Source organism: Streptomyces rhizoryzae (assembly GCF_023155275.1).
GTDB classification, from domain to species: Bacteria; Actinomycetota; Actinomycetes; order Streptomycetales; family Streptomycetaceae; genus Streptomyces; species Streptomyces rhizoryzae.
On the sequence record NZ_JALMUV010000001.1, the window covers coordinates 342,890 to 400,560 of the forward strand.

At 71.1% G+C, this 57,671-nt stretch carries 47 protein-coding genes and 2 pseudogenes (2 of these 49 running past the window's edge); 29 read left to right on the plus strand and 20 right to left on the minus strand.

Annotated elements, in window-relative coordinates; all coding sequences use genetic code 11:
- Positions 1 to 541, plus strand: partial view of an NADP-dependent oxidoreductase gene (locus tag MUU72_RS01570; RefSeq protein ID WP_248011231.1) — the 3' portion only. The gene continues 380 nt to the left of window position 1, outside the view; 541 of the gene's 921 nt are visible here — the last part of the coding sequence; its start codon lies off the left edge, out of view; it ends in the stop codon at positions 539 to 541.
- A 261-nt stretch (positions 542 to 802) separates the two neighbouring features.
- Here the strand turns inward: MUU72_RS01570 and MUU72_RS01575 are convergent, their stop codons facing one another.
- A complete protein-coding gene (locus MUU72_RS01575; RefSeq protein ID WP_248011232.1) occupies positions 803 to 1,420 on the minus strand; it encodes a TetR/AcrR family transcriptional regulator in 618 nt (205 codons plus the stop codon).
- Positions 1,421 to 1,491: 71 nt separating this feature from the next.
- Here MUU72_RS01575 and MUU72_RS01580 point away from each other — a divergent pair, with 71 nt between their 5' ends.
- Complete coding sequence (locus tag MUU72_RS01580; protein WP_248011233.1) at positions 1,492 to 1,968, plus strand: DUF1453 domain-containing protein; 477 nt, start codon at positions 1,492 to 1,494, stop codon at positions 1,966 to 1,968.
- Between the two features lie 94 nt (positions 1,969 to 2,062).
- Here the strand turns inward: MUU72_RS01580 and MUU72_RS01585 are convergent, their stop codons facing one another.
- The 4 genes and pseudogenes from MUU72_RS01585 to MUU72_RS01600 all read right to left on the minus strand — a co-directional run bounded on the left by MUU72_RS01585 (position 2,063) and on the right by MUU72_RS01600 (position 5,164).
- The gene (locus MUU72_RS01585; protein WP_248011234.1) at positions 2,063 to 3,256 is read right to left on the minus strand and encodes a serine hydrolase domain-containing protein; all 1,194 of its coding nucleotides are present in this window, start codon (positions 3,254 to 3,256) and stop codon (positions 2,063 to 2,065) included.
- Between the two features lie 858 nt (positions 3,257 to 4,114).
- Positions 4,115 to 4,318: pseudogene (locus tag MUU72_RS01590) on the minus strand (aldo/keto reductase); the annotation flags it as partial.
- 29 nt (positions 4,319 to 4,347) lie between these two features.
- A complete protein-coding gene (locus MUU72_RS01595; RefSeq protein WP_248011235.1) occupies positions 4,348 to 4,686 on the minus strand; it encodes a DUF3817 domain-containing protein in 339 nt (112 codons plus the stop codon).
- 7 nt (positions 4,687 to 4,693) lie between these two features.
- Complete coding sequence (locus tag MUU72_RS01600; RefSeq protein ID WP_248011236.1) at positions 4,694 to 5,164, minus strand: DUF2269 family protein; 471 nt, start codon at positions 5,162 to 5,164, stop codon at positions 4,694 to 4,696.
- Between the two features lie 296 nt (positions 5,165 to 5,460).
- On the opposite strand from MUU72_RS01600, the gene MUU72_RS01605 reads away from it, so the two are divergent.
- From MUU72_RS01605 to MUU72_RS01620, 4 genes are all read left to right on the plus strand, one after another.
- Complete coding sequence (locus tag MUU72_RS01605; RefSeq protein WP_248011237.1) at positions 5,461 to 6,414, plus strand: GlxA family transcriptional regulator; 954 nt, start codon at positions 5,461 to 5,463, stop codon at positions 6,412 to 6,414.
- 160 nt (positions 6,415 to 6,574) lie between these two features.
- A complete protein-coding gene (locus MUU72_RS01610) occupies positions 6,575 to 7,255 on the plus strand; it encodes a DJ-1/PfpI family protein (protein ID WP_248011238.1) in 681 nt (226 codons plus the stop codon).
- A gap of 44 nt (positions 7,256 to 7,299) precedes the next feature.
- Positions 7,300 to 7,638, plus strand: a complete 339-nt coding sequence (locus tag MUU72_RS01615) for a hypothetical protein (protein ID WP_248011239.1) — start codon at positions 7,300 to 7,302, stop codon at positions 7,636 to 7,638.
- The gene (locus tag MUU72_RS01620; RefSeq protein WP_248011240.1) at positions 7,635 to 8,240 is read left to right on the plus strand and encodes a DUF3159 domain-containing protein; all 606 of its coding nucleotides are present in this window, start codon (positions 7,635 to 7,637) and stop codon (positions 8,238 to 8,240) included. Before MUU72_RS01615 ends, MUU72_RS01620 begins: the two co-directional genes overlap by 4 nt.
- Positions 8,241 to 8,450: 210 nt before the next feature.
- Here the strand turns inward: MUU72_RS01620 and MUU72_RS01625 are convergent, their stop codons facing one another.
- Entirely contained in the window at positions 8,451 to 9,332 is an 882-nt protein-coding gene (locus tag MUU72_RS01625; protein ID WP_248011241.1) for a helix-turn-helix transcriptional regulator, read from the minus strand.
- 319 nt (positions 9,333 to 9,651) lie between these two features.
- Here MUU72_RS01625 and MUU72_RS01630 point away from each other — a divergent pair, with 319 nt between their 5' ends.
- From MUU72_RS01630 to MUU72_RS01650, 5 genes and pseudogenes are all read left to right on the plus strand, one after another.
- Entirely contained in the window at positions 9,652 to 10,410 is a 759-nt protein-coding gene (locus tag MUU72_RS01630; RefSeq protein ID WP_248011242.1) for an SDR family NAD(P)-dependent oxidoreductase, read from the plus strand.
- 30 nt (positions 10,411 to 10,440) lie between these two features.
- Positions 10,441 to 10,557 (plus strand): annotated as a pseudogene (locus MUU72_RS01635) (SDR family NAD(P)-dependent oxidoreductase); the annotation flags it as partial.
- 73 nt (positions 10,558 to 10,630) lie between these two features.
- On the plus strand, positions 10,631 to 11,326 hold the full coding sequence (locus tag MUU72_RS01640; protein WP_248011243.1) for a TetR/AcrR family transcriptional regulator: 696 nt from the start codon (positions 10,631 to 10,633) through the stop codon (positions 11,324 to 11,326).
- 240 nt (positions 11,327 to 11,566) lie between these two features.
- Entirely contained in the window at positions 11,567 to 12,709 is a 1,143-nt protein-coding gene (locus MUU72_RS01645) for an FAD-dependent oxidoreductase (protein WP_248011244.1), read from the plus strand.
- A 91-nt stretch (positions 12,710 to 12,800) separates the two neighbouring features.
- Entirely contained in the window at positions 12,801 to 13,553 is a 753-nt protein-coding gene (locus MUU72_RS01650; RefSeq protein ID WP_248011245.1) for an alpha/beta fold hydrolase, read from the plus strand.
- 1,074 nt (positions 13,554 to 14,627) lie between these two features.
- Here the strand turns inward: MUU72_RS01650 and MUU72_RS01655 are convergent.
- The gene (locus MUU72_RS01655; protein WP_248011246.1) at positions 14,628 to 15,149 is read right to left on the minus strand and encodes a MarR family winged helix-turn-helix transcriptional regulator; all 522 of its coding nucleotides are present in this window, start codon (positions 15,147 to 15,149) and stop codon (positions 14,628 to 14,630) included.
- A gap of 185 nt (positions 15,150 to 15,334) precedes the next feature.
- On the opposite strand from MUU72_RS01655, the gene MUU72_RS01660 reads away from it, so the two are divergent.
- Entirely contained in the window at positions 15,335 to 17,038 is a 1,704-nt protein-coding gene (locus tag MUU72_RS01660; protein WP_248011291.1) for a chloride channel protein, read from the plus strand.
- A 401-nt stretch (positions 17,039 to 17,439) separates the two neighbouring features.
- On the opposite strand, the gene MUU72_RS01665 is transcribed toward MUU72_RS01660, so the two are convergent.
- From MUU72_RS01665 to MUU72_RS01675, 3 genes are all read right to left on the minus strand, one after another.
- Positions 17,440 to 17,958, minus strand: coding sequence for an HPP family protein (locus MUU72_RS01665; RefSeq protein WP_248011247.1), 519 nt, complete (start codon positions 17,956 to 17,958; stop codon positions 17,440 to 17,442).
- A 394-nt stretch (positions 17,959 to 18,352) separates the two neighbouring features.
- A complete protein-coding gene (locus tag MUU72_RS01670; protein WP_248011248.1) occupies positions 18,353 to 19,048 on the minus strand; it encodes a response regulator in 696 nt (231 codons plus the stop codon).
- 43 nt (positions 19,049 to 19,091) lie between these two features.
- Entirely contained in the window at positions 19,092 to 20,342 is a 1,251-nt protein-coding gene (locus MUU72_RS01675; RefSeq protein ID WP_248011249.1) for a sensor histidine kinase, read from the minus strand.
- Positions 20,343 to 20,536: 194 nt separating this feature from the next.
- Between MUU72_RS01675 and MUU72_RS01680 the strand changes: the two genes are divergently transcribed.
- Both MUU72_RS01680 and MUU72_RS01685 read left to right on the plus strand, forming a co-directional pair.
- A complete protein-coding gene (locus MUU72_RS01680) occupies positions 20,537 to 21,385 on the plus strand; it encodes an ABC transporter ATP-binding protein (RefSeq protein ID WP_248011250.1) in 849 nt (282 codons plus the stop codon).
- A gap of 56 nt (positions 21,386 to 21,441) precedes the next feature.
- Positions 21,442 to 23,979, plus strand: coding sequence for an ABC transporter permease (locus MUU72_RS01685; protein WP_248011251.1), 2,538 nt, complete (start codon positions 21,442 to 21,444; stop codon positions 23,977 to 23,979).
- A 963-nt stretch (positions 23,980 to 24,942) separates the two neighbouring features.
- Here the strand turns inward: MUU72_RS01685 and MUU72_RS35135 are convergent.
- The gene (locus MUU72_RS35135; protein WP_282503534.1) at positions 24,943 to 25,065 is read right to left on the minus strand and encodes a hypothetical protein; all 123 of its coding nucleotides are present in this window, start codon (positions 25,063 to 25,065) and stop codon (positions 24,943 to 24,945) included.
- Positions 25,062 to 25,898: an alpha/beta fold hydrolase gene (locus MUU72_RS01695; protein WP_248011252.1), complete on the minus strand. Its 837-nt coding sequence runs from the start codon at positions 25,896 to 25,898 to the stop codon at positions 25,062 to 25,064. Before MUU72_RS01695 ends, MUU72_RS35135 begins: the two co-directional genes overlap by 4 nt.
- 662 nt (positions 25,899 to 26,560) lie before the next feature.
- On the opposite strand from MUU72_RS01695, the gene MUU72_RS01700 reads away from it, so the two are divergent.
- The 10 genes from MUU72_RS01700 to MUU72_RS35545 all read left to right on the plus strand — a co-directional run bounded on the left by MUU72_RS01700 (position 26,561) and on the right by MUU72_RS35545 (position 40,686).
- On the plus strand, positions 26,561 to 29,323 hold the full coding sequence (locus MUU72_RS01700) for an ATP-binding protein (protein ID WP_248011253.1): 2,763 nt from the start codon (positions 26,561 to 26,563) through the stop codon (positions 29,321 to 29,323).
- Positions 29,324 to 29,399: 76 nt separating this feature from the next.
- Positions 29,400 to 30,164 carry an alpha/beta hydrolase gene (locus MUU72_RS01705; protein ID WP_248011254.1) on the plus strand — a complete coding sequence of 255 codons (765 nt, stop codon included), beginning with the start codon at positions 29,400 to 29,402 and terminating at the stop codon, positions 30,162 to 30,164.
- A 194-nt stretch (positions 30,165 to 30,358) separates the two neighbouring features.
- Positions 30,359 to 31,567: an ABC transporter substrate-binding protein gene (locus MUU72_RS01710; protein ID WP_248011255.1), complete on the plus strand. Its 1,209-nt coding sequence runs from the start codon at positions 30,359 to 30,361 to the stop codon at positions 31,565 to 31,567.
- Positions 31,539 to 32,462 (plus strand): carbohydrate ABC transporter permease, encoded by a 924-nt coding sequence (locus MUU72_RS01715; RefSeq protein ID WP_372502927.1) that lies wholly within the window; start codon positions 31,539 to 31,541, stop codon positions 32,460 to 32,462. Before MUU72_RS01710 ends, MUU72_RS01715 begins: the two co-directional genes overlap by 29 nt.
- Before the next feature lie 12 nt (positions 32,463 to 32,474).
- Entirely contained in the window at positions 32,475 to 33,290 is an 816-nt protein-coding gene (locus tag MUU72_RS01720) for a carbohydrate ABC transporter permease (RefSeq protein WP_248011256.1), read from the plus strand.
- A 161-nt stretch (positions 33,291 to 33,451) separates the two neighbouring features.
- Positions 33,452 to 34,426, plus strand: a complete 975-nt coding sequence (locus MUU72_RS01725; RefSeq protein WP_248011257.1) for a helix-turn-helix domain-containing protein — start codon at positions 33,452 to 33,454, stop codon at positions 34,424 to 34,426.
- 192 nt (positions 34,427 to 34,618) lie between these two features.
- Complete coding sequence (locus MUU72_RS01730) at positions 34,619 to 35,983, plus strand: cytochrome ubiquinol oxidase subunit I (RefSeq protein WP_248011258.1); 1,365 nt, start codon at positions 34,619 to 34,621, stop codon at positions 35,981 to 35,983.
- Positions 35,976 to 37,253, plus strand: coding sequence for a cytochrome d ubiquinol oxidase subunit II (locus MUU72_RS01735; protein ID WP_248011259.1), 1,278 nt, complete (start codon positions 35,976 to 35,978; stop codon positions 37,251 to 37,253). The genes MUU72_RS01730 and MUU72_RS01735 overlap by 8 nt, the downstream gene beginning before the upstream one ends.
- Positions 37,250 to 39,025 carry an ABC transporter ATP-binding protein/permease gene (locus MUU72_RS35140; protein ID WP_308403764.1) on the plus strand — a complete coding sequence of 592 codons (1,776 nt, stop codon included), beginning with the start codon at positions 37,250 to 37,252 and terminating at the stop codon, positions 39,023 to 39,025. Before MUU72_RS01735 ends, MUU72_RS35140 begins: the two co-directional genes overlap by 4 nt.
- Positions 39,022 to 40,686, plus strand: coding sequence for an ATP-binding cassette domain-containing protein (locus tag MUU72_RS35545; protein WP_248011260.1), 1,665 nt, complete (start codon positions 39,022 to 39,024; stop codon positions 40,684 to 40,686). Before MUU72_RS35140 ends, MUU72_RS35545 begins: the two co-directional genes overlap by 4 nt.
- A gap of 530 nt (positions 40,687 to 41,216) precedes the next feature.
- Here MUU72_RS35545 and MUU72_RS01755 read toward each other — a convergent pair.
- The 6 genes from MUU72_RS01755 to MUU72_RS01780 form a co-directional block, all read right to left on the minus strand.
- Positions 41,217 to 41,954, minus strand: coding sequence for a YoaK family protein (locus tag MUU72_RS01755; RefSeq protein WP_248011261.1), 738 nt, complete (start codon positions 41,952 to 41,954; stop codon positions 41,217 to 41,219).
- A complete protein-coding gene (locus MUU72_RS01760; protein WP_248011294.1) occupies positions 41,935 to 42,459 on the minus strand; it encodes a DoxX family protein in 525 nt (174 codons plus the stop codon). Before MUU72_RS01760 ends, MUU72_RS01755 begins: the two co-directional genes overlap by 20 nt.
- A 66-nt stretch (positions 42,460 to 42,525) precedes the next feature.
- On the minus strand, positions 42,526 to 43,188 hold the full coding sequence (locus MUU72_RS01765; protein WP_248011262.1) for a hydrolase: 663 nt from the start codon (positions 43,186 to 43,188) through the stop codon (positions 42,526 to 42,528).
- Between the two features lie 128 nt (positions 43,189 to 43,316).
- Positions 43,317 to 45,194 (minus strand): amidohydrolase, encoded by a 1,878-nt coding sequence (locus tag MUU72_RS01770; RefSeq protein WP_248011263.1) that lies wholly within the window; start codon positions 45,192 to 45,194, stop codon positions 43,317 to 43,319.
- Between the two features lie 236 nt (positions 45,195 to 45,430).
- The gene (locus MUU72_RS01775; RefSeq protein WP_248011264.1) at positions 45,431 to 46,654 is read right to left on the minus strand and encodes a low temperature requirement protein A; all 1,224 of its coding nucleotides are present in this window, start codon (positions 46,652 to 46,654) and stop codon (positions 45,431 to 45,433) included.
- Positions 46,655 to 46,707: 53 nt separating this feature from the next.
- Entirely contained in the window at positions 46,708 to 48,069 is a 1,362-nt protein-coding gene (locus MUU72_RS01780; RefSeq protein WP_248011265.1) for a dihydrolipoyl dehydrogenase family protein, read from the minus strand.
- Positions 48,070 to 48,312: 243 nt separating this feature from the next.
- On the opposite strand from MUU72_RS01780, the gene MUU72_RS01785 reads away from it, so the two are divergent.
- From MUU72_RS01785 to MUU72_RS01795, 4 genes are read left to right on the plus strand one after another with little or no spacing between them, the layout of a single operon-like run.
- A complete protein-coding gene (locus MUU72_RS01785; protein ID WP_248011266.1) occupies positions 48,313 to 48,891 on the plus strand; it encodes a Dps family protein in 579 nt (192 codons plus the stop codon).
- Between the two features lie 23 nt (positions 48,892 to 48,914).
- Positions 48,915 to 49,037, plus strand: coding sequence for a hypothetical protein (locus MUU72_RS35150; RefSeq protein ID WP_282503482.1), 123 nt, complete (start codon positions 48,915 to 48,917; stop codon positions 49,035 to 49,037).
- Between the two features lie 31 nt (positions 49,038 to 49,068).
- Positions 49,069 to 50,172, plus strand: a complete 1,104-nt coding sequence (locus MUU72_RS01790) for an LLM class flavin-dependent oxidoreductase (RefSeq protein WP_248011267.1) — start codon at positions 49,069 to 49,071, stop codon at positions 50,170 to 50,172.
- Positions 50,169 to 50,783, plus strand: coding sequence for an FMN reductase (locus tag MUU72_RS01795; protein WP_248011268.1), 615 nt, complete (start codon positions 50,169 to 50,171; stop codon positions 50,781 to 50,783). Before MUU72_RS01790 ends, MUU72_RS01795 begins: the two co-directional genes overlap by 4 nt.
- 138 nt (positions 50,784 to 50,921) lie before the next feature.
- Here the strand turns inward: MUU72_RS01795 and MUU72_RS01800 are convergent, their stop codons facing one another.
- Entirely contained in the window at positions 50,922 to 56,195 is a 5,274-nt protein-coding gene (locus MUU72_RS01800) for a tetratricopeptide repeat protein (protein WP_248011269.1), read from the minus strand.
- A complete protein-coding gene (locus tag MUU72_RS01805; protein ID WP_248011270.1) occupies positions 56,192 to 57,001 on the minus strand; it encodes a hypothetical protein in 810 nt (269 codons plus the stop codon). The genes MUU72_RS01800 and MUU72_RS01805 overlap by 4 nt, the downstream gene beginning before the upstream one ends.
- Positions 57,002 to 57,313: 312 nt before the next feature.
- On the opposite strand from MUU72_RS01805, the gene MUU72_RS01810 reads away from it, so the two are divergent.
- A protein-coding gene (locus MUU72_RS01810) for a Pycsar system effector family protein (RefSeq protein ID WP_248011271.1) crosses the window boundary here: on the plus strand, positions 57,314 to 57,671 show its 5' portion. 173 nt of this gene lie beyond the right edge of the window; only the first 358 of its 531 coding nucleotides appear in the window; the start codon lies at positions 57,314 to 57,316; its stop codon lies beyond the right edge, outside the window.

The window sequence follows — 57,671 nt, forward strand, 5'->3', positions numbered from 1 at the left end:
GGTCTCCGCCCTCACGGCCTCCGCCGCGCTCGCCGCGATCGGGCTCCGCGCCGGGGACACCGTCCTGATCGGTGGGGCGGCGGGTGGCGTGGGCATCTTCGCCGTGCAGCTGGCGAAGCTCGCGGGTGCCCGGGTGCTCGGCACCGCCTCCGAGGGGACGTTCGGATTCCTGCGCGGGCTCGGCGCCGAACCCGTGGCGTACGGCCCCGGGCTGGCGGACCGGGTGCGGGACCTGGCGCCCGAAGGGATCACCGCCGCAACCGACCTGTTCGGAAGGGAGGCGGCCGAGGCCGCGCTGGGGCTCGGCGTGGCGGCCGAGCGGATCTGCGTCGTAGCCGACGGCCCCGCCCCGCCGCCCGGTGTGCGCAAGGCGGGCGCCCTCGATGCGGCTCCGGGCACCATGGAACGGATCGCCGACGCGATCGCTTCCGGCGCGATCACGGTGCCGATCGCGGCGACCTTCCCGGTCGAGCGGATCCGCGAAGCCGTGACGGCACAGGCCGAGAGACACGTTCACGGCAAGCTCGTGATCGCCCTGTGAACCGGCACACGGCAGACCCAGCGGACAGCGGACAGCGGACAGCGGACAGCGGACAGCGGACAGCGGTGGCGTACCGCCGACGCGTTCGAGGCGCAGCCTCCTCGCGACGGGCGTCAACTCCCCTGATTCATTCCTGACGTTAGGACCTTCCACGGCCGAGGTCGGCGAAGCCTTCACCGCTTGACACAAGGACCTCCCCCGCAGAGAAGAACTCCCCGACGAACGAACCCGCCGCACGGATCAGGACGAGCGGCGGCACGGTCACTCCCCGGACCGGAGAGTGTCCAGGTGCCGCCGCAAGACCTGTTGGAGCAGCTCCGGCGGAAAGCGGTCCGGGAACAGGGCCGCTTGCAGAGTGAGACCGTCGAGGAGAGCCGTCAACCGCGTGCTCTCCAGTTCGATGTCTGCGGCGTGCGGCAGCGCGCCGACGCCCTGCGCTTCGTGGAGCACGCGCGCCACCAGGGCGTGCATGGCCTGCTGCATCTCGGCGGCGCACGCGCGTACGTCGGGGCGGAGGTGCGCGAGGGCGGTGAAGGCGTGCCACAGCCCGGCCTCCTCGCGTCGGATCTCATCGAGGGGGAGGAACTCGGCGAGCAGCTGCTCCGTGGACCTCCGGCGATCGGTGCAGCCGCCGGGGTCCAGGAGCCGCTCGGCGTGCAGGCGGACGCGCTCCTCGATGCGATGGCTCAGCTCCCGCATCGTGAAGATCATCAATTCGTCGCGGTCGGTGAAGTAGTGGCGGACCGAACCGATGGCGAGTCCGGCCTCCTCGGCGACGTTGCGCAGCGATACGTGTTCCAGCCCCCGCCGGGCGACGACCGCCAGGACGGCCTGCGCCACCGCCCTGCGGCGGGCTACGGGATCGACAATCTTGGGCACGTTGCCGTTATAGCACGGCCGAGCTACCATGCTTTTTTAGCACGACCTTGCTAAAAAAGATTGGTGAGTAAATGAATCCCTGGCTCCTCACGACGATCATCGTGGCGCTCGTGGTCGTCATCGTGATCAAGCGACTGATCGGCGAACCGGTCACCTTGCGGGACCTGTTCGCCGCGCCGGTGATTCTCACCGGCATCGGCATCTGGTCCCTCACCAAGGTGGAGGAGCTGACCGGCACCGACCTCGCGTGGGTCACCGCGGGAACCCTTCTCGGCGGCGCGCTCGGCGCGCTTCGCGGAGCCACCATCCAACTCACCGGCAAAAAGGGCGCGTTGTGGCAGCGCTACACCGGCCGGACCTTTCTCGCGGTGATCGCCAGCCTGGTGGTGATGGCGGGCTTCGGCGTCCTGGCGGCCAAGATGGGCATGCACGAAGGAGCCCGCCCCCTCCAGCTGTCCCTCGGCATCAGCTTCCTCGGCGAGTCCCTGGTGGTCGGCCGCCGCGGCATGACCTCCGGCATCCCCTTCGCCCCGGAACGGAGCTCCTGACACAACGCCACGCGCAGCCCGCCCAGACCCCAGGGCCCTTCACCGACAAGGCCACGCGCACCCCGAAGCCCAAGAGCATCCACTTGGGGGTGCCTCAGCCCAGGTGGCCTCCCTGCGGCGCCGGGGTACCGCCTGCACGACCCGGGAACGGACCGCAGAGGGCCTGGTCCACGATCTTCTCCATGTGCTTCTGCGTCGCCTCGCCCGGCTGCGTGGTGACCGCCACGCTGACGGCGCGGCCGTCCTCGGTGACGCCGCCGCGGGTCTCGTAACCCGTCATGCTGCCGCCGTGCCCCCAGTAGACGCCGCCGCAGGAGAGGGGCGTGCTGACCAGGCCGAGGCCGTAGCGGGCACCGGCGGCGAAGGGCCGGCCGGCGGCGACCGTCCTGCGCATCTGCTTGAGCTGCGGCTCCGGCACGAGGTGACCGCGCAGCAGCTCGGAGGCAAAGCGGTTCAGGTCGGAGTTGGTGGACACCAACTGCCCGGCTGCCCAGGCCCAGGAGGGGTCCCACTCGGTGGCGTCGACGAAGGGCGCGCCAGGGGACGCCTGGTAGTAGCCCTTGGGATGGCGTTCGCGGATGCGCAGTTCGCCGGGGGCGGGGAAGTAGGTGTGGCGCAGCCCGGCGCGGCGGATGACGCGCCGGTCGATCTCCACGGCGAGGGGGTGCCCGGTGACCTTCTGCACGATGAGCCCGGCGACCAGGTAGTTGGTGTTGCTGTACTTCCAGCCCTTGCCGGGCCCGAAGTCGGCCTTCTGGCGGAGAGCGAGGTCGAGGAGGTCGCGCGGCTCGTAGTAACGGATGTCGTCGCTCAGGAGCTTGCTGTAGTCCGGGAGTCCGCTGGTGTGCTGGAGGAGTTGGCGGACGGTGATGCCACCGCCGTCGATGCCGTCGCCCTGGAGGAGTCCCGGGAGGTACTTGTCCACGTGCCGGTCGAGCTTCACCTTGCCCTCGGCGACGAGTTGGAGCACGACCACGGCCGTGAACGTCTTGGTGTTGCTGCCGATGCGGACCTGACCGTCCCGGGGCACCGCGGCCCCGGTGGCGACGTCGCCGACGCCCGCGGTGTACGCACGGGTGTGCCCCTTGCCGTCCGTGACACCGGCCAAGGCGGCGGGCATGCCGTCCGAGCGCACGAGCGCGTCCAGGCCCTGTTGCACGGTGTCGGGCCTGGTGGTGAACGGCGCTGCCGCGGCGGGGGGTGCCACGGCCCCCGCCGCGAGCACGCCCACGGCCACCGCGACCGCCCCCGCCACGGCCCCGCATCGTCCTTTCAGCTCTTCGCGCACGCGCCAACTCCCTTGACCGGAACTGTGGCAGGGAGGTTTCCCGTGCCGGTCCCAGCATTTCCGCGGAAGCCGCCCACGGCGATCCCGTTAGCCGCCGATGCGGAGTGGGGAAATCCCCCGGGCGTGCAGCGGAGGACGACGTGAGGGCTCGGCCTCAACCAGCACGCCGTGGAGAAAGCCACCGATGCGCACCCTCACGGTGGGCGAGCCCGGCGGCCACCCACGTCTCGCCCTGCACCAGCCGCACCACGCGTCCTCGCTGGCGGTGAGGGTGCGCAGGAGGACCTCCACCGCATCCCGTCCGGCTGCGCCGATCCCTTCGGCGTCTACGCGCCACCGCCGCCGCCGCCACCGCCACCGCCGGCACCACCTCCGCCACCACCGCCGCCACCGCCGGTGCCGCTGCGGGGCTCGATGCCTCCGTTGCCGCCGCCACTGCCGCCACTGCCGCCACTGCTGTAGTCGTCGTCGCTGTCGTAGTTGACGTCGTCGCCGTCAGGGTCGTACTCGTCTGTCGCCCTCGCCCTCGACGGAAGCGGTGACGAGGACGCTGGCTTCCAGCCGGGCCTTGTTGTCGCCGAAGCCGGCGGGGTCCCTGGGCGAGAGAATGGCGGTGACCTCGACGGTGGCCTTGCCGTCCTGCACGCGGATGATGCGAGTCTGGACCCTGGCTTCGGAGACGCTGTACTCCAGCCTCCGCTCCGTCGGGACCCGCCCCTCCCATCGAGAGAGGCCGATGGGACGAGCGCCTCGGGCAGGGGATGGGTCGGAGGGGGCGTGGCGACTCCGTGTGACGGCGTATTGGATCACGCCGATACCCTGGTCGCCGCAGAGCGGGAACATCTCCCGCTCCGCTTTCTCCTCGCTGCTTCCGGCGCTGTACCCATGGGCCGTGTCGGAGAAGTTGACGCCGCTCTCAAGGGCCTGCTTGATGATGTCCCGGCTGGCGTCCGCGCCCAGCGACCAGGGCTCGCCACCCCGGTCCGGCTCGCCGAAGCTCATGCAGCCCAGGGTGATGGCGGAGACTTCCAGTCCGGTCGTCCCGAGTTTGATGTAGCGCACGCTTCCGAACCCAGGAGTTGGAGTGCGCTCTAACGCACATACGTCTCGGTCCGGGATTCGGAGGCGTGGGGCATGTGCGCCCTGTCAGGTTGCGACCCGGGAGTGGGGTCTTCGGCGTCCGCGCGGTCCAGGCTTCGCAGGGCCAGCATGCCGCCGACGCCCGGTATGGCTGACAGCAGGAGGTGCCGCCTGGTGGAGCGGGCGTCGCGCCAGGTGGCGATGACACCGTAGAGCCAGGCGAAACCGTGGATCGGGCCGGTCAGTGCGGCGACGGTGCGGGCGTCCAGGGTGGCCATGTTCGTCAAGAGCGTGGCGAGGGTGATCAGTTCAATCATGGCGCTGATGCGCAGCGGCTTTCGGTTGGCCATGTCTCTTTCACGCTCCGGTGGTCGAGCCGGGACGGATGATCATCAGTACCGTGACCGTGGCCCACAGCAGGTTGAAGACCCCGGTGAGCATCGCCAGTTGAGCGGTGGCTGCCCGGTGGAGCCGGGGCTCGGCCGTCGTTCCGGTGAGGGCTGTGAGGAGGGTCTGTTGGCGGGGCAGGACCAGCAGGCCCAGCACCAGGGCGGCGGCGGCCGTCAGGAAGATGGAGGCGATCAGCCAGGGGCTGCCCAGGACGTGCATCAGGCTTGCCGTGGCGAATCCGAACACGGGGACGGCGACTCCGATCTGCGCGTAGACGCGGCAGATCCGGTTCAGGAACCGCACACCCGCGAGGGTCCCGTCGTCCGGGGCTGAGGCAGCTCGGCGGACCGCCGCGGGGAACATGCTGGCGGCGACGGTCACAGGGCCGACGGCGATGATGGCCGCCAGGACGTGGAGAGCGAGCACGAGCTTGGTCATCGGGCCGTGCCCCCACTGCGGCGAAGCAGGGCATCGGGCAAGGAGCAACGGAGCAGGGGCGGCATCTGGGTAAGCCTTCTCACATGTTGGCGGGAAGCGGTGGGGTGTTGGCGGGAAGCGCTGGAGTCCTGACGGAGGAACTTCCGACTTCGGAGCCTAGGAACGGAGAGTGGGCGACTCCCAGCGGCTGGATCGACAGAATTCACCGGATTCTCGCCAACCCTTTGACCCGCACCCTCGCGATCCGTATGACAGACAGGGTGGTTGGGGGTCCGTCCGTAATTGAGGAGTACTAGGTGCACACCGTCGCGGTACTGGCGCTGGAGCAGGTCATCCCGTTCGACCTGTCCACGCCCTTGGAGGTGTTCGCCCGGGTCCGGCTGCCGGACGGGCGCCGCCCCTACCAGGTGCGCGTGTGCGGACCCAGCGCGCAGATCCCGGCAGCCGGATTCGAGATCACCGCCCCCTGGGGCCTGGAGGGGCTCGCCGACGCCGACACCGTGATCGTCCCCGGTCGGGCGGAGGGCGCTCCCCGACCGGGCGAGGAGGTACTGGAGGCAATGCGCGCGGCGGCGGCCCGGGGCACCAGGATCGCCTCGATCTGCGTCGGCGCCTTCGACCTCGCCATGACCGGGCTGCTCGACGGACTGGCGGCGACCACGCATTGGGTTGCCGCCCCCGAGCTGGCCCAGCGCTTCCCCGCGGTCGAGGTGCGCCCCGACGTCCTCTACGTCGACAACGGGCAGCTGCTCACCTCCGCAGGGGCCTCCGCGGGGCTCGACCTGTGCCTGCACATGATCCGCCGCGACTTCGGCTCCGCGGTGGCCGCCGACGCGGCCCGGCTGGCGGTCACCCCGTTGGAGCGTGAAGGGGGTCAGGCACAGTTCATCGTCCACCACCAGCCGCCGGTCCCCCAGGGCTCCGCACTCGAACCGGTGCTCGCCTGGGTGGAGGACCATCTCGGTGAGGAGCTGACGCTCGGCCTCATGGCCCGGCACAGCGGCATGAGCGAGCGCACCTTCATGCGCCGGTTCCGTGAGCAGACCGGCACCACGCCGGTGCAGTGGCTGCTGCGGGCCCGGGTGCGACGGGCTCAGTTCCTCCTGGAGAACACCGACCATTCCATCGACCGGATCGCCGACCAGGCAGGTTTCGGTTCCCCGACTGCCTTCCGCGAGCGCTTCAAGCGGGTCGCCGGCACCACCCCGCACAGCTACCGCGCGGCCTTCCGGGGCAAGGAGCACACCTGAGGCCGGAAGCGGCCGGCGAGCAGCTCCCAGAACGGCTCACGACTCGTGGCGGGATCCCGTTGGAATGTGTCATGGGAGCCCATCTTCACTGCGCTCACAGGCTTCTAGCCTGAGGCGAAGCCGGCGACCGCCGGCCTCTTCCCTACTGAAAGCCACTCACATGCACGTCCAGATCGTGTTGTTCGACGGGTTCGACCCCCTTGACGCCATCGCACCGTTCGAGGTCCTCCATGCCGGCGGCACTGCCTCCGGGGGAGCCGTCAGCGTGGAGCTGGTCAGCGCCGAGGGCCCGCGTGAGGTCGTCAGCGGCACCGGCGGCCTGTCGCTGCGCACCACCGGCACCCTCGACCCCCATCGCCCCGGAGTCGTCCTCGTCCCCGGCGCCTCCGGACGCGTCGGCAACCCCGATGAGGCCCCGGACGCCGAAGGCGACGCCGCGCAGGAGGACACCATCCCGGTCCGGTTGGCCCGCGCGCTGGACACCGAGCTGGCAGGGCTGCTGAAGGCCGCCATGGAGGACGAGCGGATCACGATGGCGACGGTCTGCGGCGGCGCGCTCGTCCTGGCCATGGCCGGCCTTCTCCAAGATCGTCACGCCACGACCCATCACATGGGCATGGACCTGCTGGACGCGACCGGGGCCCACGCCGTGCGTGCGCGCGTCGTCGACGACGGCGACCTGGTCACCGCCGCCGGGGTCACCTCCGGGCTCGACCTCGGCCTGTACCTGCTGGAACGCGAAGTGGGTCCGCAGATCGCCCACGCCGTCGAGGGGTTGTTCGCACACGAGCGCCGCGGTACCACCTGGCGCCCCGGCGGGATCGAACCCACCGCATTCTGACCCCGGCACCGTCCCGCCCCTCACAAGCAAGGAAGAGCTCTTTCATGTCCACCGGAATCGAAGGTGTTTGGGACCTGACCATCGCCACGCCCATAGGGCGGATGCGACCCGCCGTCGAACTGCGCACGCACAATGGACAGTTGGTCGGCACCGCCCGCGGCACGGGCGAGGAGCTGCCGCTCAAGGACGTCAGCCTCGACGGTGATCAGCTGACCTGGAAGCAGTCCATCACCCGCCCGATGCGCCTCGACCTGAGCTTTACCGTCACCGTCAACGGCGACACGCTCACCGGTACCTCCAAGGCGGGTCGCCTCCCGTCCTCGAAGGTCACCGGCCGACGCCGCCCGGACGATGCCGGCGACGCCGCCGAGCCGGCACGATGACGACCACACGCGCCGCGCCTGCGGCCACTGCTGCGGCGGCAGCAGGCGCCCCCACCTTGGTGTTCCTGGCCGCAAACTGGCTCGGCGGTCTACGGCCGGCTGCTGTCGCCGCAGCGGTGACCGCCCTGCTCGTCCTCGCATGGCGGGTGCGCGCCCGGCGGCAGATCCGGCACGCGGTCGTCGGAGCCCTGCTCGCGACGGCCTGCGCGGCCGCGGCCGCCTGGACGGGACAGGCGCGGGGGTTCTTCCTGGTCCCGATGGTGATTCCGGCTGTCGCGACGGCGGCGTGTCTGCTGTCTCTCGCGGCCGGCCGCCCCCTGGCCGGTCTGATTGCGAACAAGATCGTGGGTGGCCCACCCGGATGGCGTTCGCACCGGGCGCTGTACCGCTTCTATGCGGTATCGACGGTGGTGATCGCGATCGTGAGTTTCGCGAGCCTGGCCGCGCAGGTGGCTCTCTACAGCTGGAGCAACGTCGCCTGGTTGGGGATCCTCCACATCGTCATGGGACCGTCGTGGGCTGCTATCACCGCACTCTCCCTCCTGCTGGCGCGCAGGAGGGTCACCGGGGAACGGAACGCCGCCACGGCCGACGCCCGCTGACGCCCCGTCCGATCGACCGAAGGCTGATGACGCGGGCGTTCAGCGGAGTTTCGCCCCCGCCGAACGCCCGACGACTGATCCGGCAGCCGGCCCCTTCCCGTGCGACGGTGCGGGAAAGGGGCCGTGTCGGTGCGCTGCTCGTTCTTGCACGATGCCGGAGGGATCGTACGAGCCCTTCGGTTCCCCGGTGAGCGCTGAGGCCAAGTCGCCCTATCGCTGCGGGCCTTCGATGGTGTCCGGCTGGTCAGCGACGTGTGGGGAGTGGGCTTGGCGCCGGGTGGCGTGGAGGGAGCCGAGCAGGTGGAGGGAGTGGGCGCTGGGGCTGCCCGGTTCGGCGTGGTAGATGACGAGTTGCTGGCCGGGTGCCTCGCGTACGTCGAACGCCTGGTAGGTGAGAGTGAGCGGGCCGACGTCCGGGTGGAGGAGGTGTTTGGCGTCCCGCGTCTTGCCTCGCACGGTGTGGGACTGCCACAGGCGTGCGAAGTCCGTGCTGTGCTCGGCGAGGGTGCGGACGAGTGCGCGCAGCCGCGGGTTGTCCGGTTCGAAGCCGGTCGCCTCGCGGAGGTTGGCGACGGTGGCCTGTGCTGCCCGGTTCCAGTCCGTGTAGAAGGTGGGGCCCGCGGGGTCGAGGAAGGTCATGCGGGCGAGGTTGTCCGCCGGGGTGAACTCCGAGTAGAGGGCTTGGGCCAGCGCGTTGACCGCGAGGAGGTCGAGGGTTCGGTTCATGACGAAGGCCGGGGTGTCGGGGTAGCCGTCCATCAGCTGTCGCAAGGCGGGGCTGACCCGCCCGGCGGAGTGGGACGAGGGCCGGTCGCCGGGCACGGCCCCGGCCAGCCGGTACAGGTGCGTCCTGGCGTCCTCGTCGAGGTGCAGCGCGTGGCTGAGGGCGTCGATCACCTGGGGTGAGGGGTTGCGTTCGCGGCCCTGTTCGAGGCGGGTGTAGTAGTCGGCGTTCACTCCCGCCAGGACGGCGACCTCCTCGCGGCGCAGGCCGGCGACTCTGCGGGTCCCGTGGCTCGGCATGCCGACGTCGTGCGGGCGCAGGGCGGCGCGGCGTGCGCGCAGGAAGTCCCCCAGGCGGTTGTCGTCCATGGCCTCAGGCTAGGCGGCGCGCCGCTCCGCTGCCTGGGTGTGGCACACCCAGGCAGCATGCGGCCTGGTCGGCCGCCGCTGGCCTGCGCAGACTCGGTGGAGCGGGAAGGACCGCACCGTTCGAGGAGAAGGGGCCGCCAGGGCCACGGTCGAGGACGGCCACGTGGCTGCGGTCGGCATGCGGATGACCGCGGAGTCGTCGTAGCGGGCCGGGCAGCAGCTGCTCCGGTCCGGGAGACCGACTCCTTGGAGGACGGACCGACTGGCCCCAGGCAGCGGTCGGCGACTCACCTGACAACGCACCGGGAGGACCGTACCCATGACCGAACGACGACTTGAGGGCAAGGTGGCCCTGATCACGGGCGCGACCGGGGGCATCGGTGCGGCGACCGCCGGGCTCTTCGCCCGGGAAGGCGCCCGGCTGGTGATCACCGACGTCGCCCAGGAACCCCTCCAGAAGCTGGCGCGGCGCATCGAGGCGGGTGGCGCGGAGGTGGTCGCCGCCCGCCTCGATGTCTCCTCCGCCCGGGAGTGGGACGCGGTGACGGCCCTCGTGCGCGACCGTTTCGGAGTGCTGGACGTGCTGGTGAACCTCGCCGGAATCGTGGACTGGCCGGGGATCGAGGACACGCAGGAGAAGGCGTGGGACCACGTCATCGACGTGAACCAGAAGGGCACGTGGCTCGGTATGAAGGCGGCGATGCCGCTGCTGCGGGCGAGCGGCAACGCTTCGGTGATCAACACCTCGTCCGTCCTCGGCCTGGTGGGCAGCGGCGCTGCCGCGGCCTACCAGGCATCGAAGGGGGCTGTCCGCCTGCTGAGCAAGACGGCCGCGGTCGAGTACGCCCGGCAGGGCGTACGCGTCAACTCGATACACCCCGGGGTGATCGCCACGCCGATGATCCAGGAGCTCCTGGACGAGCAGGGCGACCGGCAGCCGGACATCCGGCGCACCCCCATGCGCCGGGCCGGCCGCGCCGATGAGGTCGCCCCCGCGATCCTCTTCCTCGCCTGCGACGACTCCTCCTTCGTCACCGGCTCGGAACTCGTCGTCGACGGCGGCCTCACCGCACACTGAGCAACCCGCCCGCCGGGCGCTCACGACGCCTTCGCGGGGAGGACCGCCCTCGTCACCGGGGCCGCGCGCGGCGTGGGCAAGGAGACCGTGGCACTGCTCCACGCCCGCGGCGCCCGCGTCGTCGCCGTCGGCCTGCGCCCCGACGTCGCGCGAGCGAACCGGTCAATCCAGCGCGAAACAGGCAATCCCGCTCGGCGAACATGTTCGTTACGATCGGGTGATGACTGTAGGAAAAGAGCCGATCAGCCGCCGGAACCGTCCGGCGAAGCCCGCCCTGTCACGGCGCTGGATCGTGGACACCGCCGTGCGGATCATGCGGGCGGAGGGCCTGGGGAAGGTCACGATGCGTCGCCTGGCGCAGGAGCTGGACACCGGCCCGGCATCGCTGTACGTCTACGTCGCCAACACCGCCGAGTTGCACGCGGCCGTTCTGGATTCCCTGCTCGGCGAGGTCGACCTGACCGGGCGGGACGGCGGTGGGGACTGGCGCGAGCAGCTCCGTGCCGTGATGACGTCGTACACCCAGGTGCTGTTCGAGCACCCGCAGCTCGCGCGGGCCGCACTCGTCGCCCGCCCGAGCGGCGAGAACTACCTGCGTCTGGTGGAGCGCGTCCTCGATCTCCTCTCACAAAGCGGCGCCGGCCGCGAACAGGTCGCCTGGGGGGTGGACAAACTGCTCCAGGATGCGACAGCCACTGCCGCCGAGCACTCCACCCGTGAGCACGACCCCGCCTCCGAGGGCGACTGGAACGCCACCGTGCGTGCCCTGCACGCCGTGGACCCCGCCACGCATCCGGCGATCGCCGCACACATGCCCGCGCTGATCGGCGGCTCGGTGCCGGACAGGGTCCGCTGGAGTTTCGACGTCCTCGTCAACGGCATCACGCACACACCTGTCCCGGGCGCAGGGGGCTGAGCCCGGTGCGGGGGCCCGTCTGACCGCGGAGGCCACCAGGAGACACGGAAGTCCTCCGCGCCGCCTGCCGCCACCCCGGACCGAACTTGTTCGTAGCGAACGCGTTCGTTACGGTGGCGGCAGCGGCCGGGGCACCCCTTGCCGCCCCGCCGTCCATGCCTGCCCGGCAAGGAGCCTTGCGGCGTCGGCGGCGATGACTCGGCGCACCGAGGTATTCCCCTACTGCTTCCGGAGGCCCCCTTGAGCACCAGCCATTTCCCGATAGTGATCATCGGCGCAGGGCTGGGCGGCCTGACCGCCGCCCGCGTCCTGCACGTCAACGGCATCGAGTCGGCGGTCTTCGAGTGGGAGGCGTCGGCGGCGGCCCGTACGCAGGGCGGGATGCTCGACATCCACGAAACCAACGGGCAGAAGGCCCTGCACGCCGCCGGCCTCCACGACGACTTCCTCAAGATCGTCCACGAGGGTGGTCAGGCCATGCGCCTGCTCGGCCCCGACGGCACGGTGCACGTGGCCGAGGAGGACGACGGCACCGGCGGCCGGCCGGAGGTGGACCGCGGCGACCTGCGTGACCTGCTGCTGGGCTCCCTGCCCGACGGCACGATCCACTGGGGCCGTAAGGTCACCGGGGCCCGGGCGCTGGGCGGCGGGCGTCATGAGGTGACGTTCGCCGACGGCTCGGCCCTCACCACGGATCTCCTGATCGGCGCGGACGGCGCCTGGTCCCGGATCAGGCCGCTGGTCTCCAGCGCCTGGCCCGCCTACACCGGTATCTCCTTCGTCGAGACCGACCTGTTCGACGCCGACACCCGCCACCCGCGCAGCGCCGCGGTCATCGGCGGCGGGTTCTTCCTCGCCCTGGGGCACGAGCGCGGTGTCCTCGCGCACCGGGAGAGCGACGGCAGTCTCCACGTCTACACCGCGCTCAAGGCCGACGAAGGCTGGCTGGACACGGTCGACTTCACCGACCAGGTCGCCGCCAAGGCCGCGGTCCTGGCCCACTTCGAGGGCTGGGACGAGAGCCTTCGCGCCCTGGTCGCCGACGCGGACACGATCACCCCACGCCGTATCCACGCCCTGCCCGTCGGGCACCGCTGGGACCCCGTACCGGGCGTGACGCTGCTCGGTGACGCCGCCCACGTGATGTCCCCCTTCGCCGGGGAGGGCGCCAACCTCGCCATGGTCGACGGCGCCGAACTCGCCCTGGCCATCGCCTCCCACCCCGGCGACACCGCCGCCGCCCTGGCCGCGTACGAGGAGGCCCTCTTCCCGCGCAGCGAGGAGTCCGCCGCCGAGTCCGCCGCCAACCTGGAGGCGATGTTCGGCGAGCGGGGCCTGGAGCAGATGGTCGCCTTCTCCACGTCCGGCCCGGCAGCCCAGTGAGGCCCGCCCCGACGGCCACCGCTCCCCCAGCCACCGCTCCCCCAGCCACCGGACCTCTCAGCCACCGATCCCCCGCATCCAGGAGCACCTCATGACCGCACCCCTCAAGCGCACCGTCCCGGTACGGCCCGGCCTCGACCTCGACCTGCGCGAGGCCGGCACCAGCGGCAGCCCGGTCCTCGTCCTGCACGGCGGCCCCGGCCCCTCCAGCATCACGCCCCTGATCGACCACCTGGCACCGGATCACAGGGTGGTCGCGCCCACCCATCCGGGCTGGGAGGACACCGTACGGCCCGACGTCCTGGACTGCGTGCCCGCACTCGCCGCTGCCTACCTGGACCTGCTCGGCCACCTCGGGCTGAACGACGTGACGGTGATCGGCACGTCCTTCGGCGGCTGGGTCGCCACCCAGACCGTCCTGGACGACCGCGAGGGCCGGATCTCCAAGCTCGTCCTCATGGACGCCATCGGCCCCGTCATACCCGGCCAGCAGGTCACCGTGCCCGCCGGGCCACCGGCTCCGGCGGCCGGAGGACCGGCGCCGCAGGGCGGACCGTCCGCGCAGTCGATGGCCGCCATGCACGCCTACGCCGGGCCGACCATGGCAGACGCCGACATGCTCCCCCGCCTTTCCACCGTCACCTGCCCGGTACTGGTGATCTGGGGCGCCGACGACACAGTCGTCACCCCCGACTTCGGGCGCGCCTACGCCGCGGCGTTCCCCCACGCGCGATTCGAACTCATCCCCGATGCAGGACACCTGCCCTTCCGCGAGAAGCCCGAGACGGTCTTCGCCCCTCTCGACTCCTTCCTCACCCCCCGAGCCCCGGCCACCAGCCACTGAACCCCCTGCGCCCCTCTGACCCCCGCCCGCGGGCCGACACCGGCACCGCCCCTCGGCAAGCGGGCCCCATGGGGCTCATCACGCGCGGTCGCACACCGACCGCCCCCCGAGGGGCGGGGAACCGGCCATCCCTTCCACCTACCGGAGGCACGATGACGAAGATCGCGATCGTCCTCGGCAGCACCCGCACCGGACGTGCCGGCGAACGCGGTGTTCGCTTGGACACAGGAGGAGGCTCCCTGGCTCAGGCACCGCGCAGCGGTGCCTGTTGCCCAACGGCTGGTCAGGCACTGAGGAGTTCTGTGGAGGTGGTGGCGGCTTGCAGGGCGTCGGGGTCGGGGACGATGCCGATTCCCGGGCCGGTGGGAACAGTCAGGTGTTGAGGCAGTCGACGACATTGCGGCCGAGGCGGTCCACAGCCGTTCGATCACGTCCGGGTCCGTACCGCGCAAGACTTCTCCGTTTCGCGCACGAAGGGTACGGAGATTTGGCCGCGGTGGGGGCCTGCGGTTCTTCCTCCCGGGTAACGGACCTCGCGCCGGTGGAAAAGCAGGGTCGGCCCTCAAAGTTCACGGTGGGGTGATATGCCGTCATGAACTCGCCGAGCTGGGACAGCAGTTGCTGGCTCCGTTGATACCACGGGCTGTCACCGGACGGCCCAGGTTGGCAGACCACCGCGTCATCACCGGGCTGGTCCGCAAGACCCGGACCGGCACATCGCGGCTCGGCCCGGCGAAACCCTGCGGGCCCTGGCGGACGGCCTGTCCCCGCTCCGCTGCCGGCGGAGTGCGCACCCGGGCCTGCCACAGATACCGGCCTGGGCGGACATTGCCGGTGACATCGACTGGCTGGTCCGGATCGAGAGGCCGCCGCCTCCTACGAGGCAGCGGCACCCTCCTCCCACTCCTGGCCCGCGCAAGATCCGCGTGGAGACGGGCGCTATGTGGTCGGCACCGACCGTGGACCGCCATGACCCTTCCTCTGGGCGCTCGCGAGCGGCGCGGGAGCGGTCCGGCAGAGGCTGCTCGCACCGACGGCTGACGCGTGCGCTTCGGGGCGAGGGGTGATGGTGCGTCAGCGGGTGGTGCTGTCTGCCCAGCCCAGAGGGTAGGCATCGGGGCCGGTGCTGGGTGCTGCGGGTTCGTCCGCGGCTTGGGCGAAGGCGGTGAGGGCGTCGACCAGGGCCTGGCCCTGATCGGGGTCCATGCGGCTGACGATGGCGGCGATGTCCGCACGGCGGCGGGTGGTGACCTCGTCAACGATCCGGTGACCGTCCTCGGTGAGGTGGATCAGCGATTCGCGGCGGTTGGCGGGGTTGGGCTGCCGTTCGGTGAGGCCGGCGGCGGTGAGCCGGTCGATCATGCGCATGGCGGTGGAGGGATTGACCCCGAGGATCTCGGCGACCCCGGACAGGCGGGTGTCGCCGTGGGCGGAGAGGGCGACCAGCAGCCGGAACTGGGCGAGGGTCACCTTGTCCTCGGCCGCGGCCAGGGAACGGGCGGAGATGCCCACCAGCACGCGGGAGGCGGTCAGTACCGCACGGGTGACCGCGTCCGCGTCCGCCACGTCCGGTGATTTTCCCTCTCGCTCGATCATGTCTCTTTCTACCTCGCGCACGTACCCACTTGACAGCGTTTGCATAATGCAAAAAGAGCGAGGAGAGGAAAAATATGACCGGCATGGATGCGGTGCCCCCATCTGGTACGGCTGCGCAGCCCCCGGCTGTCGAGGCCAGGCCGCCGTCCCCAGCGACACGGCTGCGCGGAGCGCCGTGGGGCGTGCTGGTCCTCGCGATCGGTGTGGGCGCCGGCGCCGGCCTGGGATCGATCGCCTTCCGCTGGCTGATCAAGACCTTCACCCGGCTCCTGTCCGGCCACGCCGACTATGCGGCCGCCGGGGGCAGCGCGAATCCTCACGTGCCCTGGCTGGGCCCGGCCTTCGTCGTCATCGCCCCCGTCGTGGGCGGGCTGCTCTACGGACCGCTGGTCGACCGCTTCGCCAAGGAGGCCCGCGGCCACGGTGTGCCGGAGGTGATGCTGGCGGTCGCGCAGCGCGGCGGGCGGATCAACCCGCAGGTCTCCGTGGTCAAGGCGCTCGCCTCCGCGCTGTGCATCGGCTCCGGGGGGTCGGTCGGCCGGGAGGGGCCGATCGTGCAGATCGGCTCGGCGCTCGGATCGACTCTGGGGCGCGTGGTGAAGGTCTCCGAGGACCGGATGCGGCTGCTGGTCGCCTGCGGCGCGGCCGGGGGCATCGCCGCGACCTTCAACGCTCCGCTGGCCGGCGTCTTCTTCGCCATGGAACTGATCCTGGGCACCTTCAGCGCCGAGGCGTTCGGTGCCACGGTGCTGGCCAGCGTCACCGCCAGCGTCATCGGACGCGCGGCGTTCGGCAACACCGCCTTCCTCGTCCTCCCACCCTTCCACGTCGAACACCTCGCCCAGTACGGCCTGTTCGCCCTGCTCGGTGTGGTGGCGGGTGTGGTCGGTGTGGGCTTCACCCGCGTCCTGTACTGGATCGAGGACGCCTGCGACTGGGCCTGGCGGGGCCCGGAGTGGCTGCGGCCGGCCGCCGGCGGACTGCTGCTCGGGCTGATCCTGCTGGTCCTGCCGCAGATGTACGGCGTGGGCTATCCCGTGCTGGAGAAGGCCACCCAGGGCGGCTACGTCATCGCCTTCCTTCTGCTGCTCCTGGTCGGAAAGGTCGTGGCCACCAGCCTGACCATCGGCATCGGCGGATCCGGTGGGGTCTTCGCGCCCAGTCTGTTCATCGGCGCCATGCTGGGCGCCGCCTACGGAGCCGTAGCCGGGCACCTCATACCCGGCACCGCCGGCAACGCCGGTGCGTACGCGCTGGTCGGCATGGGCGCGGTCTTCGCCGGTGCCTCACGTGCCCCCATCACGGCCGTCGTCATCCTCTTCGAACTCACCGGCCAGTACACGATCATCCTGCCGCTGATGCTCGCGATCGTCCTGGCCACCGCGACCAGCCGCCTGCTGTCCCGCGACACCGTCTACACCCTCAAACTCCGCCGCCGCGGCATCGACCTGCACGCCTCCGCGCCCCACGCCGCCCTCGGGTCGCAGACCGTGGAGACGGTGATGGAAGCCGTACCGGTGCAGCTGCCGGCTGATGCCGACCTCGAAACGGCGGCGGACCTGCTGACCCGCTCCGACCACGGCGTGCTCCCCGTCCTCGACGACCGCGGCCGCTACGTCGGCATGCTCACCGCCCGCGCCGTCGCCGAAGCCCTCACCGATGCCTTCGACGCCCGGCCACCGCGTGCGAGCGCCCTCGCCCAGCCGGCTCCGGCCCTCACCGCGGACGCGCCGCTCAGCACCGCCCTGCACACGTTGGTCACCGCCTCCGGCAGCGGCCTGCCCGTCCTGGACCCCGGCAAGGAACACCTCGTCGGCTGGCTCACCCACCAAGGCGCCCTCCGCGCCCTGCACCCTGCCGCCCCGGCACCGGCGGCGGCCACGACGTGAGGCCGGTGGTGACCAGTGGACCGGCGGCTACCGCTGAGGCCGACCGGGCCGATGCGTCCGTTGTGCTGACCCGGGGCGCCCCTTGCGCGCCGGTGGCCGGGCCCGGGGCGCACCGCCGCGTACCGTCGCCGGGAACCACGTCGACCCGGTACGTGACGGCGCGGTGCCCCGCTTCTCTCCGGTGGACTGCCGGGCCTCGCCCCGGCCGGCCGCTCGAACGGGTCCTCCAGCGTCGCCCGCGCGTGCCCAGGTGCGACGGACAGCACGAATCGGAGCCCAGGCGTGCCCTCGCCTGGATCAACGAACGCCTCCGGTGGCGGGAAGGGCTGTGACCGCTGCACGGCGCACGGTCCGAGCCGCCAGCCGCCAGCCGTCAGCCGTCAGCCGTCAGCCGTCAGCCGTCAGCCGCCACCGTCCTCGCCCGTGCCGCGGGCCGTGGCGGCGGCGAGCAGGGGGGCGATCGCCAGCACGAGGGCGAGACCGACGAGCAGGCCGTACAGCGGCGCTCCCGGCCGGGAGATGCCGGAGGCGATCAAAAGTGCGGTGGCGGCGGCCGGCGGGTGAGGGGCGTCGCACACGTGCAGCAGAAGAAGGGTGAGGCCCACGGCAAGTGCCTGGGCCCAGATCTGCCGACCGGTGTCGTGGTGCTGTTCGACGATGGACGGGTGACTCCACAGACCGAAGGCGGCCAGGCACGCCAGGCCGACGGCCACGGCCAGGGCATGGCCGGTGACCGCACTGCGCAGCCGCGCGAGCACCGTCGCCGACGGGGTCAGCAGCAGGTACGCCGTGGGACCCAGCGTGGTGGTCAGGGCCACCCAGCCGATAAGGCGGCCGACCCCGCCCACACCGGCGAGCAGCACAACGGACAGCGCGAACAACCGCAGGCCGCCCGGCAGCCGGGCCCACGCGGCGGCCAAGGGCCCCGGACGGTCCCGCGGGGCGGTCATCCGCGGCCGTCGGCGGCGGCAGGGCGCGAGCCGGGGCGGTGTCCGGTCGTCATGGGCAGGTCTCCTGAAAGATCGGACGGCTGTACAGACAGCCATGGAACTCGATCCGACGGCGGGACAACGCGCTCCGTACCCCACCTGCGGGCGTGTCGGCGGGGTGCCCCATCCGTCCTTCCGCCCCGTGCGCCAGAGCCCCCGGAGGGGCTCTGACATCCTCGCTGTCTGCCCAGCTTTTCCGCGGATCCAGGTCCGGTTGGGCCCGGTTGGACGGCGTGACAGGCACGTCGGACCTGGGTCCCGGAGGGCTTCCTGGCGCCTGGCGGGACGCCGCGTGACCACGTGCCGCTGCGCCGCTCGCAACGCTTCAGCCCCGGCCGGTGCAGACCCCGGCTTCCCAGGCCCAGGCTGCGATCTCGACGCGGTTGCGGGCGGCGAGTTTACGCTGGATGTTGCCCAGGTGGGTCTTGACCGTGGCGGTGGTGACGTAGAGCTCGCCCGCTACCTCTTCGTTGGTGCGTCCGCGGGCGACCAGGCGGACGACGTCGAGCTCGCGCTGGGTGAGGGGTTCGGTGAGCCGGGTGATCGCGCGGCCGGCGGGGGGCCCGGGGCGGGAGGCGGAATGCTCCTGCAAGGGCGGTGCCATGTGCTGAAGGAGGCGGACGGTGACGGAGGGGGAAATGAGGGAGTTGCCGGCGGCCGCGGCGCGTACGGCTTCGGCGAGGAGGGCGGGGGCGCCGTCCTTGAGGAGGAAGCCGCAGGCGCCGTTGCGCAGCGCCTGGTAGACGTATTCGTCCAGGTCGAAGGTGGTGGCGATCAGGACGTTCAGCGGGTCGGGGACGTCCGGGCCGGCCAGGAGGCGGGTGGCTTCCAGGCCCTCGATGCCCGGCATGCGGATATCGAGAAGGCAGACGTCCGGGCGGAGTCGGCGGGCCGCCTCGACGGCGTCCGTGCCGTTGGCGGCCTCGGCGACAACCTCCATGTCCGGCTGGGCGCTGAGGATCATGCGGAAGGCCGACCGGATCATGTCTTGGTCGTCGGCGATGAGGACCCGGATCTTCATGACGTCATGGTCGCAGAGGTGGTGGGGGCAGTCGGCCGAGTGGTCATGTGCGGTTCGCCGGGGGTGACGACGGGAGGGGGATGTCCGCGATGACCTCCCAGCCGGGGCAACCGGTTCGGGGGCCCGCGGCGAAGTGACCGCCGAGGGCTTCGACGCGTTCGGCGAGGCCGACGAGGCCGTAGCCGCCGTGCTGGCCGGCGGACAGATGAGCGGACACCTCTGTCCGGGTGCGGTTGAGCGTACGGCTTGCCGCGCGGCCGTCGTCGATCACCGTGACGTCCAGCCGGCCGGTGTCGCCGGCCCGGAGCCGGATGGCCACGGTGACGTGCGCGGCGGTGTCGGCGTGCTTGCGGATGTTGGTGAGCGATTCCTGCACCAGACGGTGCACGGTGGTGCTGATCTCGGGCGGGAAGGACCGTTCGGTGAGCCGGGGGTCGAGGGTGAGCCGGACGGGCCGGCCTGCGGCCGAGAAGGTCTCGACGAGGCCGCGCACCTGTGTCAGATCGCCGCCGGGGCGGGTGGCGGCCGGGCCTTCCGGGTCGCGCAGCACGGAGACCATGCTGCGCATGGAATCCATCGCCTGTGAACCGGCTTCCTCGATCCCGGCGAACATCCCGTCCAGGTCGGCCGGGGCCGGTGCCTGGCCGGCCGAGGTGACATAGCGGGCCGCTTTGGCCTGCGTGACGATCGCGGTGACGTGGTGGGCGACGAAGTCGTGCAGCTCCCGGGCGTGCTCCAGGCGCTCGGCCTGGCGGGCGGCCTGCTCGGCGGCCTTCCGCTCGCGGTCGCGCAGGGTGTCGACGAGTCGCAGATACAGGCCCAGCACGATCATCAGCACCCCGCTGAAGAGGAGCACCGGCGGACCGTAGATCTTCAGCCGCTCGTAGGCGCTTTCCGGCAGCCGTAGGAACAGCAGGGCGGCGGCCACGCTCGTCGGGGGCACGAGGACGATGATCCGGAGCAGCGACTGGAGCCGCACGGTACGGGCGATCAGGAGCAGGAGTGCGCACCATTCCGTCACACCCGGGGTGTTCTCGGGCCGCTGGGTCATCTGCATCTCGGCCACCGACAGCGCGAGGGATGCGGCCACGGCGCAGCCGGCGACGAGAGGAAAGCGTGCGGGCGGTACGAACAGAGCGCCCACGCACAGTCCACCGGAGATGACGACGGCCACCGCCGTGGGGAGGTAGCCGGTGTTGAGCCCTTCGGCGACGAGCAGGGCGAGGACGAGGGCACCCGCCAGTACGAGCAGGACCTGATGTGTGCGGGAGCGGTCCCGGAAGGCGTGGGTCATGTCACCTCACGTTACGGCGGTGTCCGCAGGGACACCTCGGCTCTTCGGCTGAGACGGACGGGCCGGGCGGTTCGGTATTCCGGTTGATCCGCGGCGGCCCTGCTCCACCGGATGATCGATGTGCGGGACGCGGGGCCAGTGCCGGCGTTCCTCAACCCCCTTCCCCTTCCCCTTGCTGAACTGGAGTTTTCACCATGTCACAGCCCCCTGGAGCGCACCGCCCCGTACCGGCGCCGCAGTCCCTGACAACGCAGGCGGTCGCCCGGCGCAGCACTCCCGTGGCGGCCTCGGCCACGGATCTGACCAAGGTCTACGGCCAGGGGGAGACCCGGGTGACCGCGCTGGACTCCGTATCCGTGGAGTTCGGCCGCGGCCGGTTCACCGCGATCATGGGCCCGTCGGGCTCGGGCAAGTCCACGCTGATGCACTGCATGGCGGGCCTGGACACCATCTCCTCCGGTACGGCCCGGATCGGCGATGTCGAGCTGTCGTCCCTGCGGGACAAGCAGCTCACCCGGCTGCGCCGCGACAAGGTCGGCTTCATCTTCCAGGCGTTCAATCTGTTGCCCACGCTGACCGCCGCCGAGAACATCACGCTGCCGATGGACATCGCCGGCCGCAAGCCGGACCGGGAATGGCTGAACCGGGTCATCGACACGGTGGGCCTGTCGCAGCGGCTGTCGCACCGGCCCTCCCAGCTCTCCGGTGGTCAGCAGCAGCGGGTGGCCGTCGCCCGCGCGCTGGCCTCCCGACCCGAGATCATCTTCGCGGACGAACCCACCGGCAACCTCGACTCCCAGTCCGGTGCCGAGGTCCTGGGCTTTCTGCGCTCGTCCGTGCTGGAGCTGGGCCAGACCGTGGTCATGGTCACCCACGACCCCGTCGCCGCCTCCTACGCGAACGACGTGATCTTCCTGGCCGACGGCCGGATCGTCGACTCCCTCCACCAGCCGACCGCTGACGCCGTGCTCGACCGGATGCGGGACCTCTCGGCGGCTCCTGACCGGCGGGCGGACCTCGCTCCCGACGGGTGCTCCAGCTGACCTGCGGTCCGTCCGTGTCCGGCCGCCCCCTCCTCTTCCTCCAGGACTGATTGCCCATGTTCCGTACCGCCCTGCGCAATGTGCTCGCGCACAAGGCCAGGCTGCTGATGACCGTTCTCGCCGTGACACTCGGCGTGGCCTTCGTCGCCGGCACCCTGGTCTTCACCTCGACCGTCTCCGCCGCGTACCAGAACAGCTCGCACAAGAGCTTTGACGAGGTGGACGTCGCCATCCGGGGCGGTGATCCCCGCACCCGGACGCGTACCACCCCCAAGCTCACCCGGGAACTCATGGACCGGGTGGCGAGGGTGCCGGGCGTGCAGTCGGTGACCGGGGTGGTCTCCGGCTTCACCGCCGTGGCCGGCAAGAACGGCGATCTGGTGGGGCAGGGATGGACCACCCAGGGCGCCAACTACGTCGCGACCGGCGGAGCCCGGGACGCCCGCTATCCGCTCAAGGACGGGCGCGCCCCGCACGGGCCGGGCGAGGTGGTGCTCGACGCGAAGACGGCCGAGCGAGCGGGGTACCGCGTCGGTGAATCCGTCCGTCTGTCGGTCGACGGGCCGGTCCGCACGCCGCGACTGGTCGGGATCTTCACCACCGACAGCGGTGAGGTCGCCGCGGGCGGCACCCTCGCCCTGTTCGACACGCCTACCGCGCAGCAACTGTTCGGCATGCCCGGGGAGTTCAGCGAGATCGACGTCAAGGCCGCCCCGGGCACGTCCCAGACCGCTCTCGCGGCGGCTGTCGGGAAGGTGCTCCCCAAGGAGCTGCGCACGACCACGGGAAGGAGCCTCGCCGACTCGCAGGCCGTCATGGCCGAGAGCCGGACGACCAGCCTCCAGACCACGCTGCTGACCTTCGCCGGCATCGCGCTGTTCGTCGCCATCTTCCTGATCGCCAATACCTTCACCATGCTCGTCGCCCAGCGCACCAAGGAGCTGGCCCTGCTGCGCGCGGTGGGCGCCACCCGCCGTCAGGTGACCCGTTCCGTCCTCATCGAGGCGTTCCTCGTCGGCCTGGCGGCCGCGGTCGCGGGGCTCGTCGGCGGCATCGGTATCGGCGCCGCGATGCGCCCGCTGACCTCGTCCTTCGGCAACGGTGGACAGACACTGCCCGAGGGCCCTCTGGCCATCACCCCGGCCGCGGTCATCACCTCACTCGTCGTCGGGATCGGCATCACGATGCTGGCCGCCTGGCTGCCGGGCCGCCGCGCCGCGAAGATCCCGCCGGTGGCCGCGATGAGCAGCGTGCACGCGGTGGCCACTCCCCGCTCGCTGGTCGTGCGCAACGCCTTCGGTGCCCTGATCACGGCAGCCGGCGGCATCGGCGTCCTGGGGGCGTCCGGATCGACGCTGGACGACGGACAGATGCCCATGGCGCTGAGCGGTGCGGTCCTGATGACCGGGGTGCTCGTCCTGACGCCGCTGCTGTCCCGCCCTTTCATCGCCGCCGCTGCGCCGCTCCTGCGCGCCTTCGGGGTCTGCGGCAAGCTCGCCCGCGAGAACGCGCTGCGCAACCCGCGCCGTACCGCGGCCACGGCTTCTGCCCTCACCATCGGCCTCACCCTGATCACCGCACTGACGGTCGTCGGGGTCAGCAGCGAACGGAGCATCGACCAGAAGGCCACCGCCGCCCTCTCCGCCGACTACGTGGTGCGGATGGCCACCTACGATCCGCTCTCCGGGACTGTCGAGAAGCGCCTGGGGAAGGTCGACGGGGTCAGCGCCGTCAGCCCGCTGCGCGCGGCCCCGGCCCGCATCGCCGGCCGAGACACCTTCGTGAGCGGCATCGACGCCTCCACCATCAGGAGCCTGCTCCGGCCCCAGTTCACCACGGGCTCCCTCGCCGGATTCGGCGGCCGCGGCATCATCGTCGCCAAGGACACCGCCCAGGAGCGCGGATGGCACACCGGCACCACCGTGCCGGTCACCTACCCGGACGGCACACAGGGCGAGCTGACCGTCTCCGGTATCTTCCAGCGCAACGACCTGCTCAGGGGCATCGTTCTCGACACCCGTACCCTCGACCCGCACGTGCAGACCGCGACGGCCGAGCAGGTTCTGGTCAAGACGGAGGGCGGCCCCAGCGACACCGTCAAACGGAACATCGCCAAGGCGCTCGGCGACAGCCCGGCCGTACTCGTCCAGAGCAAGCAGGACGTCTCCGACTCCATCGCCCGCAGCATGACGATGATGCTCAACATCCTCTACGGGCTGCTCGCCATGGCCGTGCTCGTGGCCGTCCTCGGTGTCATCAACACCCTGGCCATGTCCGTTGCCGAACGGGCACCGGAGATCGGCATGCTGCGTGCCATCGGCCTGGACCGGGACGGCGCCAAACGCATGGTGCGCCTGGAGTCGCTGGCCATCTCCCTCTTCGGCGGAGTCCTCGGCATCGGACTCGGCGTCTTCCTCGGCTGGGCCGGCACCCGGCTGCTCGCCTCCGACATGCCCGGCTTCGAACTCGTCGTGCCCTGGGGGCGGCTGGCCCTCTTCCTGACGCTGTCAGCCATGGTGGGAATGCTCGCCGCGCTCTGGCCCGCCCGGCGCGCCGCCCGCCTCAACCTGCTCAACGCCATCAAAGCGGAGTAGACCCCGGTGACCGCACGGCGCACCACGGCGGACGCTCCGAAGCGGACGGCCCAGCGCCTTGAGGCGCTGCCCGCCTCCTGTGTGCCGCCCGTGCTGCGGAACGGCCCCCGCTGTGGCGTCGAGCTGCTCCAGACGCTCAACGCCCTGGGGGCCGGGCCCGCAAGCACGGCACATTCTCCCCCTGGTCACCCCGGGCTGAGCCGGAACGGGCCGGTGCACGCCCCGCACGTCGGGTGCCTGCCTGAAGGAGAGTTCAGCGCCGTGAACGTCGGTGTGACTGCGCAACGTGTCGACGGCGCTGTCCGCCTCAGTGTGCGGCGCGTCCTCTCCATCAGCAGCACGAGCGTACGGACACGCCCTGGTTGCCGACACCGTGCAGCTGGAAGAGGGCTTCTCCCGCGATGTCCGCGGCCCGGGCCCTTGCCCGCTCTTCCCTCCAGCTCCCGGCGCAAGGGATCGCAGGCGAGTTCCGCCAGCAGCGCAGCTGCCTCGCGGAGCTCTGCTGCCTTGCGTACCTGGGCCGCTTCCTCGGACAGTCGGTCGACCTGGCGCCACTGCGCCCGCGACGACTCCGCAGCCCTGTCGCGGGCCGCGGCCGTCTCGGCCGCGGCCCATGCGTCCCGGAGCATCACCTACCCACGCCCACCACGTGACACAGAGCAGGGTTGCGTCACGGAAGGGTCGGAGCCCGTGGCGCGGATGTCTTCGGCATCAGGGAGGATGTCCGTGCCGACAGCTAAGGCTGTGCACTGTGTGGCGAGTTCGAGGAGTCGTTCATAGCAGCAGAGGGCTGCGGCAATGCCGCGGAAGGCCGGGTAGTTGCGGTGGCATGCGTATCGGTGTTGAGCCCGCGGCAGGCGATCAGCCAGGACATCGTGTGATCGATGGCCCATCCGCGGCGTCTCAGGCGGTCATTGGATTCGGCGCCCTTGCGGGCCATGCGCACGCCGATGTGCTTGCCCCTCAACCATTTCCGCGGGCGAGGGACGCCGTGAGCGTCATGCCGGCGTCGGGATCCCCGTACCCGGCGATCCCGACGCCGGCCTCGATCCGCAGGTCCGTCGCGCGGGCCTGCGGCCGGGTCACTTCTCCAGGAAGGCGAGGAGCGCGGCGTTGACTTCCTCCGCATGGGTCCACAGCAGTCCGTGGGGGGCGCCCTCGATCTCCACGTAGTCGGCGGACGGCAGCGCCTTGCGGAAGGGCCGCGCGGTTCCCTCGACGGGGAGGATCCGGTCGCCCGTGCCGTGCAGGATCAGGGCCGGGACGTCGATGGCCGGGATGTCGGCCCGGAAGTCGGTGTACCAGGTCGACGGTGCGGCGGCCGCGGCGAAGAAGCCCCCGCCCGCCGCGACATTCCAGCTGTTGCGCACGGCCTCCTCGCTGATCCTGGTGCCGAGGTTCTCGTCGAGGTTGTAGAAGTCCTTGTAGAAGTCCGTGTAGTACGCGTAGCGGTCCGCCTTGACGGCCGCGACGACGCCGTCGAAGAACTCCTTGGGGGCGACCCCGTCGGGGTTGTCGTCCGTCTTGAGCAGGAAGGGCTCCAGCGAGGCCAGGAAGGCGACCTTGGCGACACGGGCGGAGCCGTAGGCGGACACATAGCGGGCCACCTCGCCGGTGCCCATCGAGAAGCCCACCAGGACCGCGTCCCGCAGGTCGAGGTTCTCCATGACCGTGTTCAGGTCCGCCGCGAAGGTGTCGTAGTCGTAGCCGGTCGTCGGCTGGCTCGACCGCCCGAAGCCTCGGCGGTCATAGGTGATCACGCGGTAGCCCGCCTCCAGCAGCACGGCGCTCTGCCGCTCCCAGGAGTGGCCGTCGAGCGGGAAGCCGTGGATGAGGACGACCGGCTGCCCGGTGCCGTGGTCCTCGTAGTAGAGATCGATGGTGGTGGAGTTTTCCTGACCCACGGTGATGTACGGCAAGGTCCCGTTCCTTCGTTCGGAGGACTGGCGCGCGCAGATCCACACCCTGCCTCGATGAGGAGGGTGCTGCACGGACGGCATCGACTGCCGACGTCCGGCATGCGCGGCACGGTACGCCCGCACACTAGGGCGAACGCTCCGCCCCCTGTTGACCTTGAGTGCACGGCTCATTGCCTGGAAGCGCCGGGACGGAAAACGCGTCCGACACGCTACAGCGCAAGGCTCCCCGAAGGCGTTCGTCACCGGCCCCTTGAGGGCATTTCCGTTCCCGGGGTCCCTCGCCGGTGACACCTCCCCGGTACCGACGTTCACGCCGCTGCTCGGCGCCGAACTCGTCCTCGCCGACCCTCCAGTGGCCGGAGACCGCACGGGCACGGTGACGCCGGCCTCCCGGACCACCGCCCCGGATGAGGAAGTACCGGTTCGGTTCGGTGCTTCTCGTCGGCGCTCCCTCGTCGGCGCGGCAGGAGCGGCCGTCACCCAGTTCGGCGGTTCGGCCGACACGGCGTCGCACCGGCCGGAACCGTGTGAGGTCCGCGTCCACGGTCCCTTGGCAGAATCTTCACATCGGCGAAGGACTATGCTGCCCAACGGTGCGGTCACTCGTCGGCATGTACCGGAGCCCGGCTCCGGCAGGTGAGTGGGGGCCGGAAGGGGCGTAAGTGGTGGGGTCAGGCGGATTGCTGACCCGTAGCGGTCTGCGGGGCCGAGAGGCCGAACTCGAAGAGCTTCACGCACTGATCGCCTCGGTGGCCCGCACCGGAAGCGGCGGGTTGGCCCTGATCCAGGGGGAGCCGGGCATCGGCAAGACCACGCTGCTCGCCGAGGCCGCCACCACGGCCAGGGCAGCGGGATTCTCCGTCGGCCTCGGCAAGGCGGACGAGCTGCATCGCATCGTGCCCCTCTCGTCGTTGGCGGCCTGTGTCCTGCACGGCGACCAGCCGCTGCTGTCCGGCGACGCCTTCGCCGATCTCGCAGGGAATCAGGATCAGCGGATCTGGCTGGTGGAGCGCCTCGCGGAGGCGATCGAAGCCAGAGCCTGCGGTGTGCCGGTGCTGATCGCCCTGGACGACGTGCAGTGGGCCGACCCGCTGAGCCGGTTCGCCCTGAAGCAACTCCCGGGCCGCCTGAGGACCTCGCCGGTCCTGTGGCTGCTCGCCGGGCGACCGGACCCCGCCGGGCCGGCGGAAGAGATCGTCGCGGCCGCGGCCGACGGACTTCCGACGGTCACCGTGCCCTTGGGGCCGCTGTCCGGCGCGGCCATCCGCCAGCTGGCCGGCGACACCTTGGGGGCGGCCGTTGACGAACGGGTACGGCACCTGCTCGACGGGGCCGGAGGGAACCCGTTTCTCGCGGTCGAGATGCTCGCCGGACTGGACAGCACCGAGGTCTCGGGGGATCTCGTTCCCTCGACGCTCGTGGTGGGGGTGCGCAGCAGACTCACCTCCCTGCGGCCCAGCACCCTGCGCTTTCTTCAGATGGGAGCCGTGCTGGGACGCAGGTTCGGCTTCTCCGACGCCGCCGCGCTGTACGGCCAACCGCCCGCCAAGTTGATCCCGGAACTTGAGGAGGCGATGCGCTCCGGGCTTCTGGACGACGACGGCGCCCAGCTGGTCTTCCGACATGATTTGCTGCGCCAGGCTGTCTACGTCGACGTCCCGCCGTCGGCACGGAAGGCGCTGCATCGGGAGGCCGCCGGCCACCTCATGGCCGCGGGCCACCAGCCGATCGACGCGGTGCCGCACATTCTCAGGGGCGCTCTGCCCGGAGACGAGGAGGCCGTGGCACTCCTGCGGCGAGCCGCTGAGGAGGTGCTGCCGGTCACGCCGGGGCTCGCGGCCGACCTGATGACGCGTGCGCTGGAACTGGTGCCGCCCGCACGGCCACTGAAGTTCGAGGTGGGTGCGCAGGCGATCCTCTGCCTGACTCGCGCCGGCAGGAACCGAGAGGCGCTGTCGACCGGTGACCGGCTGCTGGCCTGCCGGCCGTCGCTGGAGGTGTTCAGCCAGCTACAGGCGGCCCTCGGCGGGACGCTGTGGAACCTGGATCTCGCCGATGAGCTGCGCCGCCGGACCGAATCGGCCCTCGCCGTCGGGGGCGCCGTTCCGGAGACCGCGGCGAGGCTGGCCGCCCTGCGGGCGCTGGCGATGTCCCGGGGGCCTGATCTTGCCGCGGCCCGTGAGGCCGGCGAGATGGCGCTGCGGGCCGCCACCGCGATCGGCGACCGGGAGGCGCATGTCCTGGCCCTGTCCGGGCTCGGCGAGATCGCGCAGAACGCGGGGGAGAACGCCGTCGCACTGGAGCGCTTTGCCGCGCTCAGGACCCTCGACTCCGTGTTCCTTCCCGAAGAGATCGTCGCGCACCTGCATGTGGACGACTTCGCATCCGGCGGACGACTGCTCCTGCAAGCGGCGGAGAGTGCCGGGGCGGTGCGTCAGGCGATGCTGCTGTGGGCCCAGGCCCAGCATGATCTGGGGCTCGGCCGGCTCGACGACGCCGACGCCGGCTTCGTGACCATGGAGCGCCTGGAAGACGACGTACAGGTACCCGTCCAGCAGGTGAACGCCCGCGTGATCCGCTCCCGGATCGCCTTGCTACGGGGTGACCGGGAAGCGGCCCAGGAACACCTTGCCGCGGCGCAGGAAAGACTGGCGGTCAAACCGAACCCGGGCAACACGGCCGCGGTGCGCTTCCTGGAAGCCGTCCACGCCGAGGCCGCCGGGGACACCGGGCTTGCCGTCGACAAGATCCGACAGGTGCAGCAGGAAGGTCCCTTCCTGCGCTGGCGGCTGTTGCGCGACTGGGTCGACGCCGCGATACGCATGGCCCTGCGCGGCGCGGATCGCGAACTCGCCGAGGACCTGGCCGCGCAGGCGGAGGCCCACGCCGCACGCAACCCCGCCGTGCCGACCGCCACGGGTATCGCGGCCCAGGCCCTCGGTCTCGCCAAGAACGATCTCGCCCTCCTCGAACACTCCGCAGCGCTGCTCAAGGCAAGCCCGCGCCCGCTGGTCCGCGCCGCCGCGTACGCCGATCTCGGACAGGCACTCCTCGCAGCGGGTCGGAAACCTCAAGCAGTGGCCGCCCTGACCCAGGCCCAGGCCGTGTTCGCCGAGTCAGGCGCCCACGCCGCAGCGGCCCGACTGCGGTCCGGCCTGGCCGGTGCAGGGGCCGGCAGCGGCAGGGCAGTGACCAAGCAGCGCCCCGTCCAGGGGTGGGGCGCCCTCACAGCCTCGGAGAAGAAGGTCGCGCGCCTGATCGCCGAGGGCCATACCAACCGGTCGGCCGCCGACCTGCTCGTCGTCTCCCCGCACACGGTCAACACGCACTTGACCTCCGTCTTCCGCAAGCTGGCGGTGAACTCCCGGGTCCAGCTCGCCAACGTGGTCATGGCCATGCCCGACACCGGGCAGACCCGTGGATGATTGGTACGTTCACGCGATGCCCCTCCGCGCCTGAACCACTTGGCTGGGACAGCGAACTCAACCGGAGGGCACCGCCATGCCACCTGCTCCCCCACCGCCGACCATCGTGCTCGTGCACGGGGCGTTCACCGATGCCTCATCCTGGGCGAAGGTCATCGGCCTCCTGCACGCTGCCGGTTCGGCCGTGCGCGCCCCGGCGAACCCGCTGCGCGGCCTGACACAGGACGCCGCCCACCTCAGGAGCGTGCTCCGCGGCATCGATGCCCCTGTCGTGCTGGTCGGCCACGGCTACGGCGGCGCGGTCATCACGCACGCCGCCACCGACGCCGACAACGTCGTGGCGTTGTGCTACGTCGCGGCGTTCGGCCTCGACGCCGGCGAGTGCGTCCTGGACATCCTGAGCCGGTTTCCCCCCGTGCCGGGGGCCGACGCGGCCTTCACCGCCGGCCTTCCGGCGCCGCTGCCGGACGGCCCGGACACCGAGCTCTACGTCAGTGAGGAACAGTTCCCCCAGGTGTACGCCGCCGACCTTCCGCCCCATGTGGGGAAGGTGATGTCCGTGACCCAACGCCCGATCACCCACACCGCGCTGACCAGCAGATCGGGCCCGCCGGCCTGGGCCTCCAAGCCGTCCTGGTACGCCATCGCGACCGCCGACCGGATGCTCAACCCCACCGCTCAGCGCTTCATGGCACAACGCATGGCGGCCACCGAATACCTGCTGGACGGCTCGCACGGCCTGGTGCTGTCGCAGCCCGACGCCGTGGTGGCGATGATTCGGGAAGCCGCCGGACAGGGCACCGGCCGCAGCGCCGGCGACGCGCTGAGACATCCCTTCTGAGCAGTAAAAGAGGTGATCACCGGTCTTCGCGCAGCGCCGTATACCATGCGCTGGAAAGAAAGATGCCGCTATGGGGGCATCGTGATGGCATCCCCGGAATCCGGATCCGCCGATCCCGGCGGCAGGCGTCCCTCGGCAAAGGCACCAGCATGATTTCACCGGCCAGACCGCCGGCGCGGCGGATTGCCGCCCTCTTGTCCGGAACCATCGCCCTGGCACTGGCCGTCACGGGGTGCGGTGGCGGGACCGGCACCGGTTCCGATACCGGCAAGGTCACGTCCATCACGGCACTCGACTACTACTCCGACGAAGCCGAACACAGCCAATGGGGCGAGATACTCAGCGCCTGCGGCAGGTCCGCCGGCGTGAAGGTCGAGCAGACGAGCGTTCCGCCGGCGTCGCTCATGCCCAAGATCCTGCAGCAGGCGTCGTCGCGGACCCTCCCCGACCTGTTGATGGTGGACAATCCCGACCTGCAACAGATCGCGCAGACCGGCGCGCTGACCCCGCTGGACCCCTACGGCATCGACTCCAGCGGCTTCGCCAAGGGCATCCTGTCGGCGGGCACCTACAAGGGAAAGGTGTACGGTCTCGCGCCCGACGTCAGCACGGTCGCCCTCTTCTACAACAAGGACATGCTCGCCAAGGCCGGTGTCGCCGTGCCGAGGACCTGGGACGAACTGAAGGCCGCGGCGGCCGAGCTGACCCGCCCCGGGCGCTACGGCATGGCGGTCGACGCGAACGCCACGTTCGAGGGCAGTTGGCAGTTCCTGCCCTTCCTGTGGTCCAACGGCGGGGACGAGAAACGGCTCGACACCCCGCAGGCCGCGCAGGCGCTCCAGCTGTGGGTCGACCTGGTGAAGAGCGGATCCATGTCGAAGTCGGTGCTGAACTGGACGCAGGCCGACGTCCACGACCAGTTCGCCGCCGGGAAGACAGCCATGATGATCAACGGACCGTGGCGGATCCCGGCGCTGAACAAGGACAAGAACCTGCACTGGGGAGTGGCCCCCATCCCCGTTCCCCGGGCCGCGCAGACCCCGATCACGCCGCTCGGCGGTGAGGTGTGGACGGTCCCGCGGAGCGCTTCCAAGGCCCGGCAGGAGAAGGCCGCCCAGGTCCTCGCCTGTCTGAACCACTCCTCCAGCATGCTCACCCTGGCCAAGCAGCACTTCACCGTGCCCTCCCGCTCCGCCCTGGCGTCGCGGTACGCCGAGCAGGTCCCGTCGATGGCTGCCTTCGTCAAGAGCGTGGAAGCGGCGCGGTCCCGTACCAGCCAGCTCGGCGTCAAGTGGCCCAAGGCGGCGACCGGGATATACACCGCGATCCAGTCGGCGCTGGCGGGCGAGCAGACACCGGAGGAAGCCCTCAGGCATGCCCAGCGGATCGCGACCGGCGACTGACCCGGCCCGGGCGCGTTTCCGGGCGCGCCTGGCCCGGTGGATGTACCTCGTGCCCGCCGCGGCCTACCTGCTGATGTTCTTCGGCTACCCGATCGTCAAGAACATCATGATGAGCTTCCAGCAGTACACGACCACGACGTTCTACACAGGTGCCGCGCCGTTCGTCGGACTGCGGAACTACGCGGAGATCCTTGCCTCGGACCTGTTCTCCAAGGCCCTGCTGACCACGGCCCTGTTCACCGCCGGCTCGATCGTCGGGCAGTTCGTGCTCGGCCTGGCCTTCGCCCTGTTCTTCCAGCGCCGTTTCCCGCTCGGCGGCTTTCTGCGCTCGCTCCTGTTGCTGCCGTGGCTGCTGCCGCTGGTGGCCTCCGGAACGACGTGGAGGTGGATGCTCGACCCCGACACCGGAGTCGTCAACACGGCACTGCGCGGCCTGCATCTCTCGTCGTCCGGCATCCCCTGGCTCACCGGTACCTCGCAGGCGCTGGTGTCGGTGATCCTCATCAACATCTGGGTCGGCATCCCCTTCAACACCGCGATCCTGTACGCCGGTCTCCAGGACATCCCCACGCACCTGTACGAGGCGGCGAAGCTGGACGGCGCCGGCCCGCTGGCGTCGTTCCGCCATGTGACCTGGCCGCTGCTGCGGCCCGTGGTGGGTGTCGTGCTGGTGCTGGGCGTGGTCTACACGGTCAAGGTGCTGGACCTCGTCCTCGTGGTGACGGGCGGTGGACCGGCGGGCGCCACGGAGACCCTCGCCACCCGGTCCTACGAACTGTCCTTCCAGCAGTTCGAGTTCGGACGCGGTGCCGCGATGAGCAACGTGCTCATCGTCCTTTCTCTCGCCTTCGCCCTCGTTTACCTGCGCGCCAACCGTCGCGCCCGGAACGGCTGAGAGGTGACCCCCGTGAAGCGCGCACCAGGTCGTGGTTGGCCCTCCACCGTGGTCGGGATCGTCCTGCTCGCGCTGATGCTGTTTCCCGTCTACTGGATGGTGAACGCGTCCCTCCAGCCGGCGGGCAACACTCTGCAAGGGGGCTGGTTCCCCTTCCCTCCGGACCGCAGTGGATACGTCACCGCACTGCGCGATCAGGGACGCAACCTCGTCACCAGCCTCGTCGTAGCCCTCGGCAGTGTCGCCCTCAGCCTGGGGCTCGCCGCGCCGGCGGCCTACGCGCTGGCCCGGTTCCGCCTCCGCGGCACCAACCTCCTGCTCTTCGGCATCCTGATCACACAGATGGTGCCGGGCATCGTCGTGGCCAACGCCCTCTACAGCGCCTACCACGACCTGGGACTGCTGAACTCCTCCCTCGGCCTGATCCTCGCCGACTCCACCGCCGGGATCCCCTTCGCGATCATCATCCTGCGTTCCTTCATGCAGAGCATTCCCAGGGAGATCATCGAGGCGGCGCGCGTGGACGGGGCCGGCGGGCTGCGGGTGTTCCGCTCCGTGGTACTCCCGTTGAGCACGAACGCATTGATCACTGCCGGCGTCTTCACCTTCCTCTTCGCCTGGAGCGACTTCCTCTTCGCCCTCACGCTGACCACCACACAGACCGTCCGGCCGATCACCCTCGGCATCTACCAGTACCTCGGCGCCCACACGAACCAGTGGAACGCCGTCATGGCCACCGCGGTCCTGGCGTCCGTCCCGGCCGCCGTACTGCTCGTCATCGCTCAGCGCCAGGTCGCCGCCGGTGCCACCGGCGGCGCCGTCAAGTGAGGGACGTCCCGGTCCGGCACCCCCGATCTAGCGGATTCACGCGATGTTCCGTACCGGGCCGGCTGGCACGGTGTTCCGGAAGGCACACCGGGTCTTCGGCGCTCGGACTGTCCGGTCACCGGATCCGAATCGCCCGTCGATAACGATCCCAAGGGGGCCAGATGCCCGTCGTTCTCTCCACCGCCGATCTGTCCGCAGCCGACCGTAGCGAGCGCTGGCATGAAGCGGTGTCCCGGACGTTCATACCGCTCGAGGTCAATATCCTGGAGGAGACTCCGTCGCCAGGAAGAATCGTCACCCATCAATTGGGTGCCACGCAGGTGTCGAACGTCCAGGCCGGCTCTCAAGAAGTGACGCGCAGCAAGCGCCTGATAGCCCGGGACGGGAAGGAATACCTGATCCTCACGCTTCAGCGCCGAGGCAGCGCCGTCAAGGAGCAGGACGGGAGGGAGTGCCTGATAGAGCCGGGAAATTTCTCTATCTCCGATTCATCTCGCGTGTTCAGAAAGAAAGTTGAGGGCGATTTCCGCTTCACCTCCTTTCAATTCCCTCGAAAGGATCTGCGCGTGCGGGACGAGGACCTGCACGCGCTGACCGCGCGGCCGTTCTCGGGGCGCGAGGGAAGCGCCGCGCTGGTGGCTTCCTATTTCGCACGCATGGCGCGCGAAGCAGCGGGCTTCGACGACTTCGTCGGCCGTCAGTTCGTCGCCACCGGGCTCGATCTGCTGGCACTGGTCATCAACGAGCGGCGCGGCCGCTTCCGGCCCCAGGCTCCGGAAACCGCCGCGGCCATGACGGTGCGGGTCAAGGACCACATCCTGCAGAACCTCTCCGACCCGGACCTGTCCCCCACCTCGATCGCCGCCGCTCACTTCATTTCGGTGCGCTACCTGCACAAGCTGTTCCAGATGGAGGGAACCACCGTCGGGGAGTGGATCCGGACGGAGCGGCTGGAGCGGTGCCGCCGGGATCTTCTGCGGGCACCGGCTCTGGGGCTCGGGGTGGCGACCATCGCCCGACGCTGGGGGTTCGTGAGCCCCAGCCATTTCAGTCGTGTTTTCCGTGCTGCTTACGGCATAGCGCCTCGCGACTGGCAGGCCGAGGGCCTGTCCGGTGAGCGGCGCACGGCTGCGTGACGTCACCCGCGCGGCTCGTCACCGGAAACCGCCGGGGAACTCACCGGCGGGCGGGACCGAACCGGCCTGGGCCGAGGGCGCCGGGAACATGGCGCTGCGAGGAAACGAGTGGTGCGCCCAGGGGCAAAAGCAAACCATGAGCCGAACCTAGGGTGGCGCAGGGGCAGAGGAACACAAGAAAGAGGAGAAACCGTGGCATCGCCCGCAGTGGTGGATATCTCGCGATGGCAGTTCGCCATCACCGCGATCTTCCACATGAGCTTTCCCGCGCTGACCGTCGGACTCTCCCTCTTCCTGGCGGTGATGTACACGGTCCACCTCAGGACCGGAAATCCGCTGTACCTCCAGATATTCCGTTTCTGGAAGAAGATATTCGCGGTCGGGTTCGGTCTCGGTGTGGTCGCCGGTACCGTGATGACTTTCGAGTTCGGCCTCAACTGGGGAAGATACGCCCACGCGGTCGGTCCGATCCTCGGTGTCACGATCGGGATGGAGGTCATCACGGCCTTCTTCCTGGAGGCCGGGTTCATCGGAATCATGCTGTACGGCGACGGCCGCGTGCGCCCCCGGACCATGGCGTTCTCCTGCTGGATGCTCGTCGTCGGCACGCTGCTGTCCACGACGTGGATCCTGTCCGCCAACAGCTGGATGCAGGACCCCACCGGGTTCACCGAGGTCGACGGTCAGTTCCGGGCGAGCAACTGGTGGCACGTGCTGTTCAACCCGGCGTTCTCCTACCGGTACCCGCACATGCTGCTCGCGGTGCTGATCAGCGCCGCCTGGTTCATCGGCGGGATCGCCGCCTGGTACCTGGTCAAGCAGCGCGCGCTGCCCTTCGCCCGCCGAACCCTGTCCATCGCCTTGGGTGTGCTCGCCGTCCTGATGCCCGTACAGCTGTACGTGGGCGACGCGACCGCCGCGTTCATGGGCGCGCACCAGCCCGCCAAGCTGGAGGCCTTCGAAGGCAACTGGAAGACCGACAACAACGGCTACAACCTGATCGTCGTGCCCGACACGGACAAGGGCGAGAACAGATTCCAGGTCGGGATACCGCATCTGGGTGCCGTCATCGGCAAGGACCTGTCCGGAAAGGCGCATGTCCCCGGGCTCCTCCAGACGCCGAAGGACGAACGCCCCGACATGTGGGCCCCCTTCTACGGCTTCCGTGCGATGTACTTCACCGCCCTGGCGATGTTCGGTATGGCCTTCGCCGGCGTGGTGTTGCGGTGGCGCGGCAGGCTGTTCACGGCCCGGCGGTTCCACCGGCTGATGATCTGGATGGCCCCCGCCGGTGTCGTGGCCATCAGCGGCGGCTGGATCACCGCGGAGACCGGTCGGCAGCCCTGGGTCGTCCACGGCCTGATCCGCACCGGGGACGCCGTCTCCCACCTCTCCGTCGGCGCGGCGCTCGCCGGCCTCATCGGGTTCGTCGCCGTCTACGCACTGCTGCTCGGGCTGTGGATCCGTTACATCGTCCGCACGGTGCGGACCGGACCCGAGCACCTGGTGACCGACGCCGCCACCGCCGACCACCCCACGGAGATCAGCCATGCTTGATGTCGCGTCATACGCCCTGCTCCTGTTCGCTCTCGGCGCCTACGTCCTCCTCGACGGCTACGACCTCGGCATCGGCGTCCTGAGCCTGTTCGACCGCAGCGACCAGCGGCGCAAGGAGTACTCCGAACTGATCGCGACCGCCTGGGACGCCAACGAGAGCTGGCTCATCCTGGCGGGTGTCGTGCTGTGGGCGGGCCTGCCCGGTGTCTACGCCACCGTGCTGTCCGGCGTCTACCTGCCGCTCATCGTCATGCTGCTCGCCATCGTGCTGCGCGGCACGGCCATCGAGTTGCAGAGCGCCGCCCCCGGCTACCGGCGCGGCTGGGGCCTCGTCTTCGGCCTCTCGTCGCTGGTGGTCACGGTGTGCCAGGGTCTCGTGATCGGAGCCGTCCTGTCCGGACTGCCCCACCGTGGTGGGGTGTTCTCCGGGAACACCTGGGACTGGCTGACGCCCTACAGCGTACTGTGCGCCCTGGGGCTTGTGGCCGTCTACCTGCTGGCGGGCGCCGCGTGGTTGCAGGACAAGACCACGGGGACCGCCCACGGGCGAGCGGGCCGACTGGGCCGACCGCTGGTCCTGGCAGTCGCGGTGGCCGGCCTGGTCCTGGGATTCGGGCTCTCGTCGGCCGACCCGCAGCACCTCCGCTTCGACCAGCCGCTCCGCACGGCCCTGTTCGGCCTGGCGGTGGCGGTGGCCGTGGTCTGCGCGGCGATCGCCTGGTACGGCTTCGGCCGCCGGCCGGACTGGCGTCCGTTCGCCGCCGTGGCCGGTGCGGAGGCCGCGGGCCTGCTCGCGCTCGTCGCCGCCACCGCACCCGTCGTCGTGCCACCCGACCTGACCGTGCACACGGCCGCCGGCCCGCACGGGTCGCAGCTGTTCCTGCTCATCGGGGTGGGCGGGTGCATGCCGGTCGTCCTGGCCTACAACATCTACGCGTGGTGGGTCTTCCGGGGGAAGTTCGCCCAGCCACCGGCGTTGCCGGACGCGGCGGGCCCGTCGGACACCGCGGCTGCCGCCGAGCGGTCCGCGCCGGTGGCACCACCTGCGAGCGACGGTCCATGGGCGGTCGTCGTCGCCCGGCGTGTGCTCCTGACCCTCCTGGCCGTCGCGGTGGCCGCGGTCTCGCAGGACGTCTTCGGTGGCGTGGGGGTGTGGATCGACCGGGTCGGTGTCGCTCTGTTCGCCGTGACGGCGCTCGCCGTGTGGATCCGTTCCGACCACCGCTCCTCCGCCGCCGGCGCATTCGACCTCCAGGCAGCCGAACGGTGACCGTGGCCGACATCCCCGATCAACTGGCCCGGTTCGGCCGGGACGACGAAGGTCAGCGGCGGGCGGCGGAACTGCTGGCCCGGTGGGCGGCGGTCGGCGAACCCGCGTTCCGGCGAGCCGGCACCCTGCGCGGGCTGGCCGCCCTGGGCCATGTGATGTGGGCGGCGGGGCTGGGCTCGGCGGCCGAGGCCGCACTGCACTCCCCGCACGGGGGCGTGGCCCTGGCACCCGTGCTCTCGGGTGCGGCTCTGGTCGCCGCCGGCCTGGTGCTGCGCGCGGTCCTGCTGGCGGCGGCGGACCGGGTCGCCGATGACGGGGCGGCCGCCGTCCAGGCCCACCTTCGCGCCCGGCTGCTCCTGGCAGCACTTCCGTCCACCGGCACGCCCGCCGCGGAGGTGGGCGACGCCGCTCTCGGTGAGGCGCTGGACGGTGAGGTGGGCCGGCTGAGCCCGTGGCTGACGGCGTACGTCCCGGCCCGGCGGGCGATGCTGCTGGGATGCGGCATCATCCTGGCCGCCGTCCTGGTGGGCAGTTGGGCCGTCGCGCTGATGCTGGTGCTGGCCACCCCGCTGCTGCCGTTCAACCTGAAGGTGATCGGCCTGGGCACCCGCGCCGCCGTGCACGCCCAGCTCACCGCCGCCCGGAGGCTGAGCACCCATCTGCTGGACCAACTGCGCGGACTGCCCACGCTCGTCGGCCTCGGAGCCGGTGAAGAAGCGGTACGCGCCACCGAGGCGGCCGACCGCGAACTGGCCGGGCGCACCCGGACCGTCCTGCGGGTGGCGTTCCTCTCCACCGCCTGGATCGAGCTGCTCATCACCGTGGCCATGGCCGTCGTCGCCACGTACTGCGGACTCGCCCTGCTCGGCTACCTCGACCTGCCGGTGGTCCCTTCCACCATGAGCCTGGGTACGGCGCTGTTCGTCCTCGTCCTGACCCCGGCATACTTCGCCCCCGCCCGGGAGCTGGCCCGCGGCTACCACGCCCGTGCCGAAGCCTCCGCGGCGGCCGCGTTGATCGCGGATCTCCTCGACCGGGTGCCGGCCGCCCCGGTCGGCGGGCGCCCGGCCCTGGTGCCCGTGGCGCGTCGACCGGGGCTGTCCGGCCCGGCCGGTGTCACCCTGGGGAAGGTGGGCGTCCGGTACCCGGGGCGCGACCACGCGGCCCTGGATGACGTCACCCTGACCGTTCGGCCCGGTGCGATCACGGCCGTCAGCGGGCCCAGCGGCGCCGGAAAGACCACCCTGCTCTCCGTGGCGGCCGGCCTGCGCGAACCGGATCGCGGGTGGTGCCTGCACACCATCGGTTCCACCACCCGGCAAGCCTCGCCGGCCATGACGGCATGGGCCGGACAGCCCGCCTACCTCCTTCCGGGCACGCTGCGGGACAACCTGCTGCTGGCCCGGCGCGACGCCGACGACGCACAGCTGACCGCGGCGTTCTCGGCACTGGGCTTCGAGGACCTGCTGGCCGCGCTTCCCCGGGGCCTGGGGACCCGGGTCGGGGAGCGGGGGCGGGGCCTGTCGTCCGGACAGCTGCAACAACTGGTGCTGGTCCGGGCACTGCTCCGCGACACGCCGCTGCTGTGCCTGGACGAGCCCACCGCCCATCTGGACCCGGACGGTGAAGCCCGGGTCATCGCCGCGATCCGGACACTCGCGAGCACCCGCACCGTGCTGCTCACGACGCACAGCCCGGCACTGCTCGGCATCGCCGACGACATCGTGCGGCTGGACCAGGGACGGCTGTCCCGGATCAGGGAGACAAGGTGACCGCGTTCACGATGCTGTGGCGGGCGGCGGACCAACGGACGCGCCGGGGCCTGCTGTTGGCGGCAGTGCTCGCAGGGGCCGCCGAACTGTGCGCCGCCGGTCTGCTCGGAGTGTCCGGCTGGTTCCTGACCTCCTGCGCGGTGGTCACCGCACAGGCGAACACCACTTGGTCGTGGATGTACCCCTCGGGAACGGTTCGCGCGCTGGCCCTGGGCCGCACCGGACTGCGCTACGCGGAGCGTCTGGTCAGCCATGGCGCCCTGCTCGGCGCGACGGTCGCGCTGCGCTCACGGCTGGTCCGCGCCGCGACCACGGTCCCGGCACGCGAACTGCGCGACCACCGCGACGGCGCCCTGATGACCCGGCTCACCAGCGATGTCGGCGCGGTGGGCGGGACAGCCGGCCAGGTCGTCCCGCCGCTGGCCGGCATCGGCCTGACCGCTGCCGTCGTCGTCTGTCTGCTCATGGTGGCGAGTCCGCCGTCAGGTGCGGCCGAATTGCTGCTGCTGGTGCTCTCCGTGGCCACGGCGGTGACCGCCGAGCGGCGGGCCCGCGGACATCGGCAGACGGCCGCACAGGCGTGGGCCGCCGCACGCACGGCGCTGCTCAGCGCGCGCTCCGCGCTTCCGGAGCTGCGCTGCCTGGACGCGGTGGGTACGGTCCGCGATCAGGTCGCGGACGCGGTCGGCCGGGCCCGGCGCGCCGAGGCCGTGGCCGCGTCGGTGATGCGCCGGTCCCGGCTGCTGCTGCGGCTGCTGGCCGTGGCCGGTCAGACGGCGGTCCTGGTCCTGGCTCTGGCCGGTCCCGTCCTCACCCAGCCGGCTGCCGACGCCATCGGCGAAGTGTTGCTGGTCGCGGCAGCGTACGAGCTGCTGGAGACGCTCCCCCAGGTGCTCCGCGACCACGGGCTGGCCGCCGAGGCCGCCCAGCGGCTGACGGATCTGGCGGACCGCGCCTTCCTGGACGAGCTGCCGAGCACATCCGCTCCGGGGGCGCCGCTCGCGGGAACGCCGGGGGCCCTGGTGGCACGCCGGGTGCCCGTCGGTGTCGGCGACGCCCGCACCCGGTGGTCCGCGGTGATCGAGCCCGGCGGTGTCGTCATGGTCACCGGGCCCAACGGCAGCGGGAAGAGCACCCTGTTGGAGACTCTGGCGGGGCGCGTGTCCCCGGCTGCGCCCCGTTCGGTGCTGCTCGACGGCGTACCTGTCGGGTCCCTGCCCGCCCGTACGCTCGCCGACGCGCTCACCCTCGTCGAGGCGGAGGACTGGATCGCCGACGCGACCGTCGCCGAGAACCTCCGGCAGGCCGCCCCGGACGCGGACGACGACACACTTCGGGCCGCGCTGGCAGTCACGGCTTTGGAGCAGCTTCCCCTCGACATCCCGACGGGCCCGCTGGGCGGTGCGCTCTCGCAGGGGCAGCGACGCCGCCTGGTGATCGCGAGAGCGGTCCTGCGGAAACCCTCGGTCCTCCTGCTCGACGAACCGACGGCCGGCCTCGACGACCGTACGGCGGTGCGGATGCTGACGGGCGTGCGCCGTGCCCTGCCGGACAGCACCCTGGTGATCGCCCTGCCCGACCGGCACGAGGACCTGATCCCTTTCGCCGCCACCCATGTCCTGCGGCTGCGGGCCACTCCGCAGGCGGCGACCGCCACGTAGCCGGGTTCGGACCGCGAGGCACTGCCGGGGAACGCCGCCGCCCCGGGCAAGGAAGACGATGTCCTTGCCCGGGGCGGTGCTGTCGGCCAGACGCGGTGGTCCGGCCCGGTCTGCGCCCCGGCAACGCACCGTCGCCGATCAGTACATCGGCCTCATGGCCCGTACCGGTGCACGCCGCATGTACCGGGTGGTCGGTGACGGTCTCGACCCCGTCGTCGAGGCGGTCGGACTCCACGACGCGCCCTGCTCAACGGCGCGCCTGGCGCGCACGGCCACCCAGCAACGCCGTCGGCCGGCGCGACGTCCCGGTCGTCGGGCTCTCCGGCGGCACCGCCACCGAGGACTCCCCGGACGCGGCACCCGAACCCGCCGCTTCCCTGGGCCTTCCGGACCTCCGCCCGAGCGGGACGGAACGCGCCCGGCTCACGGAAACGGCGACGGCCGCAGAACCCGTCATGGTGTTCTGCGGCCGGGGCGTTCGCGGCCCTCACGCGGAGGTGGTGGCCTCCTGCCGGTGACGTTCCCTGCTCTCAGGACGGTGGCCCTGTCCAGGCCGGGTCGCCGGAGGAGAGGCGGTGAGTGGTCACCGCGGTGGCCACGAGGAGCAGCAGGACCAGGCTCAGGGTGAGCACGAGGTGGCCGTGCAGCACCAGCTGGGCTCCCGCGTAGGCGCCGAGGAACATCACCAGTACGGACAGGATCCGGCGGCCGGGCCGCGGCGTCATACCGCCGGCCGGAGCGGAGTCCGCGGCCAGCCCGGTCAGGGTCAGGGTCAGTACGGTGGTGGTGAGGTCCGGGACGCCCAGGCGCCGGGCGACGGCGTTCTGGAGTCCCATGGCGAGCCCGAGGAAGACGATCAATGTGTACCGGACGCCCGTGGTGACCTCGCCGCCGGTGGCCGCGGCGGCGGCGACGGTGACGGCGACCAGCACCGCCTGCCCGGCGGTGGCCGTCTTCAGCAGGTTTCCGCGGTGTGCCGCGAACCGGGTGCCGAGCCTGCCCCCGGCGAGCGCGCCGGCGAGGAACGACGCCAGCGAGACCAGGGAGGCGAGCACGGACAGGTTCGCGGCCCCCACCAGGGCGAACCCCAGGAACACCACGTTGCCGGTCATGTTGGCGACGAAGACGTGCCCGAGCGCCAGATAGCTCACCGCGTCGACCAGACCGGTGACCAACGTCAGCGTCAGCATCAGGGGCGGCAGCGGCCCGTGGCGGTCCTCTCGGGGCGGTACAAGTGTGCTCACCACGTCATTCAGCAGCCTGCGCATACTGCTTCCTTTCCCATGCGTCGTACGGGCGGTGCAGCAGCACGCGGGTGAGCAGTCCGCTCACCGGACCGGCCACGATGGCGGGGAGGACGATCCACAGCGGCCAGGGCGCGAGGCCCAGCGCTTGGTCGAGCGACCACCGGCCGGGCCCGGTGAGGGCCAGCGCCGCGGAGGCCGCGACGAGGACCATCGGGTATTCGTAGCCGTCGTTCTGCACCCACAGGCCCTTGGGCCGTTTGACGGTGCCCGCGACCGTCATCACGCCCATGGCGGCCATCGCGGCCAGGGGCGTGAGCAGTCCGGCGGTCAGGAACAGGCCGGCTCCGATCTGACTGGCTCCCGCGACGACCGCGGTCAGCCGGCCGCCGCGGAACCCGTCGTGGCGGAACTCCTCGGTTCCGCCCGCCAGGCCATGGCCCCCGAGCCGGAAACTCACCTTCTGCACTCCGTGGCCGGCGATGAGAAGCCCCACCACCAACCGGAGGACCAGCAGTCCAGCGTCCATCATTTCCTTGCCTGTTCCTGCCTGTTCCTGACTCAGCCGATGACTGTTTCGTGAGGGAGCGGGGGATCAGCCGGCGGCGTGTTCCCCGATGACGGCCTGCGCGTAGACCATCCCGAGGCCGTAGGCGCCGCCGTGCTCCTTGACCACGTCGCCCACGGCGGCGTACGTCTCGGCGCGGGCCCAGTCGCGCTGGAGTTCGAGGAGGACCTGCACCCAGGTGACCGGGACGGCGCCGGCCTGGACCATGCGCTGGATGGCGTGTTCGTGGGCCTGCGGGCTGACGCCACCGGATGCGTCGGTGACCACGTAGACCTCGTAGCCCTGGGCGAGGGCGGAGAGCGCGGGCAGGACGATGCAGACCTCGGTCCACAGGCCGGCGAGGACCAGCTTCCTGCGGCCGGTCGCCTTGACCGCCTCGACGAAGGCGGAGTCCTCCCAGGCGTTCATCGAGGTGCGGTCGATGATCTCCTGGCCGGGGAAGACCTCGGACAGCTGCGGCAGGATCGGGCCGGAGAAGGACTCGGCGGCCACGGTGCTCAGTACGACCGGCACGTCGAACGCCTTGGCCGCCTTCGCCAGGCCGGTGGTCGAGTTGATGATCGCAGTGCGGTCGCCGCTGCCGGTGCCGAAGAACATCTGCGGCTGGTGGTCGATGAACAGCACCGCGCAGTTGTCCGGGGTGAGCAGGTCGGGGCTGGGGGCAGCGGTGACCTCGGAGATGTTGACCATGACAGAGCCTTTCGGTGTGTGGTGAGCGCGGACGGGTGTCCGCTGCCGGGCGCAACCGCACCGCGGGCGGCGCGGGTTGGGTCGGTGTCCCGGGAGGGGCGGCTCGTGGCCGGGCTCCTCCCGGGAGGTCAGAGGGAGAAGCAGGGGTCGAAGAACGTGCGCGCGCTCTCCGGGGCCAGGTCACGTCGGGCGCGCCACTGGCGGTGCTGCTCCGACTCGGCGACGGCCTGGCGGAGCAGTTCGGCCTGACGGGCGCCCGACAGACCCGCACGGGGCGTGGCCTGGTAGCCGCCGAAGTGCGCCACCGGGCTCCAGCCGGGGCTGACCGGGGGCAGCTCCTCGTCCAGCCCCTCGTACTCGCCGGCGGCGTAGACGATCCGGCCGCCGACGACGGTCAGCAGGGACTCGATGTGCGCGATGTCCGGCTCGGGCACGGTGAAGTAGTCCTCGGACAGGACTGTCAGGTCACCGAGGAACCCCGGGCGCAGGATGCCCTTGACGCCTTCCTCCCCGGTCAGCGCGGCTCCTGCCTCGGTGAACATGGCCAGCGCGGTCCGGCGGTCGACCCGGTTGTGCGGCGGGCGGATGACCAGGTCACCCACGGTGCGGCCGGTGATGAGCCAGTGCAGGGCGACCCACGGGTTGTAGGTGGAGACCCGGGTCGCGTCGGTACCGCCCCCGACGGTCAGGCCGCGCTCCAGCATGGCCCGGATCGGCGGGGCGTCCGCGGCGGCACCGGGACCGTAGCGGCTCACGAACGCCTCGCCCTGGAAGGACAACCGGTTCTGCACGGACATGGCGCCGCCCAGGGCGGCGATGCGGTCGAGACTGTCCGCGGAGACGGTCTCCGCATGGTCGAACAGCCACCGGTTGCCGGCGGGGAACAGCCCCTCCGCGGCGAGCTTCTCGAACACCGACAGGTCCCGGCGGATGGTTTCGTCATAGGTGGCGTGCAGCCGGAATCCCCAGCCGTTCTCCATGAGCAGACGTACGGCCTTCTCGAATTCCGCTTCGTAGTCGGCGAGCTGCGGCCGCGGCTCGCGGAAGTTCTCGAAATCCGCCGCGGCCCACGTCAGGTTCTCGCCCGCACCGTTGAGGCGCAGCCATTCGTCGCCGTCCTCGGGGCGGGCCATTTCGATCCAGCGGGTGAGGTCGTCGATTTCCTGACCGGCGGTCTGCGGAAAGAGGTGATAGGCGATGCGCAGCGACAGCTGACCGGCCTTCGCCAGTTCGACGACCGTGCTGTAGTTGTCGGGGAAGTTCTGGAATCCTCCGGCCGCGTCGATCGCCGACGTGAGGCCGAACCTGTTCAGTTCCCGAAGGAAGTGACGGGTGGAGGTCTTCTTGTCCTCTCCTTCCAGCACCGGCGCCTTGGCCAGGGTCGAGTAGAGGATGAGGGCGCTGGGGGCGGCCAGCAGCATGCCCGTGGGCTCGCCGTCCCGGCCCCGTACGATCTGGCCGCCCTTGGGGTCGGGGGTGTCCCGGGTGAATCCGGCGGCCTTGAGAGCCGCCCGGTTGAGCACCGCGGCCTGGTAGAGGTGCAGGACGAACACCGGGGTGTCCGGCGCGGCGGCGTTCAGTTCGGCAACGGTCGGCAGCCGCCGTTCGGCGAACTGCTCGGCCGACCAGCCGCCCACCACCCGCACCCACTGGCCCTTGGGCGTGCGGGCGGCCTGCTCACGCAGCATCGCCAGGCCCTGGCGCAGGGTGGGGACACCGTCCCAGCGCAGCTCCAGTACGTAGTTGAGCCCGCCTCTGATGACGTGCAGATGCGCGTCGTTGAGGCCGGGAACCATCCGGCGGCCGAGGGCGTCGACCACCTTCGTGTCCGGGCCGATGTGGGGGGCGACGTCGTTGTCGTCGCCGACGGCCGTGATGACACCGGCGCGCATGGCGATCGCCTCGGCCTGCGGGCGGACCGGGTCCGAGGTGTGGATCCTCGCGTTGCGGACGACCAGGTCCGCGGCGTTGTCGGTGGCGCGGGGAGAAAGCCCACCGACCGGCATCGTGGACACCTTGCGACAACCTCCTGCGGAATGAACGGCGTCGCTCGCATGGGCATCGATGACCCTGTGCCTGGACAGCCGTGTGCGTAAAAGAATCGAGGGCTGAAGACCCGCTGGCGAAAAAACCGAGGAGCGCGCGATTACTGCGCGGACGCTGAACCGGCCAGCATTCCGTGCGTGATATCCGTGCGATACACGATCCGTTCCCGGTGCCCCTCGACTGCTGCGCCGCCAGGCTATTCCGGAGCAGTGCGTCCGTGTTTCCCGGCAGTGCACCGGAAGCGTTCCGACAGTGCACCAAGCCCGACGCGGGGTCCCGCCGTGGGGCCCGGTCGCCGGCGGGACACCGTCACCACCGTGACCAGGGCCGCCATGAGCACACCGGTGAGCAGCGCGGGCGCCGGTGACCAGGCGGCCGCCAGGGCGCCGACCGCGGCAACGGGGAACGGAATCCGTTCGGCCAGGCTTCTTTGGTGCGGCCGCAGGTGCACGACCCAGACCGTGACCAGGAAGACGGCCGCCGGAACGGTGACCGCGGCACCGGCGGCGGTCGGTGAGGCTGCTGTGTGACGCGTGAGGTGATCGGCGTACGCGGCCAGGCCGGCGCCCTCCGCGGTCGCCGAGGCGAAGATGAGGTAGTGGCCGTAGGCCCAGGGGAATCGCCGCCGGTGGGCCTGGTGCGTCGTGGCGAGCAGCGTGTGCGCGGGGCGGGCGAAGTACAGCCACCACATCGCGAACGCCAGGAGCAGGCCGCCGGCCGCCAGCGCGTACAGCGAACCGGTGCCGTGCTGCCGGTCGAAGGCACTGCGGACCGCGACGGTGGCGGCTGCGACGGATTCGCCGAGGACGATGAGGGTGAACAGTTCGTAGCGCTCGGCGATGTGGTGCGGATGCCAGGGCGTCATCCCGGCTGACTGCGCCCACACCGGCACGGACACCTCGGCCACGATCATCACCACGATGCCCGCCAGCCGCACCGGGTCCGGGGCGAGGAGCAGCCCCACCCAGCCGAGCTGACAGGCCATCACCCCGGCGGCGAAGCGCAGCGTGGTCCGTCGCCGGGCGGGATCGGACAGCGCGGCACGCAGCCACAGCCCGGCGAGCGCTGTCCGCAGTACGACGTACCCGAGCGTGATGATCAGCAGATCCCCGTCCTCGAACGCGCGGCGCACGCCGGCGGCGAGGATCAGCGATCCGGTGATCTGCACCAGCACCGTCAGCCGGTACGGGACGTCGTCCGGGTCGTAGGCGGAGGCGAACCAGGTGAAGTTCATCCACGCCCACCAGATGGTGAAGAAGACCAGCGCGAAGCGCAGCGCGCCGCCGAGGTGGTCGCCCTCCGTCAGCGCCCCGTGCAGACTCGCGGATGCCTGCGCCACCGCGACGACGAAGCACAGGTCGGAGAAGAGTTCCAGCGAAGTGGCGGTCCGGTGGGGCTCGTCGGGGCTGCGGCCCACCATGGTGCGCCACCGCCCGGCACCCGGGTCGTCCGCCTGCACGGTCGGGGTGCCGTTCAGCGGAGTTCTCCCAGAGCCGCCCCGACCGTCCGGTGGAAGGTGGGATAGGTGTAGATCATGTGCTGAAGCCGGTCGACGGGTATCTCCGCATGGACGGCCACGTTCAGCCCGTACAGCACTTCGCCGCCCGTCGGCCCCGCCGACGTCGCACCGATCAGCACCCCCCGGTCGGCGTCCTCGACGAGCTTGATGAACCCCTCGTTGCCGGGCCCGTGAATCCAGCCACGCGTGGACGAGGCGACCCTCACCACACTGGTGCGCACGCGCAGCCCCTGCTCCCGCGCCTGACGCTCCGTCAGGCCGACCGCCCCGATCTCCGGATCGGTGAACGTGACGCGAGGCAGCGCCCGGTAGTCGGCGGCGGGCCCGGGCCGCCCGAGGATGTCCCGGACGGCGATCTCGGCCTGGTACATCGACACATGGGTGAAGGCGCCCCGGCCGGTGATGTCGCCGACCGCCCACAGTCCCTCTCCGGCCCGCATGTGCCCCTCCACGGGAACGGCTCCCGCTGCCGGATCGAGCCCCACCGTGTCGACCGCCAGCGGAGTCAGGTCGGCCTCGCGTCCGGTGGCGACCAGGAGCCGTTCCGCTCTCAGCAGTTGTTCTTCGCCCTCAAGACGGACGGTGAACTCGCGGCCGTCATGGCTGACCTGCCGCGCCCGGGTGCCCGTGAGGACGGTGGCACCGTCCGCGCGCAGCACCTGAGCGGCCAGCTCACCTGCTTCCGGCTCCTCCTGCGACAGCAGCCGGTGCTGCCCCTCGACCACGGTGACCGCACTTTTGAAGCGGGCGAAGACCTGGGCGAGTTCGACGCCGATGGCGCCCCCGCCGAGCACCACCATGGACGCCGGCAGCTCCTCGGCGGCCATGGCGTCCCGGTTGGTCCAGTACGGCGTTCCCGCCAGACCCGGCACCGGGGGGATCCGGGGCCGGGTGCCGGTGGCGAGTACGACACCGCGCCGGGCCTCGAAGGTGCGGTCACCGACCGTCACACGATGCGGCCCGGCCAGGCGCCCCGTCCCCCGGACGAGCCGACCGCCCTTCGCCGTGAAGCGGTCCGCGGCCACCCGGTCGTTCCAGCCGTCCGTGGCCTCGTCACGGATCCGTCCGGCGACCCTGGCCCAGTCCGGAGTCACGACCGCTTCACCGGCGAGGGCGGACACCCGGCCCGCCTCGACCAGCAGGCTCCCGGCCCGGACCATCATTTTGCTGGGCACGCACGCCCAGTACGGACACTCGCCTCCGACGAGTTCCGCCTCGACTCCCACCACGTCCAGCCCCGCCTCGGCCAGCGTCCCGGCGACGTGCTCGCCGCCCGGCCCCAGCCCGACGACCACCACATCCGTCTGCTCGTTCACGCTCATGCCTCTCCTCGTTCCGCCGGCTCTCCGGGCTGGACTCTCCCCACCGACGCTAGAGCGGCCGGCGGACGGCCCGAGTCCGCCGGCGCACGGAGGCTTGCCCAGGAGCGAACACCGGGGTCACGGACCGGTGCGGTGCGGTGGCGGACGCCACCGCATGCGCTGTGAGTCAAGGCACCCCCCGACCGGGCACCTAGCGTCACCGGGGTACGCACAGCACGGAACCGCAGGAGGCGGATCATGACCACCAACGTGCCCTCCCCGCACGGCAGTCAGCCCTGGCTGCACCAGAAGGGCGAGGTGATCCAGGAGTTCGGGACCGTCAAGCAGTTCCCGGTCGCCCTGTCCTACGACGCTCGGATGTACTCCTGCCAGCGCCTGAACAAGGTCCTCGCGGACACGCAGTTCCTCTACGGCCTCTACAAGAAGCATCACTGGCTGATGCGCGGCGCGACCTTCTACCAACTGCACCTGGTCCTGGACAAGCACGCGGGCGAACAGCTCGACATCATCGACACCCTCGCCGAACGCGTCCAGTCCCTGGGCGGCGTCGCGGTGGGAGACCCGCGGCACGCCGCCGAGATCACGTCGATCCGGCGGCCCCCGGACGGGGTGGAGGAGGTGCCGGCCATGCTGTCCCGGCTGGTGGAGGCACACGAGACGATCCTCATCGACGCGCACGACGCCGCCGCGCGGACCGCCGAGTACGGTGACGACGGCACCATCGACCTGCTGGTCTCCCAGGTGATCCGGACCGGCGAACGGCAGGCGTGGTTCCTGGCCGAGCATCTGGTCGACACACCGCTGGTTCGCGCCTGAGGAAGGCCGCCTGACGGAGCGCGGTGAACCTGGCCGCAGCGGCGGCCGACCGCCGGCAGCAGCGCAGACTCACGCCCCGGTCGCTCTCCCGTGAGGACCTGGTGCTGCCGGCGGCGGCCGCCGTGCCGCCGCCGGCCCCGTCATGAATCAACCCCACACCCGCTACACGGAGGAACCTTGCAGTTCGGGATCTTCAGCGTCGGCGACGTCACTCCGGACCCCACCACGGGCCGGACACCGACCGAGCGCGAGCGCATCAAGGCCATGGTCGCCATCGCTCTGAAGGCCGAGGAGGCCGGCCTGGACGTCTTCGCGACCGGTGAGCACCACAACCCGCCGTTCGTACCGTCGTCGCCGACCACGATGCTCGGGTACATCGCCGCGAAGACGGAGAAGCTCACCCTCTCCACCTCGACCACTCTGATCACCACCAACGACCCGGTGAAGATCGCCGAGGACTTCGCGATGCTCCAGCACCTGGCGGACGGCCGGGTGGACCTGATGATGGGCCGCGGCAACACGGGCCCGGTGTATCCCTGGTTCGGCCAGGACATCCGGGAGGGCATCAACCTCGCTCTCGAGCACTACGCCCTGCTCCACCGCCTGTGGCGGGAGGACGTCATCGACTGGGAGGGTACGTTCCGCACCCCGCTTCAGGGCTTCACCTCCACCCCGCGCCCGCTGGACGGCGTAGCGCCGTTCGTCTGGCACGGCTCCATCCGCTCGCCGGAGATAGCCGAGCTGGCCGCCTACTTCGGCGACGGTTTCTTCCACAACAACATTTTCTGGCCGGCCGACCACACGAAGCAGATGGTCGAGCTGTACCGGACCCGGTTCGCCCACCACGGGCACGGCACTCCCGAGCAGGCGATCGTCGGCCTGGGCGGCCAGGTCTTCATGCGGAGGAACTCGCAGGAGGCGGTACGGGAGTTCCGGCCGTACTTCGACAACGCGCCGGTCTACGGCCACGGGCCGTCCCTGGAGGACTTCACCGACCAGACCCCGCTGACGGTCGGCTCCCCGCAGCAGGTGATCGAGAAGACGCTCTCCTTCCGCGACTACGCGGGCGACTATCAGCGCCAGCTGTTCCTCATGGACCACGCGGGGCTGCCGCTGAAGACCGTGCTGGAGCAGATCGACCTGCTGGGAGAGGAGGTCGTACCCGTGCTGCGCAAGGAGTTCGCCATCGGCCGCCCGGCGGACGTACCTGAGGCGCCGACCCATGAATCGCTCCTCGCTTCCGCTCAGGAAACCACTCCGGAAGGGGTAGCCACCGCATGAAGCTCGTCGCCGTATCCGCAGGTCTGAGCACCCCCTCGTCCACCCGCCTCCTGGCGGACCGGCTCGCCGACGCGGTCCGCGACGAACTCGCCGGCCAAGGCCACACGGCGGAAGTGGAGGTCATCGAGTTGCGTGCGCTGGCGGTCGCCATCGCCAACAACCTCGTCACCGGGTTTCCCCCACCGCAGCTGGCCGGCGCGATCGAAGCGGTGACGAGCGCCGACGGCCTGGTCACCGTGACACCGGTGTTCAGCGCTTCGTACAGCGGGCTGTTCAAGTCCTTCTTCGATCTGATCGACCCGGGCGCACTCACGGGAAAGCCGGTCCTGATCGGAGCGACGGGAGGCACTCCCCGCCACTCCCTCGTCCTGGATCACGCACTGCGCCCCCTCTTCACCTACCTGCGGACCGCGGTCCTTTCGACCGGCGTCTACGCGGCGTCGGAGGACTGGGGATCCGGCAGCGACGCGCACACGGACGGCCTGCCCGCCCGCATACGCCGGGCAGGCCGGGAGATGGCCTCGATCCTGGCCGACAGAGCAGCGCGTCCCGCACCGAAGGACGACCCGACCTCGTCCAGGAAGAAACTCTCCGATCTGCGCTTCGACTGAGCAGGTCGCGTCCCCGTTCGTCAGGGGCGCCCGAGGGCTCCAGGGCTCTCCTTGGCGCCCTCGGCCTCGTGAAACGCGGTCGGCCGACCAGAAACCTGCCTCGACCTGGCACTTGGGTCCTTTCCGACACGCTCGCAATCACCAGTGGCGGCCCCACCGGAGGCCCCGTTCGGCCTTGTCGAGCTGGCTCTGCGCATAGCGCAGGCCGTCCGCGTTGCCCAGCGTGCGGCAGGCGACGGCGGCCTGTTGGTTGGCAGGGACGGCTTCCTCGTAACGCATCGCGTCCACCAGGGCGCCGCCGTGCAGGACGAGAGCCCAGCTCTCCTGGAGGCGGTCGCCGCTGTCCCGGCAGGCCCCGCACCACCGGCGGAACAGAGGGATGAGTTCCCGAGAACGTCCGGACGGGGAGAATGCGCAGCCGAGCTCCGCAAGCGCGTAGGCCGCGGAGCCGGGCCCGAGTGCTGAGTCGTACAGGTCGGCGCCGCGCAGGCCGGCAGTGACGGCCTCCTCGTACCGGCCCACCTTCCAGAGCGCCTTGCTGAGGCCGAGCAGGGACGTGGCCCGGGGGCTCTGCGCGCCGATCGTGCCGTAGGCGGTGGCGGACCGCAGGTAGGCGTCAACTGCCTCCTCGTGGCGCCGCGCCTCCATGAGGTGGTGGCCCAGGTGGAGGCGGGCCTTGCCCTCGCCGTCCCCCTCGCGGACCTCCGCGTAGATGTCGGCGGCCTGGCGCAGGACAGTGATGGTCTCCTTGAGCCGGCCCAGCCCTTTCAGGGCTCGGGCGAGGTTGAGGAACGCGGAGGCCTGGAGGCTGGGGAAGCCGAGCCGGCGCAGGATGTCGGCGGTGCGCACGTAGGCGGGAATGGCCTCTTCGTACCGCTCCTGGCCCAGGAGGAACCCCCCGAGGTTGTACAGCGACAGGGCCTCGCCGCGCTGATCACCCGCCTCCTGGTAGCAGGTGAGGGACCGCCGCGCAGCCGCGATGGCCTCCTCGCGCCGTTCCACCGACGCGAGGGCGAGGCTCAGGTTCCGGAGGGCCTCGGCCTCGCCGTGCCCGTCGCCGCCCTCACGGAAGAGCGCCGCGGCCCGGGTGCCGGCGGTGACAGCCTCCTGGTGCAGGCCGCTGCGCTCCAGGCCGAGGGCGACGTTGTTCAGGGCCTTGGCCTCCTTGAGGCGGTCGCCGAGCTGCCGAAAGAGTTCGGCGGCCCGCCCACTGGCGGCGACGGACTCCGCGTACCTGCCCAACCGTCCCAGGTCAGTGCCGAGTTCACCCGCGGAGGCGGCCTCGGATGTCGGGTTGACCGCGGCGCGGAACGCCGCGACGGCCCGGGTGCGGGCGGCGACGGCCTCCGGGGTGCGATCCAGCTTGACCAGCGCGGTTCCGAGACACTCCCATGCCGCGCCCTCACCACCGCGGTCGCCCGACTCACGGCAGATGGCCGCGGCCTCCTCGCAGACGGCGACAGCCCGCTCGTGCCGCTCCAGATGCACCAGGCAGAGGCCGATGCCGAGGAGCACGTTGCCCTCACCGTCGCGGCCGGTCTCCCGGCAGATCACGAGTTCCCGTTCGTAGGCGGTGACGGCCTCCTCGTATCTGTGCACAGAGAGAAAATCGGTGCCCAGTCCGTGCAGCAACGCGCGTTCCCGGGGACGGTTGCCCGTCTCGCGGTACAGCGCCAGGGCCTGCTCGCAGACGGCAACGGCCTCCTCGTACCGTCCCGCCTTCGTCAGGGCCTCGCTGCGGTTGGCCAGGGCGTCGGCCTCACCGCCGTGGTCACCGGCCTCCCGGAACACGGACGCGGCCTTGCCGCACGCGGTGGTGGCCTCCGCGAACCGGCCCGCCCGAACGCAGGCAGCGCCCAGATTGGCCAGCGCCCGGGCCTCGCTGTCACGGTTGCCGGTCCCGCCGAGGAGCACGACGGCCTGCCGGCAGGGGGCTACGGCCTCCTCGAACCGCCCCAGCTCGATCAGCACGGCACCGAGTCTGCCGAGTGTCCTGCCCTCCCCGGCGGGATCGCCGATCTCCACGCGCAGGGCGGCGGCCCGTTCGAAGACGGGAACGGCCTCGTCGTACCGTTTCAGCTCATACAGGGCGTCGCCCAGGTTGGTCAGGGAGTCGGCCTCGCTGCTGCGGTTGCCCTTCTTCCGGTAGACGGCGGCGGCACGCCGGGTGAGGTCGAGGGACTCCTCGAACCGGCCCAGCCGCAGCAGGGCGTTGCCCAGGTTGTGCAGCGGCGGTCCCGACGAGCCACCCGCTTCGTGCTCCTCGAAGAGTTCCAGCGCGCGCCGGCTGACGGTGACGGTCTCCTCGTACCGCTCGGCCGCCGTCAGGGCGTTGCTCTGGTTGGTCAGCGCGGCGGCCTCCAGGTGCTGCTCGCCGGTCTCCCGGTAGACGGCCGCGGCCCGTCCTGCCGCGTCGGCCGCGTCGGCCGCCCGCTCCATCCGGGACAGGGCGTTGCTGAGGTTGATCAGCGCGGCGGCCTCCAGTGCGCGGTTGCCGGCTTGGCGGTAGAGTCCGGCGGCCCGCTCGCTCGCGGTGGCCGCCTCCTCGAACCGCCCCGGACTGAGCACCCGGCCGGCGAAGTTCAGTAACAGATCCGCCGCGCCGGTCTCGTCGCCGGTGTCCGCACGGGCGTCGGCGGCCCGTTGCACAGCGGTGACGGCCTCCCCGACACGCCCCAGCCCGACCAGGACTCCGCCCAGGTCGGCCAGCGACTTCGTGAGCTCGGTGAGGTCGGTGCCGGGAGCGGCGTCGTCCAGTCTCCGCCGCAGTCGCTCGGCCCTTTCGACGGCGGTCAGCGCCTCCTGACGGCGCCCCTTGCGGGGCAGCGACAACCGGTGCATCGCGTCCGCGTAGGCGGGAAGGTCGAGCGCCGGGTGGGCCACCGCCACCTGCCGGTACAGGTCAGCGGCCTCCTGGGTGGCGGCCACGGCCTCGTCCTCACGATCGAGGTCCCACAGCCGCTCGCCGAGACTGTTCAGCGAGTTGGCGAGCGTGAGGGGCGAGTTGAAGCCGTCCTCGGCCAGCCGCCGTTGGATGTCCACCGCCTCCTGAATGGGCGTGAGCGCCTCGTCCCCGTCGCCCAGCCGGACGAGGGATTCGCCGAGGTTGAGGAGGACGGTGGACAGGTCGGACCGGTAGGCGGCCGGGTTCGCCTCGGCCAGCTCCCGGTACAGGCCGGTGGCCTCCCGTACGGCGTCCAGCCCCTCGTGCGTACGCTCGACGCTGAGCAGCGCGCGACCGAGGTTGTTCAGCGCCCCGGCCAGATAGGGCCGCTCGGCGCCGGGCCGGGCGGCGGCCAGTAGCCGGTGCAGGTCGACGGCCTCGCGGGCGGCAACCAGCCCCTCCTCCCGGCGGCCCGCGTTCGTCAGTCGCAGGCAGAGGTTGCCCAACGCCAGCGCGAGGCCGTGCCGGTGCCCGGCCGGGTCCTCGTCGGCCGCCTGCCGGCACAGGTCGGTGGCCTCCTGGGTGGCGGCCAACGCCTCCGCCGGGCGGCCGTGGGCTTCCAGCCGGTTGCCCAAGCCGGTCAGTGCCTCGCGCAGGGTGTGCCGGTGGGCGGTGGGATCCGCCGCGGTCAGCCGGCGGCTGATCGCCACGGCCTCCTCGGTCAGGAACAGTGCCTCCTCCGGGCGGCCCACGTCGGACAGCCGGCCCCCGTGGTCGGCCAAGGCGGAGGCCAAACCGCTCAGATGGCCCAGGTTTCCGGGGTCGGACCGGACGAGTTCCCGATAGAGCCGGACCGCCTCCTCGCCCGGACCGACCGCCTCCTCCCGGCGTCCCGCGTTGGTGCGGCGCCAGGCCAGGGTGCGGTACAGCCCGGCCCGTCGGCCCAGGTCCGTGGCGGCGGCCAGGCGGTGGGCGATCAGGACCTCCATGACCGCGAGGATGCCGATGTCCAGGTTGACGTCACGGCCGTCGGGCAGCCTGGACTCGACGGCTTCCAGTACGGCCAGCAGCTCGGGGTCGGCGGAAGCGTCCGGGGTGTCGGAGGGCTTGGTGTCGGCGAGGGCGGCCAGGGCGGTCAGGGCCGGGCTGCCGGCGGTGATCGCGAGGTCCGGATCGTCGCGCAACAGCGGGAACAGGACGTTGTCGCGGACATGGGCCCAGCGCCCGGCGGCGGTCGCGAGGAAGGTGACGGCGCGGGGGGCGATGACGGAACGCAGGTCCTCCTCGGCAGTGAGGGCACCAGGGACGTCGCTCGCCCAGGGGTCGGGTTCATAGGACGTGATGTCGTGGCCGGGGGTGAGCAGCCCGAGGAAGTCCTCCGCGAGCCGGTCGGGGTACAGGGGCTCCAGGACCAGGGAGCGGTCGGCGGGCGGGTAGCAGAACCGGTGGTCCTTGAGCAGGTACCCGGAGTGCTCGGGCAGGTCCAGGGTCTTCAGGGCGCGCTTGCCGGTGAAGTGACCGACCGCTCCGGTGAGTACGGAGGTGAAAACGGTCTGGGCCATGACGTCGGGGTCGGTCCGGTAGGTCTGCCCCTGCTTCCCGGCCTCGTAGAGCCGCTGCCAGGCCAGACGCTCGCGGTCCAGCAGATACGCCGACAGCTCGTGCGGCTCGGTGAGCGACGGCTTCTTGCCGTCGGCGTGAGCGTCCACAGCGACCAGGGCGGCCATGTGCAGGTTCAGCGTCAGGCCGAAGTCCCGGTGGTCGAGGGAGCCCGGCGGGTCGATGTCCGCGGTGTCCGACAGGCCGTACAGGTCGGCGGCGCCGTAGCGGTCCCGGGCGGCGGCGAACATCCGCGCGCGGTCCGCGGCCAGTGGCGGAAGGAGCAGGTCGCCGGCGCCGGCTCTGCGTTCGCCGAGCTCGCCGCGGAGCGCGGCGAACCAGCGAACGGTACGGCCCACCAGCAGGACCCGCGTGGGCAGATCCTGGTTGAGCACGGGATCGGACAGCAGACGTACCAGTTCGCTGTGCGCCCACCGGTCGGCGTAGTCGACGACGAGGAGCACCCCGGCCGCGGCCTCGTCCGAGGCGGACGCACCATCCGGCGCTGCCGGGCCGGGCACGCCGCGGAACCCTGCCTGGCGGACCAACCACCGTGCGTGGACGGGCAGTTCCGCGCTCCTGGACTGCTCGGCGAACTCCGTCGCCAGGCGGGTCTTGCCCTGCCCACCAGGTGCGTGCACCAGCAGGACCGACAGCCGCGCACCCGGATCGTCCCGCCACCGCCGCAACCGCTCCAGTTCGGCTTCCCGGCCGACAAACGGCACGACGCGGCTGCGCGCGTCCAGCAGACGGCTGGGCTGTGTCATGAGCCACGCGGACCGGGGAGCGGACAGGGCGGGGAGTGCCTCGATCGCGGGCACACGGGTGCCGTAGACGTTGATCGCCGTCGCGGTACCGCCGTCCCCGACGACGATCGCGCTGCCCTCACCGCTTCGCAGATAGTTGACGCTCGGGCCCGGCTCGGTCACGGCCGCTCCCCCGCGCTTTCGGGACCCGGCGAGGGGACACCACCGGCCCCGTTGGTGACACTCGCGCTCCCTCCGTTCCCCACGACGATCGCACTGCCTTCCCCGCTGTGCAGGTTGCCGACGGAGGGCCCGGCGCCTGGCGTGTGGCCCGGGGCGGGGTCCTTCTTGGCCGGGCCCAGGTCCACTTGGCGGATCTCCGCGCCCGGGACCCAGATCCAGGCCTCGCCCTGATGTTCCTTCTCCTGGACGCCGACGCGCCGGAACTCCTGCGGCGGGATGGTGGTGTACGCCTCCTCGACCACGTCGTGGAAGACGGTCGACGACACCGCGACGGCCAGACAGGCGTACGGTGCCTCGTCCAGGGCAGCGCGCAAAGGCGCGCAGTCGAGGATGCGGCCGGTCTCGACCGGGGCCCGCCCGACGAACCCGTTGGCGCCCAGCCCGACCGCGCCGAAGTGGACCGCAGCGCGCAGCCTGAGCCAGGGCCGTCGCCCCTTGCCGAGGTTGAAGTTGAAGGCGCGCAGGCTCGCGTCCAGCGCGCGCATGAAGTCGTCGACCAGGGCGGGCTCGGAGGTGTCCGCGGGCAGGACGGCGAACAGCGAGTCCCCGCCCTCCTGTGTCTCCCATGCCGCACGGTCCAATCCGGCCTTCGCGGCCGCCGAGTCCAGCAACCCGACGATCGCTTGCTGGAACTGGCGCTGTGTCTCCACGTCGACCCCGCCGTACCCCTTGGCGTCGACCGCCAGCAGCGGCCTGCGCCCGAACGCCGTTACGGCGTCCTGCTCGTCCCCGCCGTTCCCCACCATGACACCTCTCGGTACACGAAGTTCACCGGGGAGAGGAGCATGACTCTCACGTCCCCGTCAAACCAACGGAGTTACCGCACAGACTCCCCATGGAGAGACCCTGCGCCCGCCCGCTCCCCCGAAGACGAGCGTCGGTAACAGCATTCGTACACCTGTCGTCCCGTGTGCACCCCGTGGAAATACGGGTTGCCGGTCCGCCTGGGAAGAGTGACCGCTCCCGAAGTCCGCAGAACCCGCAGAAGTGACTGGTCCGGTCGGGGCCTTCGCCCGCCTACTGGACGGACCTCGTGCCCGTCGACCGAAGGAGACTTCATGGCACCGACCGGACAGGCAGCAGCCGGCCACCCCGCGCAGTACATGCTGACCGCGCTCCAGACGACCCACCAGCACGCGGACGCCAAGGCCGGGATCCTGGCGGCCGCGCAGGCGACGCTGGTCGGCACCTCGGGGACGTGGATCCGGCAGTCCGTGGCCGTCTGCGGGCAGGGCGGCGCGGACGGGGTGTACGCGGGGACGCTGCTGGCCCTGTTCGTCTGCGGGCTCGTCGCAGGCGCGGTGACTCTCGCGGCGACCGTGCGTCCCCGGTTGCTGCGGGGCTCGGCCGACAACAACCGGTACAGCTTCGTCCAGCTGGCCTCGGGTCCCGACATCGCCGACACTCCGCCCACCG

Excerpts from the sequence above, each read along its gene's own strand:
- MUU72_RS01805 (WP_248011270.1), bottom strand. The coding sequence starts at position 57,001 with ATGGTGGGGAACGGCGGGGACGAGCAGGACGCCGTAACGGCGTTCGGG.
- MUU72_RS01725 (WP_248011257.1), top strand. The coding sequence starts at position 33,452 with ATGCCCGTCGTTCTCTCCACCGCCGATCTGTCCGCAGCCGACCGTAGC.
- MUU72_RS01620 (WP_248011240.1), top strand. The coding sequence starts at position 7,635 with ATGACGACCACACGCGCCGCGCCTGCGGCCACTGCTGCGGCGGCAGCA.
- MUU72_RS01770 (WP_248011263.1), bottom strand. The coding sequence starts at position 45,194 with ATGCCGGTCGGTGGGCTTTCTCCCCGCGCCACCGACAACGCCGCGGAC.
- MUU72_RS01610 (WP_248011238.1), top strand. The coding sequence starts at position 6,575 with ATGCACGTCCAGATCGTGTTGTTCGACGGGTTCGACCCCCTTGACGCC.
- MUU72_RS01705 (WP_248011254.1), top strand. The coding sequence starts at position 29,400 with ATGCCACCTGCTCCCCCACCGCCGACCATCGTGCTCGTGCACGGGGCG.
- MUU72_RS01715 (WP_372502927.1), top strand. The coding sequence starts at position 31,539 with ATGCCCAGCGGATCGCGACCGGCGACTGACCCGGCCCGGGCGCGTTTC.
- MUU72_RS01675 (WP_248011249.1), bottom strand. The coding sequence starts at position 20,342 with ATGACCCACGCCTTCCGGGACCGCTCCCGCACACATCAGGTCCTGCTC.
- MUU72_RS01640 (WP_248011243.1), top strand. The coding sequence starts at position 10,631 with ATGACTGTAGGAAAAGAGCCGATCAGCCGCCGGAACCGTCCGGCGAAG.
- MUU72_RS01670 (WP_248011248.1), bottom strand. The coding sequence starts at position 19,048 with ATGAAGATCCGGGTCCTCATCGCCGACGACCAAGACATGATCCGGTCG.
- MUU72_RS01625 (WP_248011241.1), bottom strand. The coding sequence starts at position 9,332 with ATGGACGACAACCGCCTGGGGGACTTCCTGCGCGCACGCCGCGCCGCC.
- MUU72_RS01785 (WP_248011266.1), top strand. The coding sequence starts at position 48,313 with ATGACCACCAACGTGCCCTCCCCGCACGGCAGTCAGCCCTGGCTGCAC.
- MUU72_RS01615 (WP_248011239.1), top strand. The coding sequence starts at position 7,300 with ATGTCCACCGGAATCGAAGGTGTTTGGGACCTGACCATCGCCACGCCC.
- MUU72_RS01760 (WP_248011294.1), bottom strand. The coding sequence starts at position 42,459 with ATGGACGCTGGACTGCTGGTCCTCCGGTTGGTGGTGGGGCTTCTCATC.
- MUU72_RS01595 (WP_248011235.1), bottom strand. The coding sequence starts at position 4,686 with ATGGCCAACCGAAAGCCGCTGCGCATCAGCGCCATGATTGAACTGATC.
- MUU72_RS01600 (WP_248011236.1), bottom strand. The coding sequence starts at position 5,164 with ATGACCAAGCTCGTGCTCGCTCTCCACGTCCTGGCGGCCATCATCGCC.
- MUU72_RS01680 (WP_248011250.1), top strand. The coding sequence starts at position 20,537 with ATGTCACAGCCCCCTGGAGCGCACCGCCCCGTACCGGCGCCGCAGTCC.
- MUU72_RS01685 (WP_248011251.1), top strand. The coding sequence starts at position 21,442 with ATGTTCCGTACCGCCCTGCGCAATGTGCTCGCGCACAAGGCCAGGCTG.
- MUU72_RS01655 (WP_248011246.1), bottom strand. The coding sequence starts at position 15,149 with ATGATCGAGCGAGAGGGAAAATCACCGGACGTGGCGGACGCGGACGCG.
- MUU72_RS01650 (WP_248011245.1), top strand. The coding sequence starts at position 12,801 with ATGACCGCACCCCTCAAGCGCACCGTCCCGGTACGGCCCGGCCTCGAC.
- MUU72_RS01755 (WP_248011261.1), bottom strand. The coding sequence starts at position 41,954 with ATGCGCAGGCTGCTGAATGACGTGGTGAGCACACTTGTACCGCCCCGA.
- MUU72_RS01580 (WP_248011233.1), top strand. The coding sequence starts at position 1,492 with ATGAATCCCTGGCTCCTCACGACGATCATCGTGGCGCTCGTGGTCGTC.
- MUU72_RS01630 (WP_248011242.1), top strand. The coding sequence starts at position 9,652 with ATGACCGAACGACGACTTGAGGGCAAGGTGGCCCTGATCACGGGCGCG.
- MUU72_RS01735 (WP_248011259.1), top strand. The coding sequence starts at position 35,976 with ATGCTTGATGTCGCGTCATACGCCCTGCTCCTGTTCGCTCTCGGCGCC.
- MUU72_RS01775 (WP_248011264.1), bottom strand. The coding sequence starts at position 46,654 with ATGGTGGGCCGCAGCCCCGACGAGCCCCACCGGACCGCCACTTCGCTG.
- MUU72_RS01795 (WP_248011268.1), top strand. The coding sequence starts at position 50,169 with ATGAAGCTCGTCGCCGTATCCGCAGGTCTGAGCACCCCCTCGTCCACC.
- MUU72_RS01765 (WP_248011262.1), bottom strand. The coding sequence starts at position 43,188 with ATGGTCAACATCTCCGAGGTCACCGCTGCCCCCAGCCCCGACCTGCTC.